The organism is Nitrospirota bacterium, from assembly GCA_030645475.1.
Lineage (GTDB): Bacteria > Nitrospirota > Nitrospiria > Nitrospirales > Nitrospiraceae > Palsa-1315.
In genome coordinates this window covers 227,003-284,673 of sequence record JAUSMA010000060.1, presented here as the reverse complement: position 1 = coordinate 284,673, position 57,671 = coordinate 227,003, and the positions used below count along the sequence as shown (strand labels likewise).

Annotated in this window: 52 protein-coding genes (1 of these 52 cut by a window edge); 43 read left to right on the top strand and 9 right to left on the bottom strand. The window is 56.2% G+C overall.

What is annotated here, in order from left to right; translation table 11 throughout:
* Window positions 1–138: 138 nt before the first annotated feature.
* Window positions 139–1,002 (bottom strand): hypothetical protein, encoded by an 864-nt coding sequence (locus Q7U76_11635; protein ID MDO8357032.1) that lies wholly within the window; start codon window positions 1,000–1,002, stop codon window positions 139–141.
* Between the two features lie 265 nt (window positions 1,003–1,267).
* Here Q7U76_11635 and gmd point away from each other — a divergent pair, with 265 nt between their 5' ends.
* The 3 genes from gmd to Q7U76_11620 all read left to right on the top strand — a co-directional run bounded on the left by gmd (window position 1,268) and on the right by Q7U76_11620 (window position 3,956).
* Window positions 1,268–2,275: a GDP-mannose 4,6-dehydratase gene (gmd, locus tag Q7U76_11630; GenBank protein MDO8357031.1), complete on the top strand. Its 1,008-nt coding sequence runs from the start codon at window positions 1,268–1,270 to the stop codon at window positions 2,273–2,275.
* Window positions 2,276–2,277: 2 nt separating this feature from the next.
* On the top strand, window positions 2,278–3,237 hold the full coding sequence (locus Q7U76_11625) for a GDP-L-fucose synthase (GenBank protein MDO8357030.1): 960 nt from the start codon (window positions 2,278–2,280) through the stop codon (window positions 3,235–3,237).
* Window positions 3,238–3,431: 194 nt separating this feature from the next.
* Complete coding sequence (locus tag Q7U76_11620; protein ID MDO8357029.1) at window positions 3,432–3,956, top strand: tetratricopeptide repeat protein; 525 nt, start codon at window positions 3,432–3,434, stop codon at window positions 3,954–3,956.
* 99 nt (window positions 3,957–4,055) lie between these two features.
* Here Q7U76_11620 and Q7U76_11615 read toward each other — a convergent pair whose 3' ends face one another.
* On the bottom strand, window positions 4,056–7,736 hold the full coding sequence (locus Q7U76_11615; protein MDO8357028.1) for an aldo/keto reductase: 3,681 nt from the start codon (window positions 7,734–7,736) through the stop codon (window positions 4,056–4,058).
* Between the two features lie 135 nt (window positions 7,737–7,871).
* On the bottom strand, window positions 7,872–8,099 hold the full coding sequence (locus tag Q7U76_11610; protein ID MDO8357027.1) for a hypothetical protein: 228 nt from the start codon (window positions 8,097–8,099) through the stop codon (window positions 7,872–7,874).
* A gap of 198 nt (window positions 8,100–8,297) precedes the next feature.
* Here Q7U76_11610 and Q7U76_11605 point away from each other — a divergent pair, with 198 nt between their 5' ends.
* The 3 genes from Q7U76_11605 to rnd all read left to right on the top strand — a co-directional run bounded on the left by Q7U76_11605 (window position 8,298) and on the right by rnd (window position 11,687).
* Window positions 8,298–9,740 carry an NAD-dependent malic enzyme gene (locus Q7U76_11605; GenBank protein MDO8357026.1) on the top strand — a complete coding sequence of 481 codons (1,443 nt, stop codon included), beginning with the start codon at window positions 8,298–8,300 and terminating at the stop codon, window positions 9,738–9,740.
* Between the two features lie 95 nt (window positions 9,741–9,835).
* Window positions 9,836–10,465: a DnaJ domain-containing protein gene (locus Q7U76_11600; protein MDO8357025.1), complete on the top strand. Its 630-nt coding sequence runs from the start codon at window positions 9,836–9,838 to the stop codon at window positions 10,463–10,465.
* Between the two features lie 7 nt (window positions 10,466–10,472).
* Window positions 10,473–11,687 carry a ribonuclease D gene (gene rnd / locus Q7U76_11595; GenBank protein MDO8357024.1) on the top strand — a complete coding sequence of 405 codons (1,215 nt, stop codon included), beginning with the start codon at window positions 10,473–10,475 and terminating at the stop codon, window positions 11,685–11,687.
* Window positions 11,688–11,728: 41 nt separating this feature from the next.
* On the opposite strand, the gene arsC is transcribed toward rnd, so the two are convergent.
* Window positions 11,729–12,079, bottom strand: a complete 351-nt coding sequence (gene arsC, locus Q7U76_11590; GenBank protein ID MDO8357023.1) for an arsenate reductase (glutaredoxin) — start codon at window positions 12,077–12,079, stop codon at window positions 11,729–11,731.
* 92 nt (window positions 12,080–12,171) lie between these two features.
* Here arsC and Q7U76_11585 point away from each other — a divergent pair, with 92 nt between their 5' ends.
* Window positions 12,172–12,549: a hypothetical protein gene (locus Q7U76_11585; protein ID MDO8357022.1), complete on the top strand. Its 378-nt coding sequence runs from the start codon at window positions 12,172–12,174 to the stop codon at window positions 12,547–12,549.
* 11 nt (window positions 12,550–12,560) lie between these two features.
* Here Q7U76_11585 and Q7U76_11580 read toward each other — a convergent pair whose 3' ends face one another.
* The gene (locus Q7U76_11580) at window positions 12,561–12,950 is read right to left on the bottom strand and encodes a hypothetical protein (protein MDO8357021.1); all 390 of its coding nucleotides are present in this window, start codon (window positions 12,948–12,950) and stop codon (window positions 12,561–12,563) included.
* A 337-nt stretch (window positions 12,951–13,287) separates the two neighbouring features.
* Between Q7U76_11580 and Q7U76_11575 the strand changes: the two genes are divergently transcribed.
* From Q7U76_11575 to Q7U76_11560, 4 genes are all read left to right on the top strand, one after another.
* Window positions 13,288–14,421: a citrate synthase gene (locus Q7U76_11575; GenBank protein ID MDO8357020.1), complete on the top strand. Its 1,134-nt coding sequence runs from the start codon at window positions 13,288–13,290 to the stop codon at window positions 14,419–14,421.
* Between the two features lie 177 nt (window positions 14,422–14,598).
* A complete protein-coding gene (locus Q7U76_11570; GenBank protein MDO8357019.1) occupies window positions 14,599–14,985 on the top strand; it encodes an Hsp20/alpha crystallin family protein in 387 nt (128 codons plus the stop codon).
* A 191-nt stretch (window positions 14,986–15,176) separates the two neighbouring features.
* Window positions 15,177–16,619: a class II fumarate hydratase gene (locus tag Q7U76_11565; GenBank protein MDO8357018.1), complete on the top strand. Its 1,443-nt coding sequence runs from the start codon at window positions 15,177–15,179 to the stop codon at window positions 16,617–16,619.
* 96 nt (window positions 16,620–16,715) lie between these two features.
* Complete coding sequence (locus Q7U76_11560) at window positions 16,716–18,074, top strand: FAD-dependent oxidoreductase (protein ID MDO8357017.1); 1,359 nt, start codon at window positions 16,716–16,718, stop codon at window positions 18,072–18,074.
* 25 nt (window positions 18,075–18,099) lie between these two features.
* On the opposite strand, the gene Q7U76_11555 is transcribed toward Q7U76_11560, so the two are convergent.
* Complete coding sequence (locus Q7U76_11555; GenBank protein MDO8357016.1) at window positions 18,100–18,960, bottom strand: NAD(+)/NADH kinase; 861 nt, start codon at window positions 18,958–18,960, stop codon at window positions 18,100–18,102.
* A 255-nt stretch (window positions 18,961–19,215) separates the two neighbouring features.
* On the opposite strand from Q7U76_11555, the gene Q7U76_11550 reads away from it, so the two are divergent.
* From Q7U76_11550 to thiE, 14 genes are all read left to right on the top strand, one after another.
* A complete protein-coding gene (locus Q7U76_11550) occupies window positions 19,216–21,642 on the top strand; it encodes an ATP-dependent Clp protease ATP-binding subunit (protein ID MDO8357015.1) in 2,427 nt (808 codons plus the stop codon).
* 141 nt (window positions 21,643–21,783) lie between these two features.
* Window positions 21,784–22,845 (top strand): tRNA (adenosine(37)-N6)-threonylcarbamoyltransferase complex transferase subunit TsaD, encoded by a 1,062-nt coding sequence (tsaD, locus tag Q7U76_11545; protein MDO8357014.1) that lies wholly within the window; start codon window positions 21,784–21,786, stop codon window positions 22,843–22,845.
* A gap of 102 nt (window positions 22,846–22,947) precedes the next feature.
* Window positions 22,948–24,552 carry a GTPase HflX gene (hflX, locus tag Q7U76_11540; protein ID MDO8357013.1) on the top strand — a complete coding sequence of 535 codons (1,605 nt, stop codon included), beginning with the start codon at window positions 22,948–22,950 and terminating at the stop codon, window positions 24,550–24,552.
* A gap of 32 nt (window positions 24,553–24,584) precedes the next feature.
* Window positions 24,585–25,247 (top strand): endonuclease III, encoded by a 663-nt coding sequence (gene nth / locus Q7U76_11535; GenBank protein ID MDO8357012.1) that lies wholly within the window; start codon window positions 24,585–24,587, stop codon window positions 25,245–25,247.
* A gap of 8 nt (window positions 25,248–25,255) precedes the next feature.
* A complete protein-coding gene (locus Q7U76_11530; protein MDO8357011.1) occupies window positions 25,256–26,122 on the top strand; it encodes a YicC/YloC family endoribonuclease in 867 nt (288 codons plus the stop codon).
* Window positions 26,119–26,808 carry a guanylate kinase gene (gene gmk, locus Q7U76_11525; protein MDO8357010.1) on the top strand — a complete coding sequence of 230 codons (690 nt, stop codon included), beginning with the start codon at window positions 26,119–26,121 and terminating at the stop codon, window positions 26,806–26,808. The genes Q7U76_11530 and gmk overlap by 4 nt, the downstream gene beginning before the upstream one ends.
* Window positions 26,809–26,849: 41 nt before the next feature.
* On the top strand, window positions 26,850–27,206 hold the full coding sequence (locus Q7U76_11520; GenBank protein ID MDO8357009.1) for a DNA-directed RNA polymerase subunit omega: 357 nt from the start codon (window positions 26,850–26,852) through the stop codon (window positions 27,204–27,206).
* Window positions 27,207–27,209: 3 nt separating this feature from the next.
* The gene (gene coaBC, locus Q7U76_11515; GenBank protein ID MDO8357008.1) at window positions 27,210–28,460 is read left to right on the top strand and encodes a bifunctional phosphopantothenoylcysteine decarboxylase/phosphopantothenate--cysteine ligase CoaBC; all 1,251 of its coding nucleotides are present in this window, start codon (window positions 27,210–27,212) and stop codon (window positions 28,458–28,460) included.
* A gap of 17 nt (window positions 28,461–28,477) precedes the next feature.
* Entirely contained in the window at window positions 28,478–29,323 is an 846-nt protein-coding gene (locus Q7U76_11510; protein MDO8357007.1) for a tetratricopeptide repeat protein, read from the top strand.
* Window positions 29,324–29,427: 104 nt separating this feature from the next.
* The gene (gene aroQ, locus Q7U76_11505) at window positions 29,428–29,928 is read left to right on the top strand and encodes a type II 3-dehydroquinate dehydratase (protein MDO8357006.1); all 501 of its coding nucleotides are present in this window, start codon (window positions 29,428–29,430) and stop codon (window positions 29,926–29,928) included.
* A 47-nt stretch (window positions 29,929–29,975) separates the two neighbouring features.
* Window positions 29,976–30,536 (top strand): elongation factor P, encoded by a 561-nt coding sequence (efp, locus tag Q7U76_11500; protein MDO8357005.1) that lies wholly within the window; start codon window positions 29,976–29,978, stop codon window positions 30,534–30,536.
* Window positions 30,533–31,105 (top strand): acetyl-CoA carboxylase biotin carboxyl carrier protein, encoded by a 573-nt coding sequence (accB, locus tag Q7U76_11495; GenBank protein MDO8357004.1) that lies wholly within the window; start codon window positions 30,533–30,535, stop codon window positions 31,103–31,105. The genes efp and accB overlap by 4 nt, the downstream gene beginning before the upstream one ends.
* A gap of 34 nt (window positions 31,106–31,139) precedes the next feature.
* Entirely contained in the window at window positions 31,140–32,480 is a 1,341-nt protein-coding gene (gene accC / locus Q7U76_11490; protein ID MDO8357003.1) for an acetyl-CoA carboxylase biotin carboxylase subunit, read from the top strand.
* 72 nt (window positions 32,481–32,552) lie between these two features.
* Window positions 32,553–33,209 (top strand): thiamine phosphate synthase, encoded by a 657-nt coding sequence (thiE, locus tag Q7U76_11485; GenBank protein MDO8357002.1) that lies wholly within the window; start codon window positions 32,553–32,555, stop codon window positions 33,207–33,209.
* Here thiE and bioD read toward each other — a convergent pair.
* The 3 genes from bioD to Q7U76_11470 form a co-directional block, all read right to left on the bottom strand.
* Window positions 33,160–33,930, bottom strand: a complete 771-nt coding sequence (gene bioD, locus Q7U76_11480; GenBank protein MDO8357001.1) for a dethiobiotin synthase — start codon at window positions 33,928–33,930, stop codon at window positions 33,160–33,162. The genes thiE and bioD overlap by 50 nt on opposite strands.
* 83 nt (window positions 33,931–34,013) lie before the next feature.
* Window positions 34,014–34,760: an SDR family NAD(P)-dependent oxidoreductase gene (locus Q7U76_11475; protein MDO8357000.1), complete on the bottom strand. Its 747-nt coding sequence runs from the start codon at window positions 34,758–34,760 to the stop codon at window positions 34,014–34,016.
* Window positions 34,761–35,682: 922 nt separating this feature from the next.
* Complete coding sequence (locus Q7U76_11470) at window positions 35,683–38,646, bottom strand: proline dehydrogenase family protein (protein MDO8356999.1); 2,964 nt, start codon at window positions 38,644–38,646, stop codon at window positions 35,683–35,685.
* 157 nt (window positions 38,647–38,803) lie between these two features.
* On the opposite strand from Q7U76_11470, the gene Q7U76_11465 reads away from it, so the two are divergent.
* From Q7U76_11465 to Q7U76_11380, 18 genes are all read left to right on the top strand, one after another.
* A complete protein-coding gene (locus Q7U76_11465) occupies window positions 38,804–39,664 on the top strand; it encodes a fatty acid desaturase (protein ID MDO8356998.1) in 861 nt (286 codons plus the stop codon).
* A gap of 177 nt (window positions 39,665–39,841) precedes the next feature.
* Window positions 39,842–40,717, top strand: a complete 876-nt coding sequence (locus Q7U76_11460; GenBank protein MDO8356997.1) for an Mrp/NBP35 family ATP-binding protein — start codon at window positions 39,842–39,844, stop codon at window positions 40,715–40,717.
* Window positions 40,718–40,744: 27 nt separating this feature from the next.
* Window positions 40,745–41,050: a Rieske 2Fe-2S domain-containing protein gene (locus Q7U76_11455; GenBank protein ID MDO8356996.1), complete on the top strand. Its 306-nt coding sequence runs from the start codon at window positions 40,745–40,747 to the stop codon at window positions 41,048–41,050.
* 52 nt (window positions 41,051–41,102) lie between these two features.
* A complete protein-coding gene (gene pdhA / locus Q7U76_11450; GenBank protein MDO8356995.1) occupies window positions 41,103–42,071 on the top strand; it encodes a pyruvate dehydrogenase (acetyl-transferring) E1 component subunit alpha in 969 nt (322 codons plus the stop codon).
* Window positions 42,072–42,079: 8 nt separating this feature from the next.
* The gene (locus tag Q7U76_11445; GenBank protein MDO8356994.1) at window positions 42,080–43,057 is read left to right on the top strand and encodes a pyruvate dehydrogenase complex E1 component subunit beta; all 978 of its coding nucleotides are present in this window, start codon (window positions 42,080–42,082) and stop codon (window positions 43,055–43,057) included.
* Window positions 43,058–43,078: 21 nt separating this feature from the next.
* Window positions 43,079–43,447, top strand: a complete 369-nt coding sequence (locus tag Q7U76_11440) for a hypothetical protein (protein MDO8356993.1) — start codon at window positions 43,079–43,081, stop codon at window positions 43,445–43,447.
* A 159-nt stretch (window positions 43,448–43,606) separates the two neighbouring features.
* Window positions 43,607–43,978 carry a hypothetical protein gene (locus Q7U76_11435; GenBank protein MDO8356992.1) on the top strand — a complete coding sequence of 124 codons (372 nt, stop codon included), beginning with the start codon at window positions 43,607–43,609 and terminating at the stop codon, window positions 43,976–43,978.
* Complete coding sequence (locus Q7U76_11430; GenBank protein MDO8356991.1) at window positions 43,971–45,173, top strand: dihydrolipoamide acetyltransferase family protein; 1,203 nt, start codon at window positions 43,971–43,973, stop codon at window positions 45,171–45,173. The genes Q7U76_11435 and Q7U76_11430 overlap by 8 nt, the downstream gene beginning before the upstream one ends.
* Window positions 45,170–46,114 carry a lipoyl synthase gene (gene lipA / locus Q7U76_11425; protein ID MDO8356990.1) on the top strand — a complete coding sequence of 315 codons (945 nt, stop codon included), beginning with the start codon at window positions 45,170–45,172 and terminating at the stop codon, window positions 46,112–46,114. Before Q7U76_11430 ends, lipA begins: the two co-directional genes overlap by 4 nt.
* Window positions 46,115–46,192: 78 nt before the next feature.
* A complete protein-coding gene (locus tag Q7U76_11420; GenBank protein MDO8356989.1) occupies window positions 46,193–46,579 on the top strand; it encodes a nuclear transport factor 2 family protein in 387 nt (128 codons plus the stop codon).
* 308 nt (window positions 46,580–46,887) lie between these two features.
* Entirely contained in the window at window positions 46,888–50,004 is a 3,117-nt protein-coding gene (locus Q7U76_11415; GenBank protein MDO8356988.1) for a caspase family protein, read from the top strand.
* 32 nt (window positions 50,005–50,036) lie between these two features.
* A complete protein-coding gene (locus Q7U76_11410) occupies window positions 50,037–51,077 on the top strand; it encodes a cytochrome D1 domain-containing protein (GenBank protein MDO8356987.1) in 1,041 nt (346 codons plus the stop codon).
* Between the two features lie 51 nt (window positions 51,078–51,128).
* Window positions 51,129–51,761, top strand: a complete 633-nt coding sequence (locus Q7U76_11405; protein MDO8356986.1) for a FecR family protein — start codon at window positions 51,129–51,131, stop codon at window positions 51,759–51,761.
* A 155-nt stretch (window positions 51,762–51,916) separates the two neighbouring features.
* Window positions 51,917–52,864 carry a PAN domain-containing protein gene (locus tag Q7U76_11400; GenBank protein MDO8356985.1) on the top strand — a complete coding sequence of 316 codons (948 nt, stop codon included), beginning with the start codon at window positions 51,917–51,919 and terminating at the stop codon, window positions 52,862–52,864.
* A gap of 81 nt (window positions 52,865–52,945) precedes the next feature.
* Entirely contained in the window at window positions 52,946–54,703 is a 1,758-nt protein-coding gene (locus tag Q7U76_11395; protein MDO8356984.1) for a hypothetical protein, read from the top strand.
* Between the two features lie 102 nt (window positions 54,704–54,805).
* Window positions 54,806–56,743: a Vps62-related protein gene (locus tag Q7U76_11390; protein ID MDO8356983.1), complete on the top strand. Its 1,938-nt coding sequence runs from the start codon at window positions 54,806–54,808 to the stop codon at window positions 56,741–56,743.
* 397 nt (window positions 56,744–57,140) lie between these two features.
* Window positions 57,141–57,488: a hypothetical protein gene (locus tag Q7U76_11385; GenBank protein ID MDO8356982.1), complete on the top strand. Its 348-nt coding sequence runs from the start codon at window positions 57,141–57,143 to the stop codon at window positions 57,486–57,488.
* Window positions 57,485–57,671, top strand: partial view of a DsbA family protein gene (locus tag Q7U76_11380; protein ID MDO8356981.1) — the 5' portion only. 587 nt of this gene lie beyond the right edge of the window; 187 of the gene's 774 nt are visible here — the first part of the coding sequence; it begins with the start codon at window positions 57,485–57,487; the stop codon falls past the right edge of the window. Before Q7U76_11385 ends, Q7U76_11380 begins: the two co-directional genes overlap by 4 nt.

Below are 57,671 nucleotides of genomic sequence, written 5' to 3'. Positions count from 1 at the left end.
CGCCGACAAAGCCATGACGGCTATCCCCTCTCGCCGTTCAACGGGAGCTGTGCCTCACCCTACGCTCACTAAGGCTCCAGAATAACAGCGAACTGTCGAAAGCAGAAAGGAGCTGAAGCAAATGAGGATACAGCGGACTCAGCGAATGTCGAACGTCATCGCGGTTCGCTGATTGTTACGCAGCACGTCAAGTTTCACCGTCTTCTCGTTGCGAAGCTGCTGGAAGAGAGTCAGCATAGTGCCAGGATCGCGAATATTCACACCATTGACCTGCTGGAGGACATCCCCGTACTTCAATCCGATCTTTTCATAAAAGCTTGAGGGAGCAATGTAATCGAGTCGGAATCCATTCATCGCTCCATTCACCAGGTAGGGTACGGCTCTCGCCTGCGACAATAATTTGGGCAAATCGCCCATCGCCTGTTCAACATCTCTCCGATCGAGCACGGTACGCACAGGACTTCCAGGCGCTGGCGCTACGGCCGATCCCGCGGTGACAGGGGGAGCTAGGGGCTTCTCGACCTGAGAGGCAGCGAGCTCAAGCAACTCTTGCTGATCGCCCTGGCGAACGACCATCCCATCCCGACGGATTTCACTGATTTCTCCCACATCGGGTATGTGGTCGTGCAACTGGAAAAATAGTTGTCGTTTACTGGAAAGCTCTTCTACGATGACGGAGACCCCTCCATGATCGCCGATCACGACTCCGAGCAGTTTAAGCTTCGCCGCGAGATTTAACGAAACCCGGGGAAGGGCTGCACCAGGTTCTGCTGTGGGGCTCATACCGAGAGGGGCGGAGGGGAGGGGGAAAAGTCCGCTCGTCCGAATATGCTCAACCATCGCGGGCACTGAGGTCCGTACCTCAGCCTCCTGGTTGGAAATCGGTGCTGGTCGTACCAGACCTACCGGAACTGACAACGCCTCCGCAATCACGGCGTTGATGATATGCGCCACCAGTAAGGTGCCACATACGATATAGGCGAAGATGATACCCCTGCGCATACTCATAGGCTTCGAAACGGACGGTAAACCAATCCTCTCAGTTACGTACATATTCTAGTGCGAAGCAAAGGCCGCGTGCAAGAAGAACCCGCTTCCCTTCTGATGCGAGTCGGTCATTCTTGGTAGCACACCAGTATGTAACCTGAATAGGTGTAGGGACACAGCGCGATGTCCGGGGAACTATCCACGCGCTATCGCAGGTAGACAACATCAGGTATTCGAGACATAATTCAGCCTCGCCCCAGGCAAACTAAGGAGTGGTCTTGTGAAAAAAGCATTGATTAGTGGCATAACGGGTCAGGATGGATCGTATCTGGCGGAGCTCCTTCTCGGGAAAGGGTATGAAGTCTATGGCATTATTCGAAGATCGAGTTCGTTCAATACGGGGAGGATTGATCCTATTTATCAAGACCCGCATGTTCCCCATCGACGGCTTCATTTGGTGTATGGAGACCTCAACGATGCAAGTTCCCTGAATCGTATCATTCGAACGGTTCAGCCCGATGAAATTTACAACCTGGGAGCACAAAGTCACGTGCGTGTGAGTTTCGATATTCCCGAGTATACCGGCGAGATTACCGGACTCGGAACGATCCGTCTTCTGGAAGCCATTCGGGAAGCGGGGCTGAAGCCGAAGTTTTATCAAGCATCGTCGAGTGAGATGTTCGGCAAAGTGCAGGATGTTCCTCAGCGAGAAACCACGCCATTCTACCCCCGTAGCCCCTATGGAGCAGCCAAGGTCTACTCCTACTGGATTACCGTCAATTATCGCGAAGCCTACGACCTCTTTGCCTGTAACGGCATTTTATTCAACCATGAATCGCCTCGACGTGGCGAGACGTTTGTGACACGCAAAATTACGAAAGCGGCAGCACGCATCAAACTTGGCATTCAGAAGGATCTCTTTCTTGGCAACTTAGATGCGAAGCGAGACTGGGGATTCGCGGGAGACTATGTGCAGGCGATGTGGATGATGTTGCAGGCCCCCAAGCCGGAGGACTACGTCATTGCGACTGGGGAGACGCATACCGTGCGTGAGTTCTTGGAGCTGGCGTTCGGTCGTCTTCAGCTGGATTGGCAGAAGCATGTGAAGATCGATCCAGCATACTATCGCCCCACCGAGGTAGACCTCCTCATCGGCGATGCGAGCAAAGCCAAGCGGGATCTAGGATGGGAACCGAATGTCCGATTCAAGGAACTGGCTCATATGATGGTGGATGCGGATCTTGCCCTCGAACAAGAGCGGCTTGAAGGAACCCAGAGAAAGAGGTAGCGATGTCATTTTGGACGAATAAGCGAGTGGTCGTCACGGGAGGGGCAGGCTTTCTTGGATCCTTTGTCGTTGAGCAACTACGAGCCAAGGGCTGCCGAGACATTGTTGTGCCCCGAAGCAAAGATTATGACCTCGTTCAGATGGATGCGGTGAAACAGCTCTATAGCGATAGCACTCCCGATATGGTCATTCATCTGGCTGCACGTGTCGGGGGAATCGGTGCGAACCAAGCCAATCCCGGGAAGTTTTTTTACGATAACCTGATGATGGGTACCCAGCTTATCGAAGTCGGACGACAACGGGGGCTGAAGAAATTCGTGGCGTTGGGCACCATCTGTGCCTATCCCAAGTTTGCTCCTATTCCATTTCAAGAAGACGATATCTGGAATGGATACCCTGAAGAGACCAATGCACCCTACGGTCTCGCCAAGAAGATGATGCTGGTCCAGTCGCAGGCGTATCGTGAACAGTATGGGTTCAATTCGATCGTATTGTTTCCGGTCAATCTCTATGGCCCACGCGATAACTTTGATCTGGAAACGTCTCATGTCATTCCAGCCTTAATACGTAAATGTGTGACCGCTCAAGAAGCGGGCCAATCCACCCTTACCTTGTGGGGAGATGGATCTCCGACTCGAGAGTTTTTGTATGTGGAGGACGCAGCGGAGGGCATCCTGCTCGCTGCTGAACGTTACGGGGGGAGTCTGCCTGTCAATCTAGGGACAGGGGAGGAAGTGCCAATTCGGCATCTTGCCGCCATGATTGCTGAAGATGCTGATTTTACAGGCCAGATCCAATGGGATCGTACCAAGCCAAATGGGCAACCTCGACGATGCCTGGATGTCAGCCGGGCTAAGCAACTGTTCGGGTTTCAATCAAAGCATGCGCTTCGGGAAGGACTTAAGAAGACCATGCAGTGGTTTGCTGCCAATCGCCAGAATCTTCGACAAGTTACTTTTTGAAAGTTCCACCCATGCTTGCAAGGTTCGAGGGCATTTTTGAACAATGATGCCTGGGCAAACTCCTTTCTCCTATTCTCAGCTGTAGGCGAGCAGGGGGAACGCATTGAAACACAACGTATTCACAAGCTGACCTATATGGCCTGAAACTTGCTGACTTACTGCTATTTGGTTCCTACGATAGAGGAAACGCAAACGTGAATGAATCCAACCATTCTCCCCTCATACAGCAGGACCATCGAGTGTCACTCCAGGTCATATCGGATCCGGACAACCGTACGACGACACCAGCCATATATAATTCGACCATCGAAGCTCCCAGTTCGACAGAGACGCTGAATGGACAGGAATCGTATGAACGAGGAACGGCGCTCAAGAACGTGGGCTTGTTTAAACAAGCCGCGGAACATTTTGAAACAGCCGCGCAGGACCCCATGTACAAGTTGAAGGGGCTCGCACAAATGGGGCTGTGTCTTAAGAGGACTGGCAAACAAGACGAAGCTGTCAAGGCATTTCGCCGAGCCCTCCAAGTGCCCTCAGCATCGTCGAAAGAACAAGTGCAGATCCTCTATCTCTTAGGGCGAACATTAGAGTCCCTCGGGCGTATTCCTGAAAGCTTGGAGACCTATCGATGGCTCAGGCGAGAGGCCCCGCAATATCGGGATGTCGCCGCACGAATCGAATCATTGAGTACAAGACGTATCCACATCAACAACCGGTAGATACAGGAGGGGCTTTGGGCTAGACAGGCATTGCAGGTCTGACAGAGCAGCGGGCGAACCGGGAATTAGCTGAGGCCTTTCACAAGAAACCCACCATCCTCATCGTGACATCACCACTTCGTACAGTGGTCCTACCGCCGGTACCGATTCCCACTTGAGGATAGCGACAGAATCTTCAACATAGCCTCGCGACCTCATCCCATTCAACACCGCGGTCACTCCTGGTGTGCTGGCCAACACCCATAAGGACTTTCGTGATAACGACTCGTTGTGCCGCGCCTTGGGCAGGAGGGGATTGAGGGCTGCAGATATCGAGGCCGTTCTCGTGCGACTCCGCTCGGTCGCTTCTCTGCGGAGTCCGCCCAACAGGGTGAGCAATTGCGGCACATAGCGATTGCGCCAGGCCTCCCACTGTTCAGTTGCTGTTTCGGTGAGCTGTTGAGAGAGGGCCTGCATCACTTGATTGAAATGCGGCGCGATCATTTGATGCTCGATCTGCTCCCAATGTTCCAGCCCCTGAATCTGAGGCCGCACGCGGGCCAGCTCAATAGCCCAGGTGAAGAAGTCGGCAGGGGCCATGCCTTGACCGCTCTGTTGAAGGTTTGGGGCAATGACCTTGCGGTATTCTTCTTCAAGCGTCGCAACTATTTGACATTGTCGCTCGAAATCCACGGGATCGCCTTGGAGCGGAAAATCTGCCAACCGAAGCACACCGCTCTTTTTCGTCGGCATGGCATTCAGTGGGCGATTGACCAAGACCGCGATGCCTTCTCGCTGCGCCAACTCCAACACTGTCTCCTGCTGATCCATGCCGGTATTAGGCGTCATCAGGGCGCCTGCCTCATAGAGATTCATGGGGCATTGCAGCACCCCGAAATGATGGCGCTCCAGGCCCAGTGACTTCGCGGCAGATCGTGCCGCGTCGTATAGGCGAGAGAGCGACGTCGCCTCGGCATTCGACGGATCTGCCGTGACCGTATTCGAGGACACGCCGTAATAACCGATCCGTCCCGCCGTGACTTGCGACTCGAAAAACGTGAAGGCCTGTTCAATCCGTCGATAAAAGGCTTCCCGCGCAATCACGAGATCGCCATCTTCATGATGGGCTGCCTCGGACAGAAAGTATTCCGGATTGTGGAGTAGGCAGACATCGAGCGTGGCAAGCCCTAGCCGGTCCAGTGACAGGGTGAGTTGATCGGCTAGATACTCCGGATGGATACAATGCCAGATGCCCTCGTCATATTTGACCATGTCTGGGTAGGGGCACCCGGCCTGCTCTCGCATCTCCGCCTGTTTGAGATTCTGCCCCTGCACATAGCCAATCTTCGAGACAACGATCACTTCTTCTCGCGTCAGCTCACCGTCTTTGAACAATTCGCCTAAGACAGAACCGACCAGGCGCTCACTATCGCCGTCCATGTAATTCGTCGATGTGTCGATGAGGTTGACGCCTTCTTGCAGCGCCTTCTTCATGGCCTCTCGCTGCTCCGGCTCCCTGGTATCGACCCGATAGGTCCCGAATCCCAGTCGGGATGTCGTGAAGCCGCTGTTGCCGAACGGGCCATATCCATGTTCCATGTGGCCGGCATAGCGTGATTGGCTCACGAGGCGTGCGGCATATCGCGCTGTCCCCTCAGGGCTAGCAGATCCAGGGTATGCGGTTCCTTGCAACAGCGTCTGTTGGGCTGGTTGATCCGTTCGTCGCGCCTCGGACAGCAATGCCTCGGTGACCTCTTGTGGATCGGTGAGGGGACGCTGGCAGGAAAAATTGCGACAGATATAGAGTGCAGCCTTTCCTCCCACCAAACCCTTGCCGGAGAGCAGGGGATGAGTGGACGGCTTGCCAGTCCCATCGCTGGAGGCAATCACACGATGCGGAAGGAACACATCGCGCACAGCGCGATGCAGTGCCTCCAATCCTGGATCGTTCGGGGCTCCCACAAACGCTAATTCAATAGGTCCCTCCGCCAGGAGATCCACGACGGCGAGACTTTTCGCGAAGGCTCTCGGATACCGGGCCATCTGACGGCCGTAGACACGAATCCCGCCAATCGCTGCCTCGCGCAGATCCTGGCGATCGTAGTGGAATGAGAGTCTGGCGAGGGCGGAGATTGCCACGGCGTTGCCACTAGGCGTCGCACCATCAGCGCCCTCGCGCGCTCGTATAATCAGCGTTTCATGGGTCTTCGCGGTTGTGTAGAAGCCTCCCTGGTCCTCATCGCGAAACGAATCCACGATCCGTTCTCCCAATTGAAGCGCGGCGGCAAGATAGCGTTCCTGCCCGCAGGCCTCATAGAGGTCGATCAACCCTTCTGCGAGATAAGCATAGTCTTCCAGGACCCCGTCGAGATGGGCCCGGCCCTTTCTCGAGGTGCGGAGGAGCGTGCCATCGGAAGTCCGATGCGTCTGCAAGAGAAAGTCTGCCGCCTTCATGGCTCCATCGATGTAGCGGCTATTCCCAAATACTCGGCCGGCCTCAGCCATCGCCGACATCATCATGCCGTTCCAGGCCGTAATGATTTTGTCATCAAGTCCGGGCGGGACTCGCTCTTGGCGCGCGCGATAGAGGAGGGGCCGCACGCGATGGATTGTTTCGTCTAGTTCATCGATGGTGAGATCTAACTCCTTCGTCACCGTCTCGATGGGTCGCAGCCGATTCGGGATGCTCCGATGTTCCCAATTGCCCTGATCGGTAATGTCGTAATAGGCGCAGAGTCTTCGGGTATCTTCGGCATTCTGCAGCACAGCCTGGATTTCCGCCGGTGTCCAGACGAAAAACTTTCCTTCGACCCCTTCTGAGTCCGCATCCGTCGCGGAGTAGAATCCTCCGGCAGGATCGGTCATCTCCCGGAGAATATAGTCGAGCACTTCCGTTGTAACCTGGCGATAGGAGGACTGTTTGGTGACTTGGTAGGCTTCCAAGTAGGTTTTGGCCAGCAGGGCATTGTCATAGAGCATCTTCTCGAAATGAGGAACCAGCCAACGCTCATCGGTAGAGTACCGCGCGAACCCGCCACCGATATGATCGTAGATTCCTCCTGCCGCCATCGCATCGAGCGTGCGAGTCACCATCTGTAACGTGCGGCTCTCTCCCGTTCGACGATAACAACGAAGGAGCAACGAGAGCCCTGCAGAGGGTGGAAATTTCGGCGCCTTGCCGAATCCGCCGTGCTGCTCGTCGAAATCCTCGCGGAATTGACTCACAGCCTCATCCAGTACAGAGGCACTCACGGAAACGGGCGATACCGCCTTGAGTTCCTTCTTCAACCGTTCGGTCAATTGACGCGCTTGATTCGTGAGAGCGGCGGCATTCTTCTCCCATGATTCTGCAATTTTCTTGAGCAGGCCGGGAAAACCTGGACGACCCCATCGGTCATCGGGAGGGAAATAGGTCCCGGCGAAAAATGGCTCCTGGTCTGGCGTCAGAAAGACCGTCATCGGCCATCCGCCCTGGCCGCGATTCATGGTCACCGTGGCCTGCATGTAGATCTCGTCGAGATCGGGACGTTCTTCCCGATCGACTTTAATACAGATAAAGTGCCGGTTCATGAGTGCAGCAATGGCCTCGTTCTCGAACGACTCCCGCTCCATCACGTGACACCAGTGGCAGGCAGAATAACCGATCGAAAGTAGTATAGGACGGTTCTGTGTTTTCGATGCCTGTAAGGCCTCCGGTCCCCAGGGATACCAGTCGACCGGGTTCGAGGCATGCTGGAGGAGATAGGGACTGGTTTCGTGAGCGAGGCGATTCGTCTTGGCTGAGTCAGATGGATTATTCATAGCTCACGGTAGCATCGGCCTCAGAGAAGGGTCAATAAGTGGAAAAACAAAGAGGCCTGCAATCTCACGATCGCAGGCCTCTTCAGAATCGTTCAAGTCAGGCTTGTCTGATCAGACAAACGACCTATGTCGTAATTACTTGCCCTTCTCGTCCTTCTTCTTCTCGTCCTTGGTCTCGCCGAACGTACCAGCGTGGCCGCCCTTCTTCTCGTCCTTCTTGTCCTTCTTCTCATCGCCGTACACGAGGACGTGGCCGCCCTTCTTCTCGTCCTTCTTATCCTTCTTCTCTTCACCGGCGAAGGAAGGAGCGCTGAACGTCACTGCCACTGCCACTGCCATGATTGCCATCAAGATGCTCTTCATAATATGTCACCCCCTTTGAATGTTAGTGTTAGGATGCTGTCTACCCATCCAAGTAGGGTAAACGGGCGAACGTTAGCGAAAATGGGCCCCGTTGTCAACCAGGAATTTATGTGTTTTGCTGCCGAGCCGATGATAAGAATACACAGGTTTTTCCGGCTCGAACTCCCCCTATGGTAGGCTGTTGATGAAGGACCAACCATGACCGACATTGGGCCCTATTCCAACTATCGCCTGACCGTTCGCCTCCAACTCGCCAATACACCGGGTATGTTTGCGCGGGTCGCGGCGGTCTTAGCCGAGGAAGGAGCTAATTTGGGCGCGGTGGATATCGTCTCTGCTACAGCCAACTGCATGGTCCGAGACGTGACCTTCGACGTCCGGGACGAATCGCATGGAGAAACCGTACTCGCACGGATCGGGGCGCTGCCTGACGTCACAGTCCTGTCCGCCTCAGATCGAATATTTTTGCTGCATCTCGGCGGAAAGATTCACGTCCAAAGCAAGTTTCCCATCACGACGCGTAACCTCTTGTCGATGGTTTATACGCCAGGGGTCGGCCGTGTCTCGCAAGCCATCGCAAAGGACAAAACCAAAGCCTATGCGTTTACGAGCAAGAGCAACACGGTCGCCGTGGTCACCGACGGATCTGCGGTGCTGGGCTTGGGGAATCTTGGTCCGGAGGCCGCGTTACCCGTGATGGAAGGCAAGGCCATGCTGTTCAAGGAATTTGCGGGAATCGACGCCTGGCCGATTTGTCTGAATACGCAAGATCCCGATGAGATCGTCCGCACGGTTCAGGCGATTGCTCCAGGGTTCGGCGCGATCAACTTAGAAGACATCAGTTCACCTCGCTGCTTTGAGATCGAACGCCGCTTAAAGAGCACCCTGGATATTCCGGTCATGCATGACGACCAGCATGGCACCGCCGTGGTCCTCCTGGCCGCATTGACCAATGCACTCACTGTGACGGGAAAACGGATTGAGGACATCCGCGTGGTCGTCAACGGTCTTGGGGCCGCTGGAACCGCCTGCTGCAGAATGTTGCTGGCTGCAGGCCTCTCTCACCTGATCGGATGTGAAGCTCGAGGGATCGTCTTACGAGGAGACGGCGACCAGCTGCGGGCCTGCCGAACGGATCTCGCCGCCTGTATGACGAACGACCGCCCTCAAGGCTCACTTCGAGAGGCACTGAAGGGAGCCGACGTCTTCATCGGCTTATCCGTCGGCAATGTCGTCACAGCGGAAGATCTGGATCTGATGGCGCCTGATAGGATTGTTTTTGCCATGGCCAATCCCGACCCGGAAGTCCCTCCTCAATTGGCGGCCTCCCACTGCCGGATCTTCGCGACCGGGCGTTCGGACTACCCGAATCAAATCAACAATGCCCTCGCCTTTCCCGGCATCTTTCGGGGTGCATTGGATGTGCAGGCTTGCGACATCAACGAAGCGATGAAACTCGCTGCGGCCAAGGCCTTGGCTGAGACCATTCCCGCGTCGGCTCTCAGCGAGGACTACATCATTCCAAGCGTGTTCGATAAGGCCGTCGTTCCACGTGTGGCCAAAGCCGTGGCGGCCGCTGCACGTGATACGGGCGTCGCCCGCCGCCGCACCAAAATCAGCGACGACTTCGTCTCACGCTGACCAGTCACCCGTGCCGATCACGCTATTTCCAGGGCCCTTCTGGCACGCAACCTGGCTGTGCTACAATGCGCGCCCAGGGAGCGAGTCCGGTTCAGATGGCATTTTCACAAAGCAAATTCATTAAGTTTCAGAGCGGGATGAGGCGACGGATCGATTCGTTGCGCCCGAAGGCCGAAGAGAGCCTGGAACTCGCTGTCGACACGATGATGCAGGAGCGGGTCGATAGCTTCTTTCGTGTGGAAGAGGGGCTGGAGGAAATCATCAAGACCCTAGTCCAGATTGAAGAAGAGCTTGTGGAAATTCGCGATCTTTCCGGCGCCATGCGCCTGGAATCCCGGCTCGAGTTTGTCGAAGACCGCTGGGACGATTTCGATAGCGAGATTCGGGAGCGCCCCCGTCGCCGCCGCAAGAAAGTTAGCCTGGCCGATATGCTGAAAGCCGCAGGTGGGGGAGGCGACCCATCACAAGGACCCAGCGGCATCAACAACGCAATGGATGCCTATGCCGCGATGGGCGTGGAGTTCGGCAGTTCGCTCGCCGAAGTCACAGCGTCGTTCCGCCACAAGGCCAAACAGCTTCATCCCGATTCGAATAACGGCGACCGGAGCGCCGAGCCGGAGTTACGCCGCATGCTGGAGGCCTACCAGTTCTTGAAGGAGTATTTGAGCCTCAGCAACGTTGAGCCTCCTCGATCACCAGACCACACTTACAATCCAACTGAATGAGAGCCTTGTGACACCTAATCCACCGATGCAGTATGTGACCGACCAGCGTGCGCTTGAAACCCTCTGCCTCACCTTACGGCAGAGTCCTCGATTGGCTCTGGATACGGAATTCGTCGGGGAAGACACCTTTATCCCGCGGCTCGAACTGATCCAAGTCGCGACCGCCGCCACCGCCGCCGTCATCGATTTTCCCGCCGTGTTGGCGAGCGGATCGCTCGATGTCTTCTGGGAGCTCGTCTGCGATCCGAAGATTGAAAAGATCGTGCATGCCGGACGGCAGGATCTCGATCTCTTTGCCACCCATGCCGGACAGATCCCGAAGCCATTTTTCGATACGCAGATCGCCGCCGCCATGGTCGGATATGGCGCCCAAGTCGCCTATGCGAACCTGGTCCAGCGTCTCCACGGCACGAAGCTGGAGAAAGCCCATACTTTTACGAATTGGAGCGCGCGGCCACTTTCCGATGACCAGATCGCCTATGCCCTAGAAGATGTCGAATTTCTGCTACCGATCCATACGCACTTACAGGATCGCCTGAGCAGCCTTGGCCGGTTGGAATGGGTCAGTGAGGAATTTGCCCGCCTCGAGTCGGCGGTCGGCGAAAAGAGTCGTGAGCCTCAAGAGCGCTACCAGCGCATACGCGGATGGGACACGCTCAAGCCCAAAGGAGCCGTGGTGCTTCGTGAATTAGCGGCCTGGCGAGAAGCGGAAGCCCGACGCCGGAATGTGCCTCGCGGACGTGTCATGCGGGATGAGGTCCTTCTCCAGCTCGCACGCCATCCCCCCAAATCGGTCCATGAGCTCCGTGGTCTCCGCGGCGTCCATTCTTCCGAGGTCGACCGGCATGGAGAACAACTGTTGGCCACCATCACCTCCGCCTTAGCTCTGCCACCGTCAGCCTGGCCTGAGGTTCCACGCGAACGGAAACCGGACCCTGAGTCGACCGGCATCGTCGAACTGCTGCAAGCCGTGCTGAAGGCCCGTGCCGCGGAGCAGGGGATCGCCCCCACGATGTTGGCCACTAGTTCAGATTTACAAACACTCGTGGAAGCCAAACAGAATCGGAGCACCCTCGATGTGCCCATTCTCCGTGGCTGGCGTCGGCAACTGGTCGGGGACCTGCTCCTTAAAGTGCTGGATGGCGCAGTCACCATTACCGTAGACCGAACCTCCGGTGCGCTTCGCATGTCCCAGGACGGTCTCTCAAGCGCAACAAGCTGACGAGCTCGACAAGCGCATCAGCATGAAACGTCTTGTGACGGCTACAGCAATTCTTTTACTGACTCCGCCGGTCTGGCCAAGATCACCTTCTCGCCTTTTTCGACAATCGGACGCTGAATGAGATCAGGGTGGGCGATCATCACGTCGAGCCATTCATCGTCTGACAGATTCTTTTTGGCCAAACCCAGCTCTTTGTAGATTTCCTCTTTGGTTCGCAAGACATCTTTGGGCGTGAGCCCCGCCTTCTTTAAGAGGCTCTTGAGGAGCGCCTTCGTGAATGGCTTCTCGTAGTAGTTGATGGATGTAAAGGGCTTTCCGCTCTCTTTTAACAACTGCACCGCCTGACGGCAGGTGCTGCAAGTAGGTTTCTGGTAAATTGTTACCTCGGCCATGCTACACTCCTTGTTCCAGCGTCCGCGCTGCCTTGACGCCATTTTTACCCATGTGATACATCATTACCGATCGCCTCGTCTCAATGTCTACTATGCCAACACCAATCTTCGGAACTAGCTCTACCGGTCAGTTTTCCTGTGCCACAGACACGCAACATACCTTACGAGATCTCCGCACGAAGCGGAAGGGACAGCCGGTCTTCGTCCTTGGCCATGTATTGGCCAGAAAAGGGCAGGAAGGTGTCTTCGAGGTCTTTAACGACCGTCTGGCCATCGTGAAGTTTTCCGACGGCGGCGCGATCGGGTATGATCCGTTGGAGCTGCTCTTACCCACCGACATCGACGATAAAGGCATTGCCTACTTCGAGATTCGCCCCTGCCGGCAGTGTGAACAATTCTTCGCCCTGACAGCCCAGGAATGCGACGCCATAGAAGAGCCCACCTCTTGTTCGGAATGCCGCGGCACATAGCCATACCTCATCTAATCGACGAGCGGTGCGATCTCGATCGCTTTTTTAATCAGGCAATCACCGGCAAAGGACTGCAGCGACATCGGTAACATGCTGGCGTCGATCACATGTACCGTGACAACCTGAAAGCCTTCAGCCACTTTGTATCCTTGAATTTTCATCGCATGACAGATTTCGAGTTTTTTCCAAATCAGATTGTTCAGGATCGTCTCCGACGCCAGTAGCTTGAGATCCGATACAGCGTCACTTATGGAGACTCTCACCGATATCCGCGCCTTATCTTTCGGTGCCTCTCTCACGACGGCAAACGCCAGAACTTCGCCCTCAGCCTGAACCAAGGAGGCTGTCCCGACAGCAATCAGGCAGGACAGCGTGAGCAGTAACGACAGCTTCTGAGTCATCGCTTACCTCTTCGGTATATCGACTTCCTCACGAGATGTCCTTCTGGGGGGAGAAGAAGGACTTCCATGGCTCACGGTGGTCGTACCGATCGACGTCAACGATCTAGGCTGCGATGTCGTCATCGGCGCGAGCCAGGACTCCTGACAACCAAGAATGAGAACGAGAACTCCCAGGAGCAACATGACCCGTAATGACATCGGGCGGTGCCTCTTCATGAATAGCTGACGGATGCAGTATGCCAACCGGTAGAAGCCATTTCAAGATCGCGTCAGGCCAAACATGATAAACTGTTTCGACTCGCCCTCTCTCTTGCGACTTAGGTGAAGGAGCACGATTATGCCTCATGATTTCATGCCAGGGCTCGCCGGCGTCCCTGCAGCCAAATCCGCGATCAGCGATGTAGATGGCCAACGCGGCGTGCTGGAATATCGCGGCATTCGTGTTGAAGAACTGTGTCTTAGATCCTCTTATCTTGAAACCGCCTATCTGTTGCTCTTCGGTCACCTTCCCACTGAATCGGAGCTCGCGCGATGGCAGGAAGATATCGTCCATCACCGCCGTATTAAGTTCAAGATCGTCGACTTACTGAAATGCTTGCCGGAGCAAGGCCATCCGATGGATGCCTTGCAAGCAGCCGTTGCTGCCTTGGGCATGTTTTATCCTGGCAGGAACGTGAAGGACATTGAGAACAACTACTGGTCGGCAGTTAGACTTGTGGCCAAACTGCCCACGATCGTTGCAGCGTGGGCGCGCCTTCGGCATGGAAACGAATATATCCCACCGCGCGACGATCTCGGCTTTTCCGAAAACTTCCTCTATATGCTGACGGAGAAGGAGCCACTTCCTCTATGGGCCGAGATTTTCGACGACTGCCTGATCCTTCATGCGGAACACACGATGAATGCGTCAACTTTCACCGGCATGGTCACGGCTTCGACACTGGCCGATCCCTATACGGTCGTCGCCTCCTCGATTGGGGCTCTGAAGGGGCCGTTGCATGGCGGAGCCAATGAAGAAGTCGTACAGATGCTGAAGCAAATCGGCGAACCAGGAAAGGTTCGCTCGTACCTCGAAGAACGGGACGGTGCGAAACAGAAACTGATGGGCTTCGGCCACCGCGTGTACAAGGTGAAAGATCCCCGGGCGACAATCCTCCAGACGCTCTGTGAACGCCTTTTCAAGGAATGTGGCAGTTCACCGTTGTATGAGGTTGCGTTGGAGGTCGAGCGCGTCGCGGAAGAGCGGCTGAAGGGGAAGGGGATTTACCCCAATGTCGACTTCTACTCCGGAATCGTCTACAAGAAAATGGGCATCGAAACCGATCTCTTCACCCCGTTATTCGCGATGGCTCGAGTGTCCGGGTGGTTGGCCCATTGGCTGGAACAGCTGAAGGAAAATAAACTCTACCGACCGGATCAAATCTACTCCGGCGAGCACAACCGAACCTATGTTCCCATCGGCGAACGTTAGCCTCCCGCCTCTTGACTCTGCGGCGGTCCGAGTTATCTCCCTTTCTAGAGAGACGACCTGCGCACGCACAGAGTCATTCTGAGATAGTCCACATACATAAGAGGGAGGTCTGCTATGACGCTCGTACGGTGGGATCCGTTTCGTGAACTTGAAGACATGTCGAATCGGTTACATTGAATGTACCGCCGTCCGACTGCGCCGCAGACGAACGGCAAGGAAGCGATCGTCGTTGCCGACTGGGTGCCATCCGTCGATGTCAGCGAAACGGACGGAGAGTACCAGATCAAGGCGGAGATCCCGGACGTGAAGAAAGAGGATGTGAAGGTGACGCTGGAAGATGGTGTGCTCACTATCCAGGGCGAGCGCAAGTTTGAAAAAGAAGAGAAGGGGAAGAAATATCATCGGGTCGAGCGGTCCTACGGGAGCTTCGTTCGCAGCTTCACCTTGCCCGATCTCGTCGATGAGGCGAACGTGAAGGCTGAGTTCAAGGACGGAGTCTTGAATCTCAAGCTGCCGAAGTCCGAAAAGGTGAAATCGAAAGCGATCGAGGTCACGGTCGGCTAATCGGCACCCATCCCTTCCGGCTGGAACAGAGGCCCGCTTCGGCGGGCCTCTTCTTTTGACCCCATGTCCGCCCATCCAATCTGTTTCGGATCGCAGTCTCCCAGATCGACCAACACCCTTGTGCAAGCAGGTGGCCAACGTTTATCATGTCGCCCGCGGCAGTTGAGAACCCTTACAATGGAGTAGGACGCATGAAGAAGATAGCGGCAGCGACTCAATCATCACCTGCGACGAGAATTGAACGCGATACCATGGGCGAACTGGCCGTGCCGACCACGGCCTATTATGGTGTCCAGACTGCCCGCGCCATTGAGAACTTCCCGATCAGCTCGTTACGATTTCCCCGCGCCATGATCCGGGCTATGGGAATGATCAAGCGTGCTGCCGCGACGGTCAATCAGTCACTGGGTCTCCTCGATAAAAAGCCGGCAGATGCGATCAAGCTGGCTGCAACTGAAGTCGTCGAGGGGAAACTCGATGCCGAGTTCCCCGTCGACATTTTTCAAACCGGCTCAGGCACCTCGACGAATATGAATACCAACGAGGTGATCTCCAATCGCGCCACCGAGCTGTTAGGCGGAGCCCGAGGCAGTAAGTTGGTGCATCCCAACGATCACGTCAATCTGGGCCAATCCAGCAACGACGTCATTCCCACGGCCATTCACATTGCCGCCGGGGAACTGATGCAGCAGCAGCTTATTCCAGCACTCACTCGTTTACAGAAATCGCTCGCGCGTAAAGCCAACGAGTTCGACAAGATCGTCAAGATCGGCCGTACTCATTTGCAGGATGCCACGCCGGTGCGGTTGGGCCAGGAGTTTGGTGGCTATGCACGCCAGATTGAATTGGGCATTCAACGAGTCCGGCGGGCACAAGAAGCGCTCAGCGAAGTTGCTCTCGGCGGCACCGCGGTCGGCACAGGGCTCAATTGCCATCCGAAATTCCCAGCCAAGGTTATGGCCATCGTGTCGAAAGAAACCGGCTGCACTTTTAAGGAAGCGAAGAACCACTTTGAAGCGCAGTCCGCCCAGGATTCCTTGGTCGAGGCGAGCGGGGAGTTGAAGACCATTGCCGTGAGCCTCATGAAGATTGCCAACGACATTCGCTGGCTCGGTTCCGGTCCGCGTTGTGGGCTCGGCGAAATCAATCTGCCGGAGACACAGCCCGGTTCGTCCATCATGCCGGGCAAAGTCAATCCGGTGATTGCCGAATCCGTCACGATGGTCTGCGCCCAGGTGATTGGAAATGACGTGACGGTCACCGTAGGAGGGCAGGCGGCCAACTTTGAGCTGATCGTCATGTTGCCGGTGATGGCCTACAACGTATTACAATCCATCGAACTCCTCTCGACCGCCTCCACCAATTTCGCCGTCAAGTGTATCGACGGCATCAAAGCGAACGAAGAACGCTGCCGGAGCTTGATCGAGGAAAGCCTGGCCATGTGTACCGCCCTGGCTCCTGAGATCGGGTACGAAGCTGCGGCAAAGCTCGCCAAGGATGCCTATAAATCAGGCAAGACTGTGCGCGAGATGGCCAAGGAACAGAAAGTCCTTTCGGACAAACGACTCACCGAACTCCTCGACCCCTGGCGCATGACGATGCCGGGCGGGCCAGTAGGGAGCGCAGGAGGATAGACTTTCCTTTGACAGCTCAAAATACCCTGTGCTAAAGTCCGCGGAACTGTTGAGCTTCTAGACATTTATCTATCAAATTCATCTAGGAAAATACGCATGAGCGCAACGAACTCCCATGTGATTATTGTGGTCGGCGCAGGGCCGGCAGGTATGGCGGCAGCCAGTTCTTTGGCAAAGGCCGGCCATGAAGTGATTATTCTCAATCGAGACATCAAGTTCGGTGGATTGGCTGAATATGGCATCTTCCCGGCCAAGCTCAAGCTGCGCAGCGGTCTCAAGAAGCAATATTGGGAGCTGCTCCAGCAGCCGAATGTCCATTACTTCGGCAATGTTTCGGTCGGCAAGGGGAAAGACCTCACAGTAGAGGACGTTCGTGCCCTTGGCGCGAGCGCGGTCGTTTTTGCCATCGGCGCGCAGGGCACTAAAGCGATCGGCGTGGAAGGGGATTCGGCCCAGGGCGTGTTTCATGCGAAGGATGTGGTCTACCACTTCAATCGGCTCCCGGGCTTCGGCGATCGTCCATTTGAGATGGGCAAACATGTGGCGATCATCGGAGCAGGCGATGTCATGGTCGATATCGCCCATTGGCTGACTCGGTACAAAAAAGTAGAGCGCGTGACGGCAATCGTGCGGCGTGGGCCTGCTGAGCGTAAGTACAATCCGAAAGAAATTCGTGCCGTCTGCTCCAATATGGATGTGGACGGAATTACCAAGGAAGTGGCTAGGATTAAGGACCGCCTCGCTGCGGTCGGCCAGAATGCTGACGAGATACTCAAGGCTCTGACAGACGAGTTTGTAAAGTGCGAGCCGAAAGTCAGCGACACAAAGATGGGCTTTAAGTTCTTGGCTTCTCCGAAACGCATCCTCGTGGATAGCCATAATCGCGTACGTGGCTTAGAGATGGAAGACAACAAGTTGGAGCCGAAGGGGAGCGATACCGCGGCGGTGGGCTTGAAACAATATTATGAATTCCCCTGCGACGCGGTGGTTTTTGCCGTCGGCGACAAAGTCGATGAGACTGTCGGGCTCCCCTATAAGAGTGGCTTATTTGTGACGAACCCCAACAAGACTACCAACGATCCAGACGATGCGCTCTTTCAGGCTTTCGATGAGACCACCGGCAAAGTTGTGGACGGTGTCTTCCTGACTGGTTGGGCCAGGAAGGCCAGCGAAGGGTTGGTGGGAATTGCCAAGCGAGATGGTGACTGGTGCGCGGAAGTTGTGACTTGCTACCTTTCAAGCAGCGCCTCACATAGTCACACTGGGGCAAAGGTCATTCTCGATAAGCTGGCCACAGCGCTCAAGAACCATAAGAGCCATCCGGTCGATGCCAAGGGCCTCCGCGTACTCGAATCGATCGAGCATAAGCACCAGGGTGCGACCGATTGTATCGGGGTGTTCAAATACGCAAGCAACCGGGAGATGATCGATCTGATCGAGAAGGGGAAACCGTAACGAGGCCGCGAGTCATCAGCTTGCGCTAGCCGTCCCCCCACTTCAGCTTTTCACGCAAGACTTCATAATATCCGCTTTCCGGGAAACGAATCAGTCTCGTCCGGTGTTCAGACATCTTGATTTCAACCGTATCCCCCTGAACCATCGCCACGCCGACCTGACCGTCTAACGTCGCCATCGCGCCATCGTCTCTGCTCGTCAATGTGATTTCGATTTCTGCGGTTCCTGGAACGATCAGGGGACGATGCGTCAGAGTGTGAGGACAGATCGGGGTTACCATGAGAGATTGGACCGCCGGGTCGATGATTGGCCCTCCGGCCGAGAGAGAGTAGGCGGTCGATCCCGTTGGGGTGCTGACGATGACGCCATCGCCACGCAAATTCGTGACGAACTGGCCTTGAATCGAAATCTTCACCTCGATCATCCGGGCCAGGGTCCCCTTGCTGATCACGACATCGTTCAGCACTACTCCACGTGCGACGGTTTCTCCATGTCGATGAATATGCGTCTGGAGCATCAATCGTTCGTCGAGCACGAAGTCATTGGCAAACACGCGTTCAAGGGAGGGGTACAAGTTCTCCAGCCGGACTTCGGTTAAGAAACCCAGACCGCCCATATTGACGCCGAGGATTGGAATGCTTCGTTCCCCGGCAAGCCTGGCAGCATTGAGCATGGTTCCATCGCCGCCCAGGACCAGCAAGACATCTGCCTTGCTGGCTAGTTGAGTTTTCTGGACTCCCCCTTGCTCGCTGAGCAAGGCTGCCGATGTCGTATCCAAGATGACACCAATGCTTCGAGCCCTGAGCCAGGTCACCACATCGAGCAATGTGTTCTTGATCTCAGGGAACTTGGGCTTGGTCAAGATCCCGATACTTTTGTTCTTCATGTGTAACGCCCTGTCGTACGGCTATTAAGATACTGATGAAAAAGTCCGAGATTGTATCGGGAGGGTTCTTTTGAAGTCAACGAACCGGAGCCACTCAAGCCGCCATCTCCTGGAAGGGATCTCGTCGAATTCCAGGCTTGTGTGATTGTCTCGTAGCCTTGACACCCAAAATCCTTCTAGTTAAGATTAGGTCAAGTTTTTCGATAGGTTTGCGCAGATGGAACTGGTCATAGGTTTCACCTAAAAGGAGGCAGGATGTTCGAACGATTCACGGACAAGGGTCGGAAGATCATCATCCTCGCACGGGAAGAGGCTGAGCGTCACCAAAACGATTACCTCGGAACCGAGCATCTCGTCCTCGCGATTCTCCGTGAGTCCGATGGGATTGCGCTGATGATCTTGAAAAAGATGGGACTCTCGACCGAACAAATCCGTTTGGAAATTGAACGGAATTTGCCCGGCGGAGGGACCACCATGACTTTTGGGGAAATCCCATTCAGCCCCCGGGTCAAGAAAGTCATCGAATACGGGGTCGAAGAAGCACGTCTCCTTGGACACAATCATATCGGCAGCGAACATCTCTTATTGGGATTGCTCCGAGAAGAGGAAGGGATCGGTGGCAAAATCCTCCGCAGCTTAGGCGCCAATCTCCTGACCGCCCGACAATTGACTGTCACATTCTTGCGGAAATCCGCCCCTCGCGAACGTGACCGGAAGAGCAACACTCCGGCACTCGACGAGTTCGGTCGTGACCTGACCCAGCTGGCCCAGGAAGGACATCTGGATCCTGTCATCGGTCGCGCTGATGAAATCGAGCGTGTATTACAGATTTTGAGCCGACGTTCGAAAAATAATCCTGTGCTCATTGGAGAAGCCGGCGTCGGTAAGACGGCTATTGTCGAAGGTCTTGCCCAGCGGATCGTTCAGTCTGAAGTCCCTGACAACCTTCTCTCACGGCGCGTCATTGCACTGGACCTTGGAGCGCTGGTCGCGGGAACAAAATATCGTGGCCAATTCGAGGAACGGCTGAAGGTCGTCATGAAGGAGATCGTCCAGGCCGGAAACATCATCATCTTCATCGATGAACTTCATACCTTAGTGGGAGCTGGGGCGGCAGAAGGATCGATCGATGCCTCCAACATGCTCAAGCCAGCATTGTCGCGTGGTGAGATTCAGTGCATCGGTGCCACGACACTCGATGAATACCGAAAGCATATTGAGAAAGATGGGGCTCTCAAGCGGCGATTCCAGCCAATTCATGTTCAGCCCCCAAGCATCGATGAAACGGTATTGATCATCCAGGGACTTCGCGATCGGTACGAAGAACATCATGGCGTCGAAATCTCCGAAGAGGCCATTCTCGAAGCGGTGAAGTTATCCGATCGTTACATCAGCGATCGCTTCCTCCCTGACAAGGCCATCGATTTAATCGACGAGACTGGCTCGCGGGCAAAACTGCAGACCTATGCATTACCTTCAGAGCTGAAGGCCATGGAGCAAGAGCTGAAAAAGGTTTCTCGCGAAAAAGAGCAGGCCATCTCCTTGCAGAACTTCGAGGAAGCCGTTCGTCATCGCGAGGAAGAAGAACGGCTGCGCAAGTTGCTTGATGAATCCAAGCGCGAGTGGAAGAAGAATCAGGAAAAAAATAAGCCGACGATTGGCAAAGAAGATGTGGCCTATGTCGTCTCCAAGATGACCGGCATTCCGCTCTTCAAGCTTGAAGAAGAAGAGTCGAACAAGCTGTTGCGCATGGAGGAGTTCCTTCACAAGCGCGTGATTGGTCAGAACGAGGCCATCTCGGCCGTGGCCAGAGCCATTCGGCGGTCACGTGCAGGCCTTAAAGAGGCACGGAAGCCGATCGGCTCGTTTATTTTCCTGGGACCCACCGGGGTTGGGAAAACCGAGTTGGCACGGACGTTGGCGGGGTTCCTCTTCAATAGTGAAGATGCACTCATTCGAATCGACATGTCGGAATATCAAGAAAAGTTCACCAGTACGCGACTCTTCGGGGCGCCTCCTGGATATGTGGGATATGAAGAGGGCGGCCAGTTGACTGAACGGGTTCGCCGTCGGCCCTATTCAGTGGTGCTTTTCGACGAAATCGAAAAGGCTCACCCGGATGTGTTCAATATCCTGCTACAAGTATTGGACGACGGGGTGTTGACCGATAGCCTCGGGCGCAAGGTCGACTTTAAGAATTGCGTCATCATCATGACCTCTAATATCGGGACGAAGATGATCCAGAAGGGCGTCTCGCTCGGATTCCAGAGCACGGAAGGCGATCAGGAGCGCCATAAGAAGGAAGAAGTCTTGGGGGAATTGCGACGCTCGTTCAGTCCGGAGTTCCTGAATCGAATCGACGAAATCGTGGTCTTCCATCAACTGGACAAGACCCATCTCACCAGTATTCTCGACATTCTCCTGGGTGAACTCAACCTTCGTCTTCTTGAGAAGGGTGTGGAACTCGAAGTTGAGGATGACGTCAAGCAATGGCTGATCAAGGAAGGCTATGAGCCGCTCTACGGAGCCAGGCCGATGCGTCGGACGATTCAGCGTGCGATCGGTGATCCACTCTCTGAAGAGATGATCAAGGGACGGTTTAAGGAATGCCGTAAAATCCGCGTCGTGCTTCGCGATGGCGCTCCGGCATTCATCGCGCAGGAGGCCATGGCTGGAGTCTAGAAGCTCAGCTTTGACCTGTTCGATATTAGAACATTGATTACGACATGGCCCTTGTGGCGTCAGCGCCACAAGGGCCATGTTATTTGCCCTTCAACATGAGACCTCGTTCATCGCTTTGTTCACATGATAGGCCATGATGTCATGAATGCAACTCTTGATCAGCCTCTCAATGCCTGGATACCAGGGCCTATCCTTGGCATCGAGACGTCCTGTGATGAAACGGCGGCATCTGTGTTGGCGGCAGATGGCACCGTCCTTTCAAATATTATAACGTCACAACATGCGGTTCATCAGCGATTCGGTGGTGTCGTGCCTGAACTCGCCTCCCGCGCCCATATTGAATCTATTGAAGTTGTCTCAGCTGAGGCGTTACAACAAGCTGGTTTGGTATGGACTGATCTCGCTGGTATCGCTGTCACTCAAGGACCTGGTCTGGCGGGTGCGCTTCTCGTTGGGGTCAACTATGCAAAAGCCTTGGCCTATGCCTTGAGTATTCCTGTAGTCGGCGTGAGCCATCTTGAGGGCCACATTGCCTCCGCCTGGTTGCAGGACCCAGCGTTTCCATTGCCCTGTGTGGTTCTGGTGGTCTCAGGCGGGCATACTCATCTGTATTTCAGGGAAGCCACCGGCCATCACCGGCTGCTTGGTGCGACCAAAGACGATGCTGCAGGGGAGGCCTTTGACAAAGGCGCTCAAATGCTTGGACTGGACTATCCTGGAGGACCAGCCATAGATCGCTTGGCTCGGCAGGGAAATCCAGACGCGATAGCCTTCCCACGGTCCTATCTTAAGAAGGGTAGCCTTGATTTTAGTTTCAGCGGTCTGAAGACATCGTTGCTTTATATAGTTCAAGCAATGCATGAGCAATATTGGGCGGATAAACTGGCTGACCTCGCGGCAGGTTATCAGGAGGCTATCGTCACCATTTTGGTTGAGAAGGCCTTTGCTGCGGTCCAATCTTCCGGCGTTCGTGCATTGGCTGTTGTCGGCGGGGTGTCTGCAAATTCCCGCTTGCGCGTACTGCTCCAAGAGCGAGCCGCATCCGAGAGGCTGCTGTTGAGCCTTCCTCCACTCAGCTATTGCACCGATAATGCTGCGATGATCGCGGCGGCGGGGAGGCAGGCACTGTGCGCAGGGACAAGGGCCCCCCTCGACCTGGATGCTCACGCCTCAATGGTTTCACCGTTGGCACAGGCGATCTAATCTTTAGAGAAGGACACGACGCTCATTCCTGAAATCTACGGACAAGTCCTGGGTCTCCGTGCCGGCCAGCTCGCCATGCTTGAACGGCTGTATCGCCGACGTATGCCAGTGGATGATGTCCTTTCATCTGAAGCGGCAAAAACCCTTGCGCAGTTCACGCACGAGATTCGCCGCCCCATCGGACTGGTCATCACGAGGCGTGGTGCCGTGCAAGACGTCTTGGTCGGCGCTGGCACCGAACCCTCTCCAACGACGTTGACCACTTTTCGTGCGAGTCCGCGATCGCTGAGGGGCCTTCGCCTGATCCGCTCGAGCTTGAAAGATGAGCCTATCACTCAAGAAGACCTCACCATGCTGGGTCTGCTTCGACTCGACATGATTGGAACGTTGGCCGTCACGCCTAAGGGGGAACCAGGCTTGCTCTCCCTGGCCCATCTGAATCCACCCGGTCCTGAAAAGTCCTTATACACACTGCTGAAGTCCACTTTGGTCCATCAATGCCCGGTGAGTTTCGAAACCTTCATTCACGACCTGGAGTCGGATCTGCAGCGTCAGAATACATCGCACACGATGGCTCAGGGGCAAACCGCCATCCTCGTGAGCGCCTCACCCAAGAGCAAAGCCGAACAGGAAGAACGCCTCGCCGAACTCGCGGAATTGGCTTCCTCCGCGGATCTCACGGTCATTGATCGCTTGGTGCAACGGACACAGGGTGGCCACCATCGATTTCAATTAGGCAGCGGTAAACTCAAAGATGTGCTGACACAAGCGATGCAGCAGGGCGCAGATCTCTTGATCTTCGATCAAGACTTAGCACCCGGACAGTTACGTGCGATTGCGGAGATCAGCGACCTGCCCGTCATCGATCGGACCCAGCTGATTCTTGACATCTTTGCGCAACGCGCGCATAGCCGGGAAGGCAAGGTGCAAGTCGAGCTGGCGCAACTTCGATATATGCTGCCGCGTCTTTCCGGTCAGGGCATAAGCCTCTCTCGATTAGGCGGAGGCATCGGCAGCAGAGGGCCTGGCGAAACAAAACTCGAAACGGATCGCCGTCGAATCAGAGAGCGCATCGACTATTTGGAGCGAGAAATCGAGGGTTTTGCCCGCCACCAAGATCAACGTCGCTCGCGCCGCGTCCGACAGGATTTCCCGGTCCTGTCCATCGTGGGGTACACGAACGCAGGCAAGTCGACGTTGCTCAACGTCCTCACGAACAGTCAGGTGAGCGCAGCCCCGCGTGTCTTTGAAACACTCGATACCACCAGCCGCCGTCTGCGTTTTCCGCAGGGCAGGGAAGTCATCATCACTGACACAGTGGGGTTTATTCGCGACCTGCCCAAAGATCTCCTCGCTGCCTTCAGAACGACATTGGATGAGTTACGCGATGCCGACCTCCTTCTCCATGTGGTGGATGCAGGGACCAAAGATCTGGACGCCCATATCGCCGCCGTCGATACCGTGCTGAAAAGCCTCACCCTCGACGAGCTTCCGCGGATCCTGGTCTTCAATAAATGCGACCAGCTTCCGGCCGGGCAGGCAGAAGTGCTCTGTCAACGCTATGGGGCGATCGGAATTTCAGCTCTGCATCCGGAGACCTTGCGTCCGCTCATTCGGCTGCTTGAAGAACGGCTGGCCGTACTCGTCCCGGAGGGCGGCTCTTCCAGGAAATCAACGCCCCCTGGCCCGCTTGCATCTCAGTCCTAACTCACGGCACAATCGCACGTCGTCTACCAGCCATGACTACGAAATCCTTACCAGCTGTGGATCGCCGAGGACGCCTCAAGGCCATTGCCAAGGCGCTTCAGCGCACCATGCCGACACCGGAAATGGAACTCGATCACCGGTCGCCGTGGGAGTTGCTCGTGGCGACAATTCTCTCAGCACAATGCACAGATCAGCGGGTGAATCAGGTGACTCCGCCACTCTTTGGCCGATATCCGGGACCAGCAGAACTGGCAGCCGCCAAGTTGCCTGAGCTCGAACAACTCATTCGGTCGACGGGATTCTATAAGAATAAAGCCAAACATCTTCTTGCTTGCGGCAAGGCCGTGACCGAACAATTCAATTCACAGGTTCCGCAGACAATGGAGGAATTGATTACACTGCCTGGCGTCGGCAGAAAAACGGCGAATGTCATTCTGGGAAATGCATTTGGACAGCCCGGTATTGTCGTCGATACCCATGTGAAACGGGTGGCCAAGCGGCTTGCTCTGACCAAATCTGATAATCCTGAACGTGTAGAAGAAGACCTGCAGCAGCTGATGCCAAGGTCCCAATGGACAGCCGTCTCGCAACGATTGCTGCTGCATGGCCGCTATACCTGTCTGGCGAGAAAGCCCCGGTGCGGTACTTGTCCGGTTTACCAACAGTGCTCCTGGAAAGAGAAAGGCCTGCAATGATTCATAGTATGACCGGCTTCGGCCGTCGGCAAGCTCCTTGGCAAGATGGGTCCGTCACGGTCGAAATGCGCTCCGTGAACCATCGCTTTCTTGAAATTGCCTGCCGCCTTCCCAGGCCCCTGAGTCATCTGGAAGACGCCTTCAAGAAATCCATTCAGCAACGCTGCACCCGCGGTCGTGTCGACATCACTGTGACGATTCAGGCTGGAAAAGGCCGCGCCGGAGGGGTCAACCTTGACCTGCCCCTCGCGAAGCAGTACCATCAGGCCTTCCTCACTCTCAAGAAATCCCTGAAGCTGAGCGGGTCGGTCGATCTGGCGCTCATGGCTGGGCTCCGTGACGTGGTGTCGGTATCGGATCAGCCGACGGAAGACCCGAAATTGGCGAAGCTCGTGCAGCAACTGATGACCAAGGCACTGACGGACCTTGCGGAGATGCGAACGAGCGAAGGGAAGGCCCTGACCGAGGATATGCGCGCGCGGGTCCAGACCATTCGGAGCCACAAAGACTTGGTCGCAGCACGGACCCCGCTGCTGGCCCAAGAGGCCTTTGTCCGCATGAAGACCCGTGTGGAGAAGCTCCTGGGATCGGAAATCCCAGATCCTCCGCGGCTTTATCAGGAATTGGCAGTTTACGCGGATCGTGGCGACATTACGGAAGAAATAGTCAGATTAGACTCGCATATGATACAGTTTGAACAGACGCTCACACGTGCAGAATCTGTTGGCAAGACCCTCGACTTCCTGCTCCAGGAAATCGGGCGGGAAGTCAATACGATCGGCTCCAAAGCCAACGACGCAGAAATTGCCGGTCATGTGGTGCAGATGAAGGCCGAGCTTGAACGTATTCGCGAACAGGTCCAAAACGTCGAATGAGTACTAGTACAACCACAAGTTCTACCGCGACTGTGTCAGGCCAACCGCGATCCTCGACGGATCGCCGTGGGATTCTCTTCATTATCTCTGCCCCCTCTGGCACTGGGAAAACCACGCTCTGCAAGCAACTCACGACGAACCTTCCCGATCTGTGGCACTCAATTTCCTATACGACAAGACAACCACGGCTCGGCGAAGAGCATGGGCGCGAATATTATTTTATCGACGAACAGCCGTTCCAAGAGATGATCAATCGGAATGAGTTTGTCGAGTGGGCCCGCGTGTACGGGAACCTCTACGGCACACCATGGAAATCACTGACCGAAAAGATCGATCAGGGGATTGATGTCTTACTGGAGATCGACGTGCAAGGGGCGATGCAGGTCAGGAAGCGGTTTGAGGATTCGGTATCGATTTTTATTCTTCCCCCCTCAATGGCCGTCCTCCGATCCCGGCTGCAAACCAGAGCCTCCGACACGGCGGAAGAGATCCAACGACGCTTGCAAAAAGTCAAAGAAGAGGTCTGGAGCTATCGGGAATACGCCTACATCGTCCGGAACGACGACATCAACCGATCGATTCGCGACCTTGAAAGCATCTTTTGGTCGGAGCGTCTGAAGACGAAACGATTGAATATGACGTGGCTCGAAAATAATTTCATTCTCGATGACGAACAGAAATCCTGAACTCGCAACGATTTTTCATCACACAAAGGAGCACTGCAGCCATGATCGACATGTTGAGACTCTTGCCGCAATACGCACCAGGTGAATTTGACTCACGCCACCGTCTCGCAATCATTGCGGGTCAGCGGGCGAAGCATATCTTGCAAGGATCGCGTCATGCCGCCTCGCGCTTCAACAAGGAAACGACCATTGCCCTCGATGAAGTCCTTCGAGGACAAACGACGTATCTCGTTGGCCAAGAGGCCCGGGATGCGATGAAGGAATCGAAGCGCGGCAAGGAAGGTGAAATGGAGCGCATCGCCATGATGACCGGCGACGATGCGAAGGAGATAAAGAAAGAACTGAGCGTCTATGTCGACGATACCCCGAAGGCGGTAGTGGGGACGAGCGAGGAGTAATACGTGGAGATCTCCGGCTCTACAGGGCCGACGTTGATCGGGAAACGGATCGTGCTCGGCGTGACGGGCAGCATTGCCGCCTATAAGGCGGTCTTGTTGCTGCGAACCTTGCTCCGTGAAGGAGCGGTCGTGCACGTCGTGATGACGCAATCGGCTACGAAATTCGTCACTCCGCTGACGTTTGAAGTGCTCTCAGGCCATCCCGTCTCGACGGAGGTGTTCGAGGCGCATCAGGAGATGAAACACTTATCGTTGCCTGAGCAGGCAGATGCCATTGTGATTGCGCCGGCCACGGCCAATTGCCTGGCCAAGATAGCCCTGGGGTTGGGTGACGATTTACTCTCGACCATGCTTCTCACGGCACAATGCCCCTTGATTGTGGCACCCGCTATGGATGGAGGGATGTGGACACATCCCTCTGTCACAGAGCACGTGCGGACATTGCGTGCCAGGGGAACCATGGTTGTGGATCCCCAAGAAGGCCCCCTTGCTTCAGGACGGATCGGTCAAGGCCGCTTGGCAGAGGAAAGCAGGATTCTAGAGGCGCTTCACGCAGCATTGGCGCCACTACGCGATTGGCAGGGGCACCGCATCCTAGTTTCAGCCGGCCCAACGCAGGAGCCGATCGATCCCGTACGATTCATTTCAAACCGCTCATCCGGAAAAATGGGTTATGCCATCGCAGAGGCCGCCCAGGCAAGGGGAGCCCAGGTAGTCCTTGTGACTGGGCCTACGGCTATTCCTCTTCCGAAAGGCGTCGAGGTTGTTTCGGTCGCCACGGCTGAAGAAATGACACAAGCCCTGTCGATACGTCTGGCATGGTCCTCCGCTGTGATCATGGCCGCCGCCGTCGCGGACTTTCGCCCCAAACACCCTGCTTCACAAAAAATGAAGAAACAAGGGCAGACCGACCAGACCCTTGACCTCGAGCGAACGACCGACATCCTGGCCTCCTTATCCGCTCAGCGGACCACACAACTTATCGTTGGCTTTGCCGCTGAGACCTGCGATCTGATCGCTCACGCGAAAGACAAGCTTATGGCCAAAGGGCTCGACCTCATTGTGGCAAACGATGTCACGATGGAAGGCGCGGGGTTCGGCAGTGAACAGAATGCTGCCACGTTAATCGATCGGGAGGGGGCTGTCACAGAACTGCCGTTGATGCCAAAGCGTGCGCTTGCTGACGCGATCTTGAATCGGGCGCATGAACTGCTTCGCACCAGAGCGTCGGAACAGGCCCAAAGTCGGTTGTAGGAGGACGCTAATACACCATGGCACAGAATCAGCAATCAACCGAGACGGCGATGGAAATTGATCGACTGGCCATCCAATTGGCCAAAAATCCGCAATCCAAGGTTTTCATGCCCTTGGCTGAAGAATATGGCAAGGTCGGCATGTGGCAGGAAGCCGCAGGTGTTCTCGAAGACGGGTTGAAATATTATCCCGGCTTCATTACGGCGATGGTCGCGCTCGGTCGTGCTTATGATCAGATGGGGCAGCCCACCAAGGCTAAAGCGATTCTAGAGGAATCCATCAAGTTAAGTCCTGAAAACTTGCGTGCACACCGGACTTTGATCAAGATCTATGTGAGCCAGGAACTACATGCCCTGGCCCTGCAATCCTGCGCTGTCATCTTGAGAGTAAATCCGCGGGATGAGGAGGCGCTCTCAGTCCAATCGGCGCTGGCTAAACCCCTGACTCTCAAAAAAGAGCCGGAGAAACCAAGGCCGGCTGATCCAGTCACACAAAACAGCTCCGTGCAAGAGGTGCTGGAAGCTCCAATAGTTTCTGACCCACTCAAGGCAGCTATTCCGGAAGTTAGTACGCAACATGAAGACCTATCAGTTTCAATGCCTGCCAAATCAGAAACCGTGGCGACCGATCCACTGATCGTAGCTTCGGAGCTGATGGAGACGGTTCTCCATACGCACGATCACACAGGCGAACAACTTGCGGTACCCGAGCAGGATCCTCAAGTCAGTGCCGTTGAGGCGATGCCTTCTCCATCTCCTCATGCCGAAGTCGTGGCTCAATTAGAGGCGTGGCTTCGCACCATTCAAGCACGGCGTCGAGAACGAGACACGACGAATAGGCCCCTCTCCAAGACTTCCCAATAATTTTGCGAGTTTGACCGGTTTGAGGCGGACTGCTACAATGCGGCCCGGCTGGACTGTGGCAGGAGGAGTCGTTCTCACCTATTGAGTAGTTAAATAATAGAGTCATGCTACGCATACGAATATTGCACGGTCCAAATCTCAATCTCCTCGGGAGCAGAGAACAGTCCATTTACGGCACACTGTCACTTGATGTCATCAACTCAACCATTGCAAAGCTGGCAAAAGAGTTGAACATGAAGGTGGACATACGCCAGTCGAATCACGAGGGAGAGTTGGTCACCTGGATTCAAGAGTCGCGGACAGGATACGATGGAATCATCATCAACCCGGCCGCCTATACCCATACAAGCATTGCGATTCGGGATGCGATTGCGGCGGTCAGCCTACCAACGATGGAAGTGCATTTGTCTAATATCCATCAGCGGGAAGAGTTTCGCCATCGGTCCTATATCGCAGGAGTCGTCCTTGGGCAGATTACCGGCTTAGGTGTGACGGGTTATCTCCTTGCCCTTCGTGGGCTTCAGGACCATCTCACCGCATCCAAACGCCAGAAGAAGACATCCGTACCAGCGACAGCGCGACGGACGACAACAGGAACGAAATAATTACGGAGCGCGTCGAGTGGACGCATACAGTGTGAAGGGAGTATCGAGTGATTTCCACGACCGACTTTCGCGGTGGCGTACGGCTGATGGTCGATAACCAGCCATTTTATATCATTGAGTTTCAGCATGTAAAACCAGGCAAGGGCGGAGCCTTCGTACGAACCAAGCTCAAGGGCTATCTCACGGGTAGTGTGATCGACCGTACGTTTCGGTCAGGGGAACGGTTCGAAGAGCCGAAGCTCGATGAACGGGACATGCAATTCCTTTATGCAACCGACGACGCCTATACCTTCATGGACACAGATTCATACGAGCAATTGACGTTCGAAAAGGGCAAGCTCGGCGACAATGCAGATCTGTTGAAGGAAAACATGATCGTGAAGATTCTCGTATACGAGCATCGCCCGATCGATGTTGAGCTGCCGAACTTTATTGAATTAAAAGTTACGGACACCGAACCGGGTTTCCGTGGCGATACCGCGACGGGCGGCACGAAACTCGCCACCCTTGAAACTGGCGCTACCCTCAAGGTGCCGCTCTATTTAGAAAGTGGGACCGTGATCAAGATTGATACGCGGACGCGAGCCTACGTGGAGCGTGTTCGGTGAGCACACAAAAATCGAGCAAGTCAAAGAAACGAGGGAAGCCGATTATTCTCCCTCAGGCCTTTGCGACCCCTCCAGGCGGCCAAGGCACTCCCCTGTTATCAGGGCAGCAGAGTAAACATATCCAAGAGCTGATCGACCTGCTCAAGAAGAACAATCTGACTGAACTGGAACTGGAGCGCGAAGGCCTCAGAATCCGTGTGCGCCATGAGGTCGAAGTCAGAACGATCACGACCAGCGTCGCCGACCATGGCTCATCCGGCACGGCCTCCGCGTCTCAACCTTCTGGTGCGGCAGCTGTACAGACCGAAGATACGACCGGCATGATTACCATCGCATCACCGATCGTCGGCACGTTTTATCGGTCCCCCTCACCGGATGCCGATCCCTACGTCGAAGAGGGCGATTTTGTGAAAAAGGGCCAGGTCCTCTGTATTGTTGAAGCGATGAAGCTCATGAACGAGATCGAGTCCGAGGTAGAAGGACGCATCACGAAAATTCTGGCTGAAAGTACGAAGCCGGTGGAGTATGGCCAGGCGCTCTTCCTCGTCGATCCGACAGCCACACCCTAATCCCTCTTCCCTCGACCCACATCGGAGTACTTGCGTGTTCAAGAAAGTATTGATAGCCAATCGCGGTGAGATCGCCCTCCGGGTGATTCGCGCCTGCAAAGAGCTCGGCATTAAGACCGTGGCAATTTTCTCCGAGGCCGATGCGGCGAGCCTCCATGTGCGCGCAGCCGATGAAAAGATCTGCGTCGGGCCTCCTGACGCAGCGCTCAGTTATCGAAACATTCCCAACGTTCTGAGCGCCGCTGAGATCACCGGGGCAGACGCCATTCACCCCGGTTACGGATTCCTCTCCGAGAATGCCCACTTCGCCGAAGTCTGCGAATCTATCGGTGTCAAATTTATCGGCCCGACGTCTGAACATATCGCGCTCCTTGGCGATAAAGCCAAAGCGAGAGAAATCGTCGCCCGGCGAGGCCTCCCAGTCACGCCTGGCAGCCCTGGCGAGCTCAAAAGCGAACAGGAAGCACTCGAAGCCGCCACTAAGATCGGGTATCCCGTCATCATCAAAGCCTCCTCCGGTGGGGGCGGGCGCGGCATGCGTGTCGTGAACAAGGCCGAAGACCTCGCGCGTGCATTTCAAGCCGCACAAGCGGAGGCAAAGACCACGTTCGGCAACGATGCTGTCTACCTCGAACGTTATTTCCTCGAGCCCCGCCATATCGAAGTGCAAATCGCCGCCGACCACCGTGGGCATGTCGTGCATCTTGGCGAGCGCGATTGCTCGATCCAACGCCGGCATCAGAAGCTGCTCGAAGAAACGCCGTCGCCCGCTGTCGACGAGAAGCTCCGCCGTGAAATCTGCCGAGTCGCTGTCGAAGCCGTGAAAGCCGTGCATTACCGGAATGTCGGGACCGTCGAGTTCCTCCTCGATAAAGACCGCAACTTCTTCTTCATGGAAGTGAATACCCGCATCCAGGTCGAACATGCGATCACGGAGATGGTGACGGGCATCGATCTCATCAAGGAGCAGATCACACTCGCGGATGGGCAATCCCTCTCATTCAAGCAACAAGATATCAAGCTCAACGGACATAGCCTCGAATGTCGCATCAACGCGGAAGATCCTGAAAAGTTTACGCCATGCCCTGGGATGATCACGAAATATCGTGTGCCAGGCGGATTCGGCGTTCGTGTCGATTCGGCCATGGAGTCGAACATGATGGTCGTTCCGTTCTACGACTCCATGATCGCCAAGGTCATTACCCATGGCCGAGACCGGCAGGAATGCATCGCCCGCATGCGCCGCGCCCTCGACGAATTCGTCATCGAAGGCATCAAGACGACCATTCCACTACACAAACGCATCCTCAACGACCCTGATTTTCAGAAGGGGCACGTCTCCACCACGTTCCTCGAACGATTCCTCGTCAGTTAATCCAGTCCGGTTTGACGGCATCAGGTCAACCGACTGGCAGTGCGTCGTGCTTCCAGCTACAATTCTTCCAGAATGTCCGGACCAATCCACTCCATGCGCAACCGCCTCTACATCATTCTCGATCCGTCGGTCTGTCCTGACCGCCCCCTGGTGGAGGTCCTGACGATCGCAGCTGAGGCCGGCGCTTCGCTCTTTCAATATCGCAACAAGTCCGCTTCGATGAAGGCAGCCTATGAGGAGGCCTTGGCCCTCAGACGAGTCGCAGCACAGGCAGGGGTCCTCTTCATCGTGAACGATCGCTGCGACTTGGCATTGGCGGTGGATGCTGATGGAGTGCACCTGGGACAGGGAGACTTGCCGATCGACATGGCAAGGAAGATGATGGGCCCGGACAAGTTGATCGGAATCTCCACCCACAATCCAGACCAAGTACGAGAAGCCACTGCCGGAAAACCGGATTACCTGGGCTTTGGTCCAATCTTCAAACCAGGTTCCAAGCAGGACCACGACCCGTTGGTTGGGCTTGAGGGGTTACGGGCGATGCGTTCGTTCACCTCGTTACCCGTCTTTGCGATTGGGGGCATTCAGATCGAGCAGGTTCAGGCAGTCATGCAGGCAGGAGCGGACGGAGTGGCCGTCATCTCAGCCATCTTGAAAGCCACAGATATTCGAGAGGCCGTTAGGACGTTTCTCGCCCAGATGCCGTCACCAGCTTCGCCAGCCTCATAATTTCTGCCGCCCACGCGAGTTGAATGATCCCCTCCTTCCAATTTTTATTTATGCGCGAGCTATAGGGGAGTGGACCCACCACAGGAACCTTCGCGAGACGTTGAAGGAGAGTCACGGTCGATTGCTCCTGCAAACGCGCGATCTTCGTACGCATAGGCACAGGTTGATTCAAGACCAACGCAATGACAGGGACCTTTCGCTGGCGGAGTGCGTGAAGCGTCAATAATGCATGATTGATCCCGCCCAGCCCTGATCGGCCCACCACGATGACAGGAAGTCCCATGCGCTGCATGAGGCCTAATCCATCGATGCGGTCCGTTATCGGCACATGTAGCCCACCGACGCCTTCGACCGCCACAAAGTCATGTTTCTGACAGAGGGCATGGAACGCTCGCAGGATGGTGGCCAGCCGTATCGTCTGTTGTTCCGCGCGCGCAGCAGAGAGCGGCGCCATTGGGAGTCGAAAGACGTAGGGACAGATTTTTGTCATCGGATCATGGCATTCAGCGGCTCGTCGCAAGCGCGTGCCATCGGACCGAGCCCTGGTCGATCGCGAGATCCCTGTCTCAACCGGCTTCATGACACCGATGTCGATTCCTCGTTGCCTCAGATGCGACACCAGCGCAGCAGTGACGAGCGTTTTCCCGACACCGGTATCGGTCGCGGTAATAAAGACGCCGTACTTCATGAAAAAGAGCCGATGGCGAATAGCATATGGCACATAGTATCTGAATAGAGATCCTTCATATCGCTTCCCAATCCGTTCTCCGCCATAAGCTATTAGCCATATGCCATACGCTCCTCTCAGAGATTCCGGCTATCGCAATTCCACACCTGTCCCGACACATCGTTGAGTTGAGCCAGATGCAAGACGGTCTTGGCCACTTCCTCGCGTGACGGTGGACGGCCTAACAGATGGTCTTTCCAGTCATTGCCCTCAGGCATGATTCCTGTAGCCAATCCCGTCTTCTGCCAGCCTGGCAAGAGGAGGTTTACACGGACGTTGCCTGTTCCCCACTCTTTTGCTGCGGTCTGCACCAGACCGATGAGACCGGCTTTTGACGCGGCGTAGGCAGCTTGCCCAATCGAGCCATGGAATCCGGCGTGCGATCCAATCACAACGATCGACCCACCTTCATGAGCGAGAAGGGGAGGGGCCATGGCGCGGAGGCAGTGAAATGTTCCTGTCAAATTCGTGGCCACCACGTCGGCCCACGCGTCTTCATGTTGTCGAAGCAGGAGTTGGCTCCCTCCGATTCCAGCATTGCAGATAAACACCGATGGCATCGGTGCCTGTCGGCAGGAGGCCTCCACCATCTGTTGCACCGACTGTGACTCGCGAATGTCGGCGGCGTACAATGCTCCACTACCCCCAGCGGCTTCCACGTAAGAGAGCGTGTCCTCAGCCGCCGATTTATTGCGATGGTAATGCACCCCGACAGACCAGCCAGTGGCAGCAAAGGCCAGGCTGATCGCTCGACCAATTCCGCCGGATGCACCGGTCACCAGTACGGCACGTTGGGATAGGCTTGCAACCGCGTGGCTTCGCATAGGGATGCGATTATGGGGAGGATATCAGATGAAGGCAAGCCTCCAGCTCGGCCAGAACGTACACCGATTTTCTTGCTGCCTCCAGGATTCCTATGGTACGGTCACAAGATTGCTCAACCAGTGGAGAACCTCACGCATGTCGATCAATACGCCTGGATCTCGAAGGGCCATCATGTTAGGCGCAGTTCTGCTGTTCACTTGCTCCACCTGGTCGGCCTCGCTTGCAGCAGAGGACGCCGGTATTATTGCGCAGTCCTCCGACTATTTTCCCGATCAGATCGGGAACGAATGGCACTATCGTGGCCAGATCACTGAAGGGCCGTTGCAAACGATCGAACATAAGTTTTTCTCAAACGTGTCTTCGGTCACCGGCACAAAAACCATCAAAGGCATGACGGCCACCGTGTTCCACGATACGAATCCAGGCAATCATGGCCCCTCGGACAGTTTCTACCGGCGTGATAGCGTTGGCATCGTCTATTACGGTTCTGAGCCTGGTACACCCTTGGAAAAACAGCTCGTGCCCTATCAGATCGTGCGTTTTCCCATGAAGGCTGCGACCTCGTTTCAGCAGTTCAACCGTAAAGGGCTGGACTTTGGCACCGATATGGATCGCGATGGCGAGAATGAAAAGGTCGACGCACAGGGCGACTCCACGGTGGTGGGGCAGGAGTCAGTGACCGTGCCGGCTGGCACCTTCAAAGACGCGGTGAAGGTGGAAGCGCGCATGTATATGCAAATTCATCTCTCCGGCTCGAACAAGACGGCGCAGGGCACCGATGTGATGACCGCCTGGTTTGTGAAGGGCGTAGGATTGGTCAAATACGTTGAACGGCAGGAACTCTCTCCGCTGGAAGACCGGGGCGTGATCACGGATATTAGTGAGGAGCTGGAATCCTACGAGATCAAGCCATCGAAGGCCTCACTCGGCCGGCGCGAATCCACGACGGAGGGTTTGTTCGCTGATCACACGGGTCACGACGAATTGCGTCAGGTACTCTTCACCTCCGGCCTTCGTTCCGACTCCGGAGAGCCGATGGCCACCAAACGGCTGGCGGCCGACTAACGCACCGGTGATCGGACGATTCAGATAGAGATTCCCGACGTCGAACCGTTGCCGTGCCAACTCCAGATTGACGGGGCTCCGTGAGTAGACGCCACCGGTGAGGGCATAGGCCGTCGAATTCGCCAGCGTGAGCGCCTCCTGAAATGAGGCTGCCTTCATCACCGCGAGAATCGGCCCGAAGATTTCCTCCTGGGCGACTCGATCGGTCGGCGCGGCATCGGCAAAGACCGTCGGTCCGATATACCAGCCAGGTTCCGTCACAGCCCCTTCCACCAGCAAGCGGGCTTCCTTCTTTCCAATTTCGATGTAATCCTGCACCTTCGCCTGCGCTCGACGATCGATCATCGGCCCAACCTGGGTACCGGGCTCTTCCGGATTTCCGACCTTCAAGCTCAGTACCGCCTCTTTGAGGCGAACGAGAAAACTGTCGTAGATCGCCGCATGGACGATCGCCCGCGAACAGGCGGAACATTTCTGTCCTGCATAGCCGGTGAACGATGCGACCACTCCGGTAATCGCATCATCGAGATCCGCAGTCTCATCCACGATAATTGCATTTTTCCCTCCCATTTCTGCCAGCACCCGCTTGACCATCTGTTGCCCAGGGATAAGGGTCCCGGCGTCTTTCAGAATGCCGAGCCCGACGTCCTTCGACCCGGTAAAGGCAATCGTGGCGACCGCTGGGTGGCGGACTAATGCCTGTCCGATGTCTGGCCCACCCGGCAAGCAACTGAGTATTCCCTCTGGCACACCGGCCTCCTGCAAAATCTCTGTGAGCCAGTGCCCCATCATGGGCGAACGTTCGGAGGGCTTGAAGATGACAGGATTTCCCGTCACAAGTGCCGCCGACACCATGCCGGCAGGAATCGCGAATGGAAAATTCCAGGGTGCGATGACGACCGTGACTCCACGAGGATGATAGACCCGCTGGTTGAATTCACCAGGCTCCTGCCCTAACTGTCTTGGGGGAGCGATCCTCAGCCAGTCCGCTGCATAAAACTCTAGAAAGTCGATGGCTTCGGCAAGGTCCGCATCTGCCTCACGCCAGGGTTTTCCGCATTCCAGAATTTCCCAGGCAGCCAACTCGTGACGCCGCGTTCGCATGAGCGTGGCGGCTGCACGCAAAATCTCCACCCGTCGTGCTGTTGTGGTGGCACGCCAGGCATCCCATGCCTTCATCGCCAGGCCTACAGTTTGCTCAACATCAGCCATACTCGCGCTGGACAACCGACCCACGACTTCCTCAGGGCGGCCCGGGTTACGAGATTCAACGAGAGGTCCCGTGAGGCGCAATCGCTGGAACGACGATGACCATTGCCGGCCCAGCTGTGACCGTACGGCCGCCAGGGCCTGTTGCATGGCCGCTCGGTGGTCTGCCTGCGCAAAATCACGCTGTGGTTCATTACGAAACTCCCGCTTGCCGGCTTGCTGAGATGAGAGGGATTGCATCTGGCGTGGTCCTTCAAGAACTGGCGGTGACAACAGTGCGTGGAGCGACTGGGACTCCACATATTCCTTGCGGAGAAATGATTCATTCGACGTGTTTTCCAATAGTCGTCTGACGAGATAGGCCATGCCCGGTAATAGATCGCCCACCGGGGTATAGAGTCGCAGCCGCCGCCCATGTTGTGCGATGGCCTGCTGAAAGGGCTCGGCCATGCCATATATCATCTGATACTCCCAGGTTTCAGGAGAGAGTCCGAGCGACTCCGCAACCGCCTCGATATAGGCCAGTGTGCGGAGATTATGTGTGCCGAAGGCCGGTCGAATAAGCGATGACTGAGATAAGAGGAGTTGCGTCAGCGACTCATAATTCGCATCCGTTTCCGTCTTCTGTTCAAAGAGCGGAACAGGCCAGCCGCGTTGCCGATAGCGGATCGTATCCGAATCCCAGTAGGCCCCTTTCACGAGCCGAATGGTGATGGGCGCCCCACGCCGACGAACCCATGACAGCAGACCCTCGATATCTCGCGTCGTGTCGCGATGGTAGGCTTGTAACGCCAGACCCGCATGAGGATAGTTCTTGTAGGACGGCTCGGCGAAAAGCCTGGTGAAGATGTCGAGCAGCAAGGTTTTGGTATCGGCTTGCTCCATATCGAAGATCAACGAAGCGGGGAGGCGCATCGCCAGATCGAGGATGGGGCGAAGCCGCGCCGCTACTGAACAGTAGCTTCCTTCGGGGTCGATCGGGTCTAGATGCGGAGAGAGGGCGGATATTTTGAGCGAGAGCTGTACTCGTGGAATGGGCCCGAGATGGTCTCGCTCTAATAAGGAGATCGATAGCCAGCCCTCCGCTACTTGTGTCAACTGGGTGAGGGCGTTCAGGCAGCGATCACGGTACCGATCGGCCTCACGATCACTGATGGTGGCCTCGCCCAACAAGTCGACCGAGCAGGCCCGCCCCTGTTGCCAAAGATCTGCCAATCGCGGGCTCGCATCCTCGACCGTCGCTCCTGCAATAAAGTTTCTCGCCATCTGCTCGACCTGGCTTCTGATTGCCTTACCACTGAGACGAGCCCCCAGGCTGGTGGAGGCAAGGGCGCTGAGCCCCCATTGCGCGCCGAAGAGTTGCGTCTCTCCATCGCCTAAATATTCACGAGCTAATGTCACCACCTGTTCATCGTCGGTGACCGATGGCAGGGCATCGATGAATCGAAATAACTGTGTCTTAAAGGGACTGTCATACATGGCCAGGTTAAGGGCCTGGTGTGACCACCAGTGGCGGGTGAAGACTGTTGGCGTTCGACCGGCAGAGAGACGAGCGAGCTGTTCACCGATACGATGAACAGTTGATTCAAGAGGAGATGAAACGATCGACATCGATACCCCACTCTCTGTGAGATGAAGGGACACCGTCAGTATACACTCTGAGCATTCTGTTGAAACATTTGGATAAATTAAGTATGATATTTTAGTACTTCCTCTCCCCCGTGAGGAGGTCAGATGAAGCGATGGGTGAGCTCTCCAAGGAGATCAAATGGCTGCTACAACAACTGATACCGCATTGACCGAAGATGTGTTTGTCCCGCTAAATTTTGTGTTGTTTTGCGCGATCGTTGCCGCCACGGTGGTCGGCATTCCACTCTATGGCTATTACTACGGATTCAGCCTCTTTGACTGGGTCCTGTCCTTTGTGATGTATATCGTCACGGGGATGGGTATCACCGTCGGCTATCACCGGCTGGTGTCGCATCAGAGTTTCGAATGTCCTGACTGGGTCAAGGCCTCTATCCTCGTCGCCGGTGGGTGGGCGCTTCAAAATTCTGCTCTGAAGTGGGGCGGCGACCATATCCGCCATCACGCCAAGACGGATCAAATAGAAGATCCCTACAACGTGACCAAGGGATTCTGGCACAGCCACTGCGGCTGGCTCTTTTATAATACGCCCCATCGCACGGAGAAATACGAGATCCGTCTGCGCCGCGACCCAGTCGTGATGTGGCAACATCGCTATTATTGGCCCATCGTCGTCACAGGACTCCTGCTGCCTTTTGTCCTTGGTGTCTGGCATGGTGGCTGGCAAGGCGGCATCAGTGCCTTCCTCTTGGGAGGACTTTTCCGCATGTTCATGGTGCTGAACTCGACCTTCACCATCAATTCACTCTGCCACATGATCGGGACACAGCCCCACGGCACACAGGACAGCAGCCGCGATAGCTGGCTGATCTCCTTTGTCAGTTTCGGCGAGGGGTATCATAATTTTCATCACACCTATGCCCGCGATTTTCGCAATGGACCGAAGTGGTACAATTTCGATCCCTCGAAGTGGATCATTTACACCCTCTGGATGCTCGGATTAGCCCACAATCTGCGCCGTAACGACCCCACCGTCGGGTAGTCCGCTTACGAAACATTCGCTGCCCGGGAATCCATCCTCCCTCGATGGATTCCCCCATTGAGCCATTCCCCCTCGCGCAATAGGCCCATTTTCTTTCACCCTACTATTCGCTTATGATGGCGAGGCTAGCCCATGAGCCAGTTGAATTCGTCTGTGCCTCTAGAGAAGGAGTATTCCATGGCTGATGAACATCCTGCCGGACCACAGACTGGTCACGGAAAAGACAATTTGATTCCAGGCGTCAAATACGTTATCGCCGTCAGCAGCGGAAAGGGCGGGGTCGGTAAATCGACCGTCTCCGTCAATCTGGCCGTGGCTCTCGCACTAACGGGCGCCAAGGTTGGACTGCTCGACGCGGATATCTATGGTCCCAACATTCCCATGATGATGGGAGTGAGCAAACCACCGGAGCAGAAAGACGGCAAGATCGTTCCCGCCGAAAGTCACGGCGTGAAACTCATCTCCATGGGCTTCTTCGTCCCGGAAGATACGGCGGTCGTCTGGCGTGGGCCTATGATCCACACGGCTATTCAGCAGCTTTTCCGCGACGTGTTGTGGGGCGAGCTCGATTATCTGCTCATCGATTTGCCGCCTGGCACCGGAGATGCGCAGCTCACCCTGACGCAACTGGTTCCGCTGACCGGTGCCGTCACCGTGACGACGCCTCAGGAAGTGGCCCTGCACGATGTCCGCAAGGGCATGATGATGTTCAAAAAGGTGAATGTGCCGCTCCTCGGCATTGTGGAGAATATGAGCTACTTCCTCTGCGGCCATTGCGGCGAGCGGACAGAAATCTTTTCGCACGGAGGAGGGGAGCGTGCTGCCGCGACACTCGGTGTCCCGTTTCTCGGCCGAGTGCCCATTGACCCGGCGATTCGAGACGGCGGTGACTCCGGCAACCCGATCGTCGTGGCCGATCCAGCCTCTCCACAATCGGCTGCGTTTCGTGAGATTGCACAGAAAATTGTGGCAGGGATCACCGGGGCCACAACGGAGGTTCCACCGATCGAAAGTCTGTTGAGTAAACTCAAGAAACCGTTTGCGAAAACATAATTGACGGACGAAAGGATGGGACAGGCGATGGGAGAGTTCGTACGGGTGGCCGGCACCGCCGATGTGAAGCCGGGCCATGGGATCGTCGCAGAAGTGAACGGGAAGACCCTTGCGGTGTTCAATGTGGACGGCACCTTTCACGCCATCGATAACACCTGCCTCCATCGGGGCGGCCCGCTTGGCGAGGGGGATGTCGAAGGATCCGTCGTCACGTGTCCTTGGCATGGCTGGAAATTCGACGTCACCACTGGTGTCTGCGTGGCCAATCCCTCGGCGAAAGTGGAGCGGTATGAAGTCAAAGTCGAGGGCACCGACGTGAAGGTGCTTGTCTGACCTCAGATAGTCTGGGTTGAGTCCGGTTTCTAGGCGCTTCATAATGCCAAGTATGGACCGGGGCGACGTACTATTCCTCTATCGTCAAATGCTGCTGATCCGCCGGTTCGAAGAGAAATCGGCGGAAATGTACGCCCTCACAAAAATTGCCGGATTCCTGCATCTCTATATCGGCGAAGAGGCCATTGCGGTCGGGGCCATCGCTGCGCTTCGATCGGATGACTATGCGATCAGCGCGTACCGCGACCACGGGCACTGTCTCGCCCGAGGCTCCGATCCCGGCCACGTGATGGCTGAACTGTTCGGCAAAGCGACGGGTCTCTGCCAAGGCAAAGGCGGCTCCATGCACCTGGTGGATGCCCCGCGCCGGTTCATGGGTGGCTACGCCATTGTCGGAGGCCACATTCCCCTTGCCACAGGCCTCGCGTTCGCGACCAAGTATCAACAACTCGACCTTGTGACCGTCTGCTTCTTCGGTGAAGGGGCGATCCCGAGCGGCCAGGCACACGAAGCACTCAATTTGGCAGCCTTGTGGAAACTTCCTGTGATCTTCGTCTGCGAGAACAATCGCTACGGTATGGGAACATCGGCTGAACGGGCCATCGCACTTTATGCGGATGTGGCAGAGACAGCCCGCTCCTATGGCATCAAGGCTGAGCGTGTGGATGGCATGGATGTATTGGCCGTGCGCGATGCGATGCGCAAGGTCGTCGAGCAGGTGCGCGCGGGGCAGGGACCGGTTTTCATTGAAGCGATGACCTACCGGTTCATGGGCCACTCCATGTCCGACCCGGCACACGGACATTACCGAACCAAAGAAGAAGTAGATGAGCACCGCAAACGCGACCCCCTTCTATTGCTGAAGCAGACGATTCTGAACAACAACCTCGGCGCCGAAGCCGATTTCATACAGCTTGAGCGGGAGGTCGGCGAGGCCGTGACGGCTGCCGTCAGGTTCGCCGATGACAGTCCTTTCCCAGCCCCATCGGCCTTGTACACCGACGTGATGCGGGAGGAGTAAGATAATTCATGGTGCTGTCTTATCGGGAAGCGCTCAACCAAGCCATGCGGGAGGAGATGCGCCGAGACTCGCGCATTTTTCTGATCGGCGAGGAAGTGGGCTACTACCAGGGCGCCTTCAAGGTCAGCAAGGGTTTCGTGGAGGAATTCGGCCCGCAACGGGTGGTGGATACTCCGATCACGGAAGCCGGTTTCACGGGCCTGGCAATCGGCGCCGCCATGGCGGGGCTGCATCCCATCGTCGAACTCATGACCATGAATTTCGGCATTGTGGCGCTGGATCAGATCGTCAATAATGCCGCCAAAATTCATTACATGTCGGGGGGGCAGCTGTCGGTGCCGCTCGTGATTCGTGGACCTGGCAGCGCCGCTCACCAGTTAGGCGCGCAGCATTCGCAAAGTCTGGAGGCCTGGTTCTGTCATGTGCCGGGATTGAAAGTGATCGCGCCGGCCACGCCGCACGATGCCAAGGGCCTGCTCAAAAGCGCGATTCGGGACAACAATCCTGTCATCTTCATCGAAGCGCAATTGCTGTACGGAACGAAGGGGGATGTCAAAGACGGCGAGTACACGATCCCCATCGGTGTCGCCGAGGTGAAGCGTACCGGACGCGACGTGACGATCGTCGCCTACTCGAAGATGCTCCTGCTGGCGCTGGAGACAGCCGACCAACTGAGTCGAGAGGGCATCGAAGTCGAGGTCATCGATCCCCGCACCCTCAAACCCTTGGACCTCTCAACGATCGTGGCCTCGGTCAAAAAGACCGGGCGTCTCGTGATCGTCGAAGAAGGCTGGCGTTTTTGCGGGCTGGGTGCGCAGATTGCCGAGAGCGTATACGCGGCGGCGTTCGACTACCTGGACGCCCCCATTCAGCGCGTCACCGGCGAAGATGTGCCAATGCCCTATAGCCGCCCGTTGGAAGATGCTGCCATCCCGGACAAGGCGCGTGTCATCGAAGCCGTCAAATCCGTGTGTGGCATACAGTAAACGAAGGAGGCACGATTACCCATGTCATCACAAGCCCAGACTCCCGGTCATATCGAGATTACGGAGACCCTCGTTCGGCTCTATGTGTTCCTGACGCAATACCTCGACCGCTGCCTCGATGAGGCAGCCAGGAAGACATACCCGGATGAGGAACTGCACGCGCATCTTGCCAAGACGCGCGCGACAATGGCGGACATCCTCGCGGTGAATCCAGTGGTCAAGAGCAACGTCGAGAAGGAATGCAAGGACGTGCTCGCCCTCGGAGCTGCGATCTTAAAAGGCGGCCAGGAGCGAGTCTCGGCGATGGAGCCGATGCAGGCGCAACGTGCCATCCTACGGAACAAGACCATTGCCCTGAGCGATCTCTTAGCCGTGTTTCGGGCTCTCTGACAGGATGAATGGTGAAGCAGGTTACTAGCGACGCGCTCGACAGCCGTGAAGCTGTATCTCGTCAACAAACCGTAGCTGGCTCTGTAACGAGAGACGAACGACGTACGAAGAGGACAGCGAGTTCCAGGGCAGTCAACCGAGCTTTCTAGTGATCGGCTCATGTCAGATCAGGCACAGGAAAAACATCAATTGGCTGGCTTCGATACACGCGAACGAGGCTTCAGTAGGCCGGTCGTGGTTGAGCGAGCCGACGGAGGCTATCAAGCCATGCTGCGATATGAGACGATGCGCGTGGTGACCACAGCACAAGACACACCGGGAGCCGCGCTGGAGGAGTTAATCCACGCGCTCCAAGGACAGGGCTACTCGCAACTTCGTAGCCAACTGAGCGTCCGGGAGGGCACCTACTTGGGTTCTCAGGAGCCTTGGATTGAGTATCCGGACCCCGCGCGCGGCACGGAGCAACAAGACGGGTGGCTGAAACGATTGTTCCGCTGTTTCCTGCGACGAAGAGAGGACATACATGGCTAGTCGCGTCGTGATGCCAAAACTAACCGACACGATGGAAGAAGGCGTCCTCCTTGCATGGAGGAAACGCGAAGGGGATTCGGTGCAGGCAGGGGAGGCGCTCGCTGAAATCGAAACCGACAAGGCCATCATGGATCTCGAGGCCTTCGCCTCCGGCATCCTACGCAAAATCCTGGTGCAGGACGGCGCAACCGTAATGTCCGGAACATTGATCGGCGTCATTGGCGGAATGGATGAGGACATCACCTCGGCATTGACCGACACGATCACTGCCGCGCCATCGGCTGGCGGCGGAACCAGGACAAGCGGACCGCCTGCTGCCGGTCCAGCATCCACCTCACCCGCGAGTCCAGAGGGAACTCGTTTTATCGCCTCGCCCCGCGCGAAAGCGCTGGCTGCCGACCGGGGAATCGATCTCTCCACCATCATCGGAACCGGTCCAGGTGGACGCATCGTGGAAGAAGATGTCGTGAACGCCCAGGCACCGCCAACGCAGATTCTGTCGGCCGGAATAGACCAACCGCTGAGCCAGATGCGGAAAGCCATCGCACGAGCGACGACACAGAGCAAAGCGCCGGTGCCGCACTTTTATCTGACGAGCGAGATCGATATGGAACAGTCAGAGCGGTTCCGCGATCAGTTCAAACACAACCGCACCACACATCCCTCCGTCACCGACTTGCTGATCAAAGCCGCAGCGATCGCGCTCACCCGCCATCCGGACATCAATGTGTCATTCACCGGTAATGCCATCAGGCGACATGCGCGCATTGATATCGGCATCGCCGTCGGCATCGACGACGGCTTGATCACCCCGGTTCTTCGCAATTGTGGCGCGAGGTCGCTGGAGGATATCTCGACCGAATCGCGGACGCTGATCGACCGGGCCAGGAACAAACGCTTGCAGCCGCAGGAATACACCGACGCCACCTTTTCGATCTCAAACTTGGGAATGTTCGATGTGGAAAACTTCATTGCGATCCTCATCCCCCCTCAGGCTGCCTCCATCGCGGTGGGTTCCATTCGCGACGTGCCCGTCGTTAAAGACGGCACAGTCAGGGCGGGCCAACGCATGAAGGTGACGTTGTCTTGCGACCATCGGGCCCTGGACGGTGTGCAGGGGGCCGGCTTCCTGAAGGAGTTCAAACGCATCCTTGAACACCCCTCGGAACTACTCCCCTCGAAGGAGACTCCATGAGCTTTATCCCACTGAACCAACTTCGCGCTTCTTTCTCTGAATCATCTCAAGCCATCAGCCATCAGCCATCGGCCATCCGCTCTTCGCAGCGTCTCCCGCCCTGGTTCAAAGTCCAAGCAACAACCGGTCCGGACTACCTGGACATCAAGCAGACGATGGACCGGCTCAAGCTCCATACCATCTGTGAAGAAGCGCGTTGCCCGAACCGCTGGGAATGTTGGAATGCGCGCACCGCGACCTTCCTGATCCTGGGAGACATCTGCACCAGGCGCTGTCACTACTGTTCAGTGGAGACTGGCCGGCCGATGGCAATCGATCATGGGGAGCCACGACGCGTCGCAGAGGCGGTTCATGCCTTGGCCCTGAAACATGCGGTGATCACATCGGTGAACCGGGATGAGTTAGCAGATGGCGGCGCGGCTATCTTTGCCGAAACAATCCGGCAAACCAGGCAGCTCAACGCTCACTGCACGATTGAAGTTTTGATTCCGGATTTCGAAGGGAATGAGGCCGCCCTCGCGACGGTCTGTGCCGAGAAGCCGGAGATTCTCAATCACAACATTGAAACTGTCCGGCGACTGTTTCCGGCAATCAGACCGCAGGCAAAATATCAGCGATCGCTCGAGCTGCTCGGCAAGGCGAAGCAATTGGGCATGCGCACTAAATCCGGGCTGATCCTCGGGATGGGAGAAACCATGGACGAAGCCCGCGAAGTCATGCGCGATCTCCGATCCGTCGGCTGCGATATCATGACTATCGGTCAATACCTTCAGCCGACGAGAGAGCACCTGCCCGTTGCTCGTTACTACGACCCCAGCGACTTTGCGGTCTTGAAAGAGGAGGGGGTGGCCCTCGGCTTTACCCATGTCGAATCAGGTCCGCTGGTCCGTAGCTCCTACCATGCGGAACAGCATCTCTTCACGGCGGGTCCCTCGGCATAGATCCAACAAGGCATACGCCGCGTAGGAGCAGTCAGAGCGAGACATGATCCAGCCGGGACATTTCATGAAGGAGCGTTCATGACACCTGAGGCGATGCAGATCCTCATTACCCGCTATTTTGCCGCGACGCGCGCGATGGATGTCGAGGCCTGGCTGGCCTGCTTTGCGGACGATGCCGTCAGCTACGATCCCTATGGAGCGCCGCCGATTCAGGGAAAGGATGAGCTTCGAGCCTTTTTTCTATCCGTTACGACTGCGTTCACGGAGATTGGGTTCACCGAAGACTTTCTTGCCGTCACAGGCAACCGTGCGGCCATGAAGTTTACGGCTCGGGGAGTTGCCGCCAACGGGAAAACGGCAACCTGCGAGGGCATCGATGTTTTCGAAGTCAACGACGGTGGCACCATTCAAACGATGTGGGGCTATTGGGATCCCGTTCGTATGATCGCACAACTTGAGGCATGAGCTCACAGGAGTGCGGGCTAGTCTCATAAAGGAGGATTGTTGATCACGGCCCCTGCGTTCACCGCCGGTCGATTCCTCAATGTTGATCAATAGAAACGTCGCCCCTTTGCTGCAGAATTGTATACCCCCTCTTTGGGTGGAGACCTGCTCAATTCCTTTGACAAGGCCCAACACCGACCAATAGACTAACGCGCCTCAGTCTTTCGAACCTGCGACCTGGATGAAGCGACCTACACATGGATCTCGACGAGAGGACCATGCATCGTACCCTTTCAACCTCATGTGCGGGCAACGCAAGAAATGGCTCCATGGCCGGACAATTCAGGAGTCGTGGCATTGGTCGTTGCCCTGCATTGACCATCCTGCTCCTGGTGGGACTGATCACGCTGCCAGCCATCGGATTTGCCCTTGAACAGGCCACGCGAGTTCTGATCGGTCACACGAGCGAAGTCCTCACCGTCATATTTTCTCCGGATGGCAAACTGGTGGCTTCGGCCGGTACCGATCAGACTATCCGATTGTGGGACCCTGATACCGGCCGGGATCTTCGTCTCCTGCGCGGTCATATGGGAACCATTCACGCGCTTGCATTTTCACCGGATGGACGGGTCCTTGCTTCCGGCAGTGCCGACACGTCGATTCGTCTGTGGGACGTAGAAACTGGAAAAGAACTCAACGCGGTCACGTCCAACTTCGGGGCCGTCAGAGCCGTCACCTTTTCGCCGGACGGCAAGACCATCGCCACCGGAGGAAACGACGGCAGCCTTCGCGTCTGGGAAGCCGCCACAGGCAAAGAAATCAAATCCGTCCGGGGACAGTTCGGCGTGGTCTTCTCTATTCGGTATTCGCCTGACGGGAAGATGTTGGCGACAGGAAGCAGCGATACGCAGGTCCATTTGTGGGACGTCGCCACAGGCAGACAACGCACGGTTCTGACTGGTCACACTGGCGCCGTTCGGGCGGTTACGTTCGCTCCGGATGGCCGATGGCTGGCAAGTGCATCGGCCGATGGGTCGCTTCGCATCTGGGATCTGGACCAATCTCAAGAGCGCCTGACGATCACCGGCCATCAGGGGGAAGTCTATGGACTCGTCTTTTCGCCGGATGGGCGCGTCCTCATATCGTCCGGTGCGGATGGGACCGTCCGTGTTTGGGACGTGACCTCCGGAAACGAACGTCACTCACTGAGTGGACACAAGGGCACGGTCTGGTCGGTTGCCGTCTCGCCGGATGGCCTGCTGCTCGCGTCAGGAGGGCGAGACCGTACCGTCCGACTCCAACCGCCAATCTCGCCGGCGCTGACGGCCTCCTTGACGGAAAAGATTCAGAAACGCGGTAATGAAATCGGCATCGTGCCATCACCACCGCCGCTGCCTGAAGCCGATCTCGTCTTTCGACCGACCGAGGTGAAAGCGGGGAGTGAGGTCACGCTCTCGCTTACGATCAAGAACAAAGGCAAAGGTCCGCTCTATCGTTTCCAAGCCAGAACGAAAAGCGAGGAGCCCTCGTTTGACGGTCACCTCTTCTATTTCGGACGAATCGATGGAGGGCAGAGCAGCGAGGACATCGTTACGCTCAAGATCCCCAGTGACCGCCCCGACGCCAACATCCCGTTACATCTCGTATTCGAGGAATATAACGGGTTTGTGCCGGATCAGTTGAAGGCCCTGTTGACCCTCAAGGGATTATCCCGTCCTCGCTTTGCCTACACGCTGCAGGTGATCGACAACGGGACCGGCAACTCGGTTGGCAACGGCGACGGACGTATTCAAAAAGGAGAGGCTGTCGATCTGCTGATCACGGTGAAGAATGTCGGGACCGTGACCGCGCAACAGACATCCGTGGAAGTAACAATACCCTCGAATCACAGTCTCCGTCTCAATAAAGGTCTCGTCGAAATCGGTCCGCTGAAACCTAACGAAGCCAAGAGCGCGACCGTCAACCTGTTCGTCGGGAAAGACCTGCGCGATGAACATCTGCCAGTCAGGCTATTCATTCGAGAACGCAGTGTGAATCAGATGCTCGACGATACGGTCACACTCGCAGTCGACCACCGTGTTGCGCCTCAGATTATGGCCACCAATAAGATAGTGGCCATCGAATCGCCTTCTGTGAATATTCACAGCGGGGCAGGTCAGGAAACGTCGGTCATCGCCTCCGGTGTGAAAGGCCAGGAGCTGGCGGTATCCGGCGAACTGGGAGCGTGGTATCGCGTGCACATATCCGAGACCGAGGTTGGCTGGATCGCCAAGAGCGCGGTGAAAGAGACGCAGGAACTGGCAAAAGGCGATATGCCGATTCCGGCGATCACTGGTGCGCCTGTGGTGAAGCTCTTTCAGAATGCGCCACCCGTCATCGCGCTGGCGACTCCGTCTGACGGCATCGAAGTGAACGTGGAGCGGATCAGCTTGGCCGGCGCCGCGGCCAGCGAAAAAGGCGTCTCCAGAATTGAGATTCGCCTGAACGGGCAGCTGGTGTCGCACCGTGACAATCGTGGCATCGCTGTGAAGCCCGGAGAGGCCGAAACGCCGACGAATATGGAGTTTGCCGAGAAACTCACTCTCCTGGAAGGTAAGAACCAGGTCGTCGTGACCGCCATTGACCGTGACAACCTCTCGTCCAGCCGAACGCTCTCCGTCACGCGCATCGTCGACCGCGGCAAGATTTGGGCGGTCGTCGTCGGCATCTCGCAATATAAAGCGGTGCAGCCCCTGCGCTACGCCGACAAGGACGCCCTCGCCTTCTACGACTATTTGACACAACATCTCGGCGTTCCCAAGGAACAGATCACGTTGCTCCTCAACGACCACGCCACCCTCATGAGCCTCAAACGAACCCTTGGTACGGAACTCAAGAGGAAGGCTGGAGAGAAAGACACGGTTATCGTGTACTATGCCGGCCATGGCGCGCCGGAGGCCGATGCCTCAGCCGGCGACGACGATGGTCTGGAGAAATACATCGTGCCATACGACGCCGACCCAAGGGACCTCTACACCACCGCATTGCCGATGCGCGAGATCGAAACCATCTTCCAACGGCTCACCCCGGAACGCATCATTTTTATCTCCGATTCCTGCTATAGCGGCGCCACGGCAGGCCGGACCTTCGCGACGGCTTCACGGCGTGCCATCGTCTCGGAAAACTTCCTGACTCGTCTCTCCAAAGGCAAAGGTCGAGTCGTGCTTACCGCCAGCAAGGCCAGCGAGGTCAGCGAAGAACGGGAAGATCTCGGCCACGGGGTGTTTACCTATTACCTGCTCGAAGGGCTGAAGGGGAAAGCCGACGCCGACAAAGACGGTATTGTGACAGTCGACGAAGTCTATGCCTACGTCTCCAAAAAGGTTCCGGAAGTCACAGGTCAAAATCAGCATCCCGTCAAGCGTGGCGAGGTCGAAGGCCAACTGGCCCTCGGCCATGTCCGCTAAGTACGACGTTCACCGTATTGAATGGAGGAATCATGACACAGTCCCCACATCGATCTATACTCGCCGTGTCCCTGGCCATGACGATCGCCGGTTGCGCCGAAACGGCGTCCCTGCTGGAACCGGCAAAGATTGGATCGTATGCGTTGAAACAAGACGCTCCTCTGTCGGCGTCGCTACCTCCACGGATCTACGTGGCCAACGAAAGCACCAATGACGTCAGCGTCATCGACGCCACTACCTTTCAGCCGATCGGAACCATTCCTTCCCTGAACCACTCAACCCACGACTTGGCTGTGAGCCGTGACGGTCGCCGCCTCTATGCCTCCAATCTCGCATCGGGTCGCGTTTCGGTGATCGACACGGTCAAGCGGGAAACCATCGCCTCGATCTATACCGGCGAGCGCTGTCACGTCGTTGCCTTGAGTAACGATGACTCACAGCTCTGGGTGGCCAACATCGGCGAAAACACGATCTCCATCATCGACACGAAGACGTTCAGAATCCTGGGAACAATCCCGGTGGGAAAAGGACCGACCGGACTGACCTTCTCGCACGATGGCCGGTTTGCCTTCGTGAGCGGCCAAGGAGATAAAACGGTCGGTGTTGTCGACACCGCCACCCACCAAGTCATCAAGACGATTCCGGTGGGTGCGAATCCCCATTTCATGGTCGTGAGCCGTGACGGGCATGTGTGGGGCGTTAATACGGGACAAAACGATATTTACGTCTTGGACTCAGAGACACATGAAAAAGTCGGCACCTTTATCGTCGGCGACAAGCCACAGCAAATCGCCTTTGCCTTCAAAGGAACCAGCGGATCGATCGCCTATGTGACCGTCGGGAGCCTGAACAAGGTGATTGGACTAGGCGGCGATCCGAGCAACCTCAAAATCGTGGATGAAATCGCCGTCGGCGAAGGTCCGAACGGCATCTGGTCCAATCAGGAAGGGACCAGGCTCTTTGTCGCCCACGACAAGGGGAACGAAATTCGCGTCATCGACACCGGCACGGGACAAACCATCGCCACAGTGCCCGTTGGACGCAAACCCATTCGCGTCGTCGTCTCACGGTAGTAAACAGAACGCGATAGAAGCCCAGAACGTACGACTGAAGGAGTCACGACCATGACAAAAACAACAGCAACAGGCACAGCCATTCTTACCCTCAGCTTCAACCTCATCTTCACGGTGCTTGCCTCCGCCCAGGGCGCGCCGGTCGGCACCGCCACAAATGCCATCGGTGAACTCGTCATCGTGCGCACCGACGGCGTGCAGCAACGGTTACAGGGGAAAGGCAACGTCCCGCTCTATGAGGGCGACGTCCTCAAGACCGATGGCAGCAGTCAGGCCATGATCGAATTTGTCGATGGCGTGACCGTGGCACTCAACGAAAATACGAACTTCAAGCTCCTGTCCCGTTGGGAAAAGGATATGCCCGTCGTCCGAATCCTCCGTTTGAAGCAAGGCGAAGTCTGGGCCAAGACCAATGGCGGCCCCAAGCGTTTTGAAGTGGAAACGCCGGTGGCCACCGCGGCAGTGAAAGAAACTGAATTCAACCTAAAAGTCCAGGATGACGGACAGAGCATTCTCACCGTGATTGAAGGTGTCGTGTCCTTTGGCACCCCATTCGGCACCTGCCCGATCAGGACCGACACGATCAGCTATGGCGTGCGCGGGAAGAAATGTACTAAGCCTGCGGCGACAGATGCCAAGACCGCCAAGTCCTGGACAGATGCGTTACGGACGACTGGAAAGTGACGTCGATTGAACCATTTTCAACGAATCGTCGACTCACTGGATAACAAGGAAACTGCACCAACACTGTCTCTGATGAGATTGCACCTCACCGGCGCGTGTGCGGATTGGAGCCAACAGCATCACTGTTGTGATGCTGTTGTTCAGAGGAGATTGTTATGGCGCGAGTAGCGAGGTGGACCTTTTGTTTGCTGCTGCCGGTCTTGTTGTCAGCTTGCGCGACACGAGGAGGGAGTACCGCTGACACAACACCAGGTCTCTCGGGCACCTCTACGTCCATTCAACTCGACAAGACCGTGCACTTTACCGCTCCGGACGGCGCACCAGTTCTTGCTGCGCAGGATGAGTACCTAGTCGAGCAGACAGCGGATGCGCAGCTTCAGCTTGTACCAGACAAGGGCGGATCGCCGTTGCTCCTCGCGGCAGACATCGGCACCCATGACCTCGAGGTATCTGCGCCCTTTCCACTCATTCTTGCCCTGAACGACGATGCGCGTGACGTGGTGCTCCTCATGCCCGACGGTACGGCATTAGACGCACGAGGTTCACTGAGTGGCCTGCGAACACGCGACATTGTGAGGGCACGACGCCACTATCAATTAGCCTATCAACTCGATCAGGCAACCGGTCAGGTGCAATTCGGCGACGGCGTCGCTGGACAGCGGCCCCCGGGCAACCAATCGCGAGGGGCGTCCAACTATCGCCTTGGGGCAGGGGCAATCGGCAACATCGGCGCAACTTCTACAGAGGGCGCTGAACTCTCGATGATTGAGCTGCAATCGGCCCTTTCTAATCGCGCAACAGCACTGGCCCTTGCCACCAACATTGCCGCCGCGCAGAGCGAATCGTTCCATCTTGAATACAACATGAATCGCCCTGGAAACGACTACGGGCAGCGGACTACGGTCAGCCCGGAAGCCTGTCGAGCGATCTGTTCGGCTGACGGCGCCTGTCAGGCCTTTACCTTTGTAAAACCACCATTCGGCGTCTCGGCTGGACAATGTTATCTCAAGCAAGCGGTGCCGGCTCAGACGGCAAACCCCTGCTGCGTTTCTGCCAAGCGAAAGAGTGCAGCACAGGAAATCAGTGGAAATATTGGCAGATAGCGTGAGGCAACCCTGTCGTATGAATCCGTCTCATTTCGTGGCCTGAACGGATGCGCGGCAGAGTAAAATAGGGAGCGCACGATGAACATCCGAAAGTCGAATCGATTCCATTTTGAAGTGCTGACGCCAAAGCCTGTCCTCACTTCGTTCATTCGAGGAATGGTCTTCGCCGTTGTGAGCCTGCTGGCATTGGCGTCCCCTTCATGGGCAAGGCTCGCTCCCTTCGATGGAATCGGAGGAGCGGGCGGGGCGCCATACCGGCTCGACTGCGGTGAATCGGCAGTACTGGTGGGGGTCACCGGGCAATCGGGTCTAGTGATCGATCGCCTTGCCGGTCTCTGCGTGAAAATCGACCCGGTCTCCGGAACGTGGGTCGGAGGCGTCTACGAGACAGCACCGGCTGGCGGCACCGGAGGCTCACGGTTCCACAATGCCTGTCCCGTCGGCCAGGCGCTTGTCGGCCTTGAGGGCACCATCAAATACTTCAGCGGAACCAACGTCGTTGCATCGCTGGGGATTAACTGCACGGCATTAAAGATCAGGACAGAATATCAACCTCCGGTCATCAAAGGGTTCCGTCAGGTTGGCATCTATGGAGATCCCGACCCCCTCAAGGTTGAGGCGTCGCAAGACCTCTGTTATCGCCCGCTGGCCGGGAACAACCGTTCACAGGATGATTGGACTCGAGTGGGCGTTGCCCTGGAAGGCCGGGCTGGGCTATTCCTCGATCGCGTGCATCTGACCTGCGGAGAGTTGCTGAACGACCAGCAGGGATATCGAGTCACGTTCCGAACCAGCGCGAAGTCGTCCGTCCTGGAAGGCACCCCGCTGAACATCCAATGGCGAGCGAGCGGCGCGAAGCCGGAACTGACACCGAACCTGCAATACAGCTGGGAACTGCAAGACTGGACCCATACCAAGCCCGGGATGCTTGGGCCTCAACCGACCATCATGCAAAACGCCTGTGCCTATGCCGCACAACCCTGTTCCGGCGGATGGTCCGGATCGCAGTCCGAGTCGCAAGTCACGTTCATCGGGTTGCCCGCGGCTCGCTACGAACTGCGTCTCACTGTCAGACCGACCGTCCCTGCTCCGGTGCAATCAAATGCCACACAGGCCTTTGAAATCGCTCCGAACCAGTTGGTCGAGGTGACGGTGAATCCAGGCACTGTTCGCCCAGGGCAAGCATCCACCGCGACCGTCGTATTGGAAGGGCCGACGCCACCACGGGGGAAAACCATTTATCTATCAAGCTCGAATGCGTCGCTTGTCCCGGTCCCTCCCTCCATCGTCATACCCGGCGGTACATCGAGAGGGACCGTCGCACTTCGGAGTGGATCTCCCATATCAGCGGGGCAGGTTACCATCACGGCGTCACTCCTCGCCCCTTTCTCTCAACAAGTCATCGCTGCGGATATCAAACAGACCAATTCTCTCCGCGTGTTGTCCCGAGGCCTTGAAGGGACCGAGCAGACTGAGTCTGCTCCAACAGAAGAGAAGCTGGCCGAACCGACCGGAGAGCCGGTGGCATCCACTGAAGTGCCGACTCCATCGGAAACATCCGAGATCAGCCAGGACGTGCAGGAGCGCGGCGTGAGAAACTTGACCCTCCGTCCTTCCACAACGTTATCGCAAGCATCAAATGCTATTGTGGCGACACCCGTTCAAAAGGCACCCATGAGTGCCGCCCTGTCAGAAGTTAAATCGGCAGTGATTGCTTCCCAGGCGCTGGCCTTGCCCAGCGCCACGAAGCAGGCCGTCCTCACGATTCAACCGGATCTCCAGATTCAACAGAATAATCTCATGCAGACGAACCCCAAGCGTTTCCAGATACCATGAGACAGCCTCACGCACCATGCCAGTAGTAATCTGAGGTCTATGGAAATGGGAAATGACCGACAACACGCACGTGCATGGAGAAATGGAAAGAGAGGTGGGAGTATGGACCTTCAGCCTTTGACCAGCCGACGCCTGGGTATAGCCGCGGTTCTGGCTCTGTGTGTGGCAATGCCGGGGATGCTATGGGCTCAGGGAGAGACTGGGGGGATTGAGCAGACCGCTCCAGACCAAGGCATCACGACGCGTGCACTAGCGGGAACGGTGGACATGGTGCTTGGGGCTTACCAGCACAATCCGGTGCAGAACGACTGGCATATTGGCTCGATCGTGCAAGACAGCACCGGACTGCGCTGGACCAACAAAGCTGGGGTCAGCTGGCGCTTGGAACCGGATCTCGCCAACCAGCGGCTGTTGACCGGTCCCGATAATCCCTACTACGCGCAGGGGTTACGGGAGTTTAAGCTGATCATCAACAATGGCCAGATTACGGGCTTCACATTTGCGGGAGGATCCTATCTTCGAATCTCTCCCCAACTCCAAACTGCCCCCCACGTTTTAGTAGATCCTCCTGTTTCTCCCAGAGAAGGGCTTATGACTCCTGTCCAAGGGGTCGATGTCACCAAATTCTGGAGCACCGAGAACCTAAGTTCTTGCAAGAAAGAGGTGCGGGTACAGAAGAAGAAACCTCAATGCGCGAAACCCTCTTTGGTGACGGGCGATTTCAACGGCGATGGCCAGAAAGAGGTGATTGAACTATGGGCCAATGGCAATTACCTCGCCATGACTGTCTATGGGATCCAAAAGGGTGGGGTTTTAGAGGAACTCTGGTCGACCCCTCGCGTGTCAGGGGACGGCCCGGGCGCGATCGCCTGGCTGGTCGGCGATCTCAACGGTGATGGTCGGGATGAAGTGATCCAGCCTTGGGCCAACGACCGCACCCTTGGAATGATCGTTTATGGCGCAACCGGATCAGGCCATGACATGACGAGGCTTTGGGGCACAAGTAACTTGCAGAATATGCGCGTTGAGGCCCACAATTGGATTATTGCTGATATCCGAGGTGATGGTTTTGACGAGATCATTCAGGTTGTGTCCTTCCCCAACGAACGCCAAGCAAAATTAGATCTTGGCGCAATTACCTACAAAACACGATACCCCAGCGTCCCCCCCCAAACGGATAATGACAAGCAGTTGCTCCTGAGGGACTATGCTCCACTCGTTTGGCTTGCACAAGGGGAGACATACTTTCCATCATCCGTTGAATGGGCCTTTCCTTATCTTGAACGCTTTAGAAATTCCGATGGCAACTATTGGCTGAAAACAAAGACTCCTCTAAGGAGTCCATCCGACAACAGTCTCCCACTTTTTCAGGGGGACAAAAATCTCAACCAGGTACCTGTATATGCGTTCGCAGTCGAGAAAGGAGAGTTCCTCGACCTCATATACTTTACTTTTTACCCCTATAATCGGGGCAAGGAAGTGCTCAATACAAAGTGGGGCAACCATGTCGGCGACTGGGAACATATTACGGTGCGTCTTGCGTGGCTTCTCAATTCGCGAACGAAACAATGGTCGCTGGAACCACTTGGGATGTACCTTTCAGCGCACAACTTTGGCGGCGCTTACCCGTGGGGCGATGTCATCAAGGCCGATAACCTGGGAAACGAGTCGAGTCAAGGGACACACCCCATCGTATATTCTGCATGGGGATCCCATGGCTTCTGGACTCGGGCTGGCTCTCACAATTACGAAATCTCCCTTACCGATGAAACCAGTCAGGGCACGAGATGGCCGACGTGGAACAACGTGCGCACGTACGACTATGCAGCGAAGAAGGGGCTAGGAGGTCTTTCTTGGCCTGGCTGGATGAGTACAGATTACCAGAATCCAGGGGCAGGTAATCCCGCCGACCCGGCGGCAGGGGCAATCTATCGCTGGGGCAATCCGGAAAGCGGAATGTGCGTTGGAGAATGCCGATTGAATGACGGTCCCACCGGTCCCGCTGCCAAAGGGGTGTGGGGTCGAGAGGTGTTTAAATGAGTTCCCTGAGCAGCTTACATCGGGAAAGTCCTCTGGACCACTTCATGCTCTGTTCGTTCCGTGACAACAAAGGGGTCGGGAGTCGTTTCTGGCCGGCCCATCGGAAATTAAGACTCCCGACCCTTTCTCACAGACTGGTCGATTACGACGGCCCGTCCGCCGGTTGACCAAGCGCCCGTTTGTCGCATATCCTTGCCCCCTCTTACAGGGCATAGATCGGTGTCCGGTTAGGTCCCACAACTCGGTAGCGCGGAGGGCTTCGCGTGAGAGTCAGACCGTCCATCGACCCCATCTCCCCTCTTCCGTCCGCATCCTCCTTTTCATTGAACCTTTCACCGCACTCAGTCGACGTACTTCACAGTATGGGTACGCTCGCTCACCTCAAGCTGAGGGTCCTGTGAGACAGATCACGCTGGCAGCACTCATCGCGGTGACGATCAGTGGCGGACTGCCTGCCGCTCACTCGATGGAGGCTTCGAGCGGGCCTGACACGATACCGCCGCCGCTGCACATGACCACGTCCCAATCCAGTAGAAATATTACCAACCCATCTCAGCCATCGTCGGACCATGTCGCCCCCCTTCCACAGAACACCGCTCCCGACTGCGATGGCGAAACGCCCTCGTCCGGCTCCGTGACTGCGCTGCTCAGTCGACTCGTCGGATCTTCCTCCGTCATGGCCGGCAAGCGATGTCCGATTCCACCGATTCCCGGCAATAGGCCGATACAGGAGCCCCATCCATGATCCAACGGTCTGCGGGTTTCCCATTGCGAGGCAGTGCATCAACCGTGTGCGTCTTTACCGTGATGCTCCTCGGAGCATCGCGTTCGTTTGCTGAACCGACAACTTCTGCTGATCCCGCCTCGAATCAGGCCCTCGAACAAGTGATCGAGCAGTACATCCGCACACACCCGGAAGTCATCGAGC

What these genes read in the sequence shown, in the direction of transcription:
- Q7U76_11635 (MDO8357032.1), bottom strand. Translation starts at nt 1,002, where the DNA reads ATGCGCAGGGGTATCATCTTCGCCTATATCGTATGTGGCACCTTACTG.
- Q7U76_11625 (MDO8357030.1), top strand. Translation starts at nt 2,278, where the DNA reads ATGTCATTTTGGACGAATAAGCGAGTGGTCGTCACGGGAGGGGCAGGC.
- Q7U76_11615 (MDO8357028.1), bottom strand. Translation starts at nt 7,736, where the DNA reads ATGAATAATCCATCTGACTCAGCCAAGACGAATCGCCTCGCTCACGAA.
- Q7U76_11610 (MDO8357027.1), bottom strand. Translation starts at nt 8,099, where the DNA reads ATGAAGAGCATCTTGATGGCAATCATGGCAGTGGCAGTGGCAGTGACG.
- Q7U76_11605 (MDO8357026.1), top strand. Translation starts at nt 8,298, where the DNA reads ATGACCGACATTGGGCCCTATTCCAACTATCGCCTGACCGTTCGCCTC.
- Q7U76_11600 (MDO8357025.1), top strand. Translation starts at nt 9,836, where the DNA reads ATGGCATTTTCACAAAGCAAATTCATTAAGTTTCAGAGCGGGATGAGG.
- arsC (MDO8357023.1), bottom strand. Translation starts at nt 12,079, where the DNA reads ATGGCCGAGGTAACAATTTACCAGAAACCTACTTGCAGCACCTGCCGT.
- Q7U76_11585 (MDO8357022.1), top strand. Translation starts at nt 12,172, where the DNA reads ATGCCAACACCAATCTTCGGAACTAGCTCTACCGGTCAGTTTTCCTGT.
- Q7U76_11580 (MDO8357021.1), bottom strand. Translation starts at nt 12,950, where the DNA reads ATGACTCAGAAGCTGTCGTTACTGCTCACGCTGTCCTGCCTGATTGCT.
- Q7U76_11575 (MDO8357020.1), top strand. Translation starts at nt 13,288, where the DNA reads ATGCCTCATGATTTCATGCCAGGGCTCGCCGGCGTCCCTGCAGCCAAA.
- Q7U76_11570 (MDO8357019.1), top strand. Translation starts at nt 14,599, where the DNA reads ATGTACCGCCGTCCGACTGCGCCGCAGACGAACGGCAAGGAAGCGATC.
- Q7U76_11565 (MDO8357018.1), top strand. Translation starts at nt 15,177, where the DNA reads ATGAAGAAGATAGCGGCAGCGACTCAATCATCACCTGCGACGAGAATT.
- Q7U76_11560 (MDO8357017.1), top strand. Translation starts at nt 16,716, where the DNA reads ATGAGCGCAACGAACTCCCATGTGATTATTGTGGTCGGCGCAGGGCCG.
- Q7U76_11555 (MDO8357016.1), bottom strand. Translation starts at nt 18,960, where the DNA reads ATGAAGAACAAAAGTATCGGGATCTTGACCAAGCCCAAGTTCCCTGAG.
- Q7U76_11550 (MDO8357015.1), top strand. Translation starts at nt 19,216, where the DNA reads ATGTTCGAACGATTCACGGACAAGGGTCGGAAGATCATCATCCTCGCA.
- tsaD (MDO8357014.1), top strand. Translation starts at nt 21,784, where the DNA reads ATGAATGCAACTCTTGATCAGCCTCTCAATGCCTGGATACCAGGGCCT.
- hflX (MDO8357013.1), top strand. Translation starts at nt 22,948, where the DNA reads ATGCCAGTGGATGATGTCCTTTCATCTGAAGCGGCAAAAACCCTTGCG.
- nth (MDO8357012.1), top strand. Translation starts at nt 24,585, where the DNA reads ATGACTACGAAATCCTTACCAGCTGTGGATCGCCGAGGACGCCTCAAG.
- Q7U76_11530 (MDO8357011.1), top strand. Translation starts at nt 25,256, where the DNA reads ATGACCGGCTTCGGCCGTCGGCAAGCTCCTTGGCAAGATGGGTCCGTC.
- gmk (MDO8357010.1), top strand. Translation starts at nt 26,119, where the DNA reads ATGAGTACTAGTACAACCACAAGTTCTACCGCGACTGTGTCAGGCCAA.
- Q7U76_11520 (MDO8357009.1), top strand. Translation starts at nt 26,850, where the DNA reads ATGATCGACATGTTGAGACTCTTGCCGCAATACGCACCAGGTGAATTT.
- Q7U76_11510 (MDO8357007.1), top strand. Translation starts at nt 28,478, where the DNA reads ATGGCACAGAATCAGCAATCAACCGAGACGGCGATGGAAATTGATCGA.
- aroQ (MDO8357006.1), top strand. Translation starts at nt 29,428, where the DNA reads ATGCTACGCATACGAATATTGCACGGTCCAAATCTCAATCTCCTCGGG.
- thiE (MDO8357002.1), top strand. Translation starts at nt 32,553, where the DNA reads ATGTCCGGACCAATCCACTCCATGCGCAACCGCCTCTACATCATTCTC.
- Q7U76_11475 (MDO8357000.1), bottom strand. Translation starts at nt 34,760, where the DNA reads ATGCGAAGCCACGCGGTTGCAAGCCTATCCCAACGTGCCGTACTGGTG.
- Q7U76_11470 (MDO8356999.1), bottom strand. Translation starts at nt 38,646, where the DNA reads ATGTCGATCGTTTCATCTCCTCTTGAATCAACTGTTCATCGTATCGGT.
- Q7U76_11465 (MDO8356998.1), top strand. Translation starts at nt 38,804, where the DNA reads ATGGCTGCTACAACAACTGATACCGCATTGACCGAAGATGTGTTTGTC.
- Q7U76_11460 (MDO8356997.1), top strand. Translation starts at nt 39,842, where the DNA reads ATGGCTGATGAACATCCTGCCGGACCACAGACTGGTCACGGAAAAGAC.
- Q7U76_11455 (MDO8356996.1), top strand. Translation starts at nt 40,745, where the DNA reads ATGGGAGAGTTCGTACGGGTGGCCGGCACCGCCGATGTGAAGCCGGGC.
- pdhA (MDO8356995.1), top strand. Translation starts at nt 41,103, where the DNA reads ATGGACCGGGGCGACGTACTATTCCTCTATCGTCAAATGCTGCTGATC.
- Q7U76_11445 (MDO8356994.1), top strand. Translation starts at nt 42,080, where the DNA reads ATGGTGCTGTCTTATCGGGAAGCGCTCAACCAAGCCATGCGGGAGGAG.
- Q7U76_11440 (MDO8356993.1), top strand. Translation starts at nt 43,079, where the DNA reads ATGTCATCACAAGCCCAGACTCCCGGTCATATCGAGATTACGGAGACC.
- Q7U76_11435 (MDO8356992.1), top strand. Translation starts at nt 43,607, where the DNA reads ATGTCAGATCAGGCACAGGAAAAACATCAATTGGCTGGCTTCGATACA.
- Q7U76_11430 (MDO8356991.1), top strand. Translation starts at nt 43,971, where the DNA reads ATGGCTAGTCGCGTCGTGATGCCAAAACTAACCGACACGATGGAAGAA.
- lipA (MDO8356990.1), top strand. Translation starts at nt 45,170, where the DNA reads ATGAGCTTTATCCCACTGAACCAACTTCGCGCTTCTTTCTCTGAATCA.
- Q7U76_11420 (MDO8356989.1), top strand. Translation starts at nt 46,193, where the DNA reads ATGACACCTGAGGCGATGCAGATCCTCATTACCCGCTATTTTGCCGCG.
- Q7U76_11415 (MDO8356988.1), top strand. Translation starts at nt 46,888, where the DNA reads ATGGCCGGACAATTCAGGAGTCGTGGCATTGGTCGTTGCCCTGCATTG.
- Q7U76_11410 (MDO8356987.1), top strand. Translation starts at nt 50,037, where the DNA reads ATGACACAGTCCCCACATCGATCTATACTCGCCGTGTCCCTGGCCATG.
- Q7U76_11405 (MDO8356986.1), top strand. Translation starts at nt 51,129, where the DNA reads ATGACAAAAACAACAGCAACAGGCACAGCCATTCTTACCCTCAGCTTC.
- Q7U76_11400 (MDO8356985.1), top strand. Translation starts at nt 51,917, where the DNA reads ATGGCGCGAGTAGCGAGGTGGACCTTTTGTTTGCTGCTGCCGGTCTTG.
- Q7U76_11395 (MDO8356984.1), top strand. Translation starts at nt 52,946, where the DNA reads ATGAACATCCGAAAGTCGAATCGATTCCATTTTGAAGTGCTGACGCCA.
- Q7U76_11390 (MDO8356983.1), top strand. Translation starts at nt 54,806, where the DNA reads ATGGACCTTCAGCCTTTGACCAGCCGACGCCTGGGTATAGCCGCGGTT.